General features: G+C 70.6%; 42 protein-coding genes (2 of these 42 running past the window's edge). 34 read left to right on the top strand and 8 right to left on the bottom strand.

Features of this window, described 5'->3' with window-relative positions:
• The 10 genes from WME90_RS13105 to WME90_RS13060 all read left to right on the top strand — a co-directional run.
• A protein-coding gene (locus WME90_RS13105; RefSeq protein WP_437281445.1) for an ATP-binding cassette domain-containing protein crosses the window boundary here: on the top strand, positions 1 to 833 show its 3' portion. It extends 358 nt beyond the left edge of the window; only the last 833 of its 1,191 coding nucleotides appear in the window; the start codon falls outside the window, past its left edge; its stop codon occupies positions 831 to 833.
• Between the two features lie 5 nt (positions 834 to 838).
• Positions 839 to 1,573, top strand: coding sequence for an ABC transporter permease (locus WME90_RS13100; RefSeq protein WP_437281444.1), 735 nt, complete (start codon positions 839 to 841; stop codon positions 1,571 to 1,573).
• Between the two features lie 9 nt (positions 1,574 to 1,582).
• The gene (locus WME90_RS13095; protein ID WP_437281443.1) at positions 1,583 to 3,427 is read left to right on the top strand and encodes a GldG family protein; all 1,845 of its coding nucleotides are present in this window, start codon (positions 1,583 to 1,585) and stop codon (positions 3,425 to 3,427) included.
• A 27-nt stretch (positions 3,428 to 3,454) separates the two neighbouring features.
• Positions 3,455 to 4,531, top strand: a complete 1,077-nt coding sequence (locus WME90_RS13090; protein ID WP_437281442.1) for a DUF4340 domain-containing protein — start codon at positions 3,455 to 3,457, stop codon at positions 4,529 to 4,531.
• A gap of 499 nt (positions 4,532 to 5,030) precedes the next feature.
• Complete coding sequence (locus WME90_RS13085; protein ID WP_437281441.1) at positions 5,031 to 6,860, top strand: fatty acyl-AMP ligase; 1,830 nt, start codon at positions 5,031 to 5,033, stop codon at positions 6,858 to 6,860.
• Positions 6,847 to 7,731, top strand: a complete 885-nt coding sequence (locus tag WME90_RS13080; protein ID WP_437281440.1) for a class I SAM-dependent methyltransferase — start codon at positions 6,847 to 6,849, stop codon at positions 7,729 to 7,731. The genes WME90_RS13085 and WME90_RS13080 overlap by 14 nt, the downstream gene beginning before the upstream one ends.
• Before the next feature lie 3 nt (positions 7,732 to 7,734).
• On the top strand, positions 7,735 to 7,986 hold the full coding sequence (locus WME90_RS13075) for an acyl carrier protein (protein WP_437281439.1): 252 nt from the start codon (positions 7,735 to 7,737) through the stop codon (positions 7,984 to 7,986).
• Positions 7,983 to 8,861, top strand: a complete 879-nt coding sequence (locus WME90_RS13070) for an acyl-ACP desaturase (protein WP_437281438.1) — start codon at positions 7,983 to 7,985, stop codon at positions 8,859 to 8,861. The genes WME90_RS13075 and WME90_RS13070 overlap by 4 nt, the downstream gene beginning before the upstream one ends.
• 41 nt (positions 8,862 to 8,902) lie before the next feature.
• The gene (locus WME90_RS13065; protein WP_437281437.1) at positions 8,903 to 10,231 is read left to right on the top strand and encodes a beta-ketoacyl-[acyl-carrier-protein] synthase family protein; all 1,329 of its coding nucleotides are present in this window, start codon (positions 8,903 to 8,905) and stop codon (positions 10,229 to 10,231) included.
• Between the two features lie 67 nt (positions 10,232 to 10,298).
• Entirely contained in the window at positions 10,299 to 12,452 is a 2,154-nt protein-coding gene (locus WME90_RS13060; protein ID WP_437281436.1) for a thioredoxin domain-containing protein, read from the top strand.
• Here the strand turns inward: WME90_RS13060 and WME90_RS13055 are convergent.
• Positions 12,433 to 12,690, bottom strand: coding sequence for a hypothetical protein (locus WME90_RS13055; RefSeq protein ID WP_437281435.1), 258 nt, complete (start codon positions 12,688 to 12,690; stop codon positions 12,433 to 12,435). The two genes, WME90_RS13060 and WME90_RS13055, sit on opposite strands and share 20 nt — an antisense overlap.
• 40 nt (positions 12,691 to 12,730) lie before the next feature.
• Positions 12,731 to 14,416, bottom strand: a complete 1,686-nt coding sequence (locus WME90_RS13050) for an OmpA family protein (protein WP_437281434.1) — start codon at positions 14,414 to 14,416, stop codon at positions 12,731 to 12,733.
• 316 nt (positions 14,417 to 14,732) lie between these two features.
• On the opposite strand from WME90_RS13050, the gene rpmH reads away from it, so the two are divergent.
• From rpmH to WME90_RS12985, 13 genes are all read left to right on the top strand, one after another.
• The gene (gene rpmH, locus WME90_RS13045; RefSeq protein ID WP_437281433.1) at positions 14,733 to 14,882 is read left to right on the top strand and encodes a 50S ribosomal protein L34; all 150 of its coding nucleotides are present in this window, start codon (positions 14,733 to 14,735) and stop codon (positions 14,880 to 14,882) included.
• 10 nt (positions 14,883 to 14,892) lie between these two features.
• Positions 14,893 to 15,429: a ribonuclease P protein component gene (rnpA, locus tag WME90_RS13040; protein WP_437281432.1), complete on the top strand. Its 537-nt coding sequence runs from the start codon at positions 14,893 to 14,895 to the stop codon at positions 15,427 to 15,429.
• A 71-nt stretch (positions 15,430 to 15,500) separates the two neighbouring features.
• Positions 15,501 to 15,884 carry a membrane protein insertion efficiency factor YidD gene (gene yidD / locus WME90_RS13035; protein WP_437281431.1) on the top strand — a complete coding sequence of 128 codons (384 nt, stop codon included), beginning with the start codon at positions 15,501 to 15,503 and terminating at the stop codon, positions 15,882 to 15,884.
• Between the two features lie 156 nt (positions 15,885 to 16,040).
• Positions 16,041 to 17,825, top strand: coding sequence for a membrane protein insertase YidC (gene yidC, locus WME90_RS13030; RefSeq protein WP_437281430.1), 1,785 nt, complete (start codon positions 16,041 to 16,043; stop codon positions 17,823 to 17,825).
• Positions 17,818 to 18,381 carry a protein jag gene (locus WME90_RS13025; RefSeq protein ID WP_437281429.1) on the top strand — a complete coding sequence of 188 codons (564 nt, stop codon included), beginning with the start codon at positions 17,818 to 17,820 and terminating at the stop codon, positions 18,379 to 18,381. The genes yidC and WME90_RS13025 overlap by 8 nt, the downstream gene beginning before the upstream one ends.
• A 357-nt stretch (positions 18,382 to 18,738) precedes the next feature.
• A complete protein-coding gene (gene rplS / locus WME90_RS13020; protein ID WP_020734977.1) occupies positions 18,739 to 19,092 on the top strand; it encodes a 50S ribosomal protein L19 in 354 nt (117 codons plus the stop codon).
• A 272-nt stretch (positions 19,093 to 19,364) separates the two neighbouring features.
• Positions 19,365 to 20,543 (top strand): FHA domain-containing protein, encoded by a 1,179-nt coding sequence (locus WME90_RS13015; protein ID WP_437281428.1) that lies wholly within the window; start codon positions 19,365 to 19,367, stop codon positions 20,541 to 20,543.
• Between the two features lie 228 nt (positions 20,544 to 20,771).
• Complete coding sequence (locus WME90_RS13010) at positions 20,772 to 22,913, top strand: FHA domain-containing protein (protein ID WP_437281427.1); 2,142 nt, start codon at positions 20,772 to 20,774, stop codon at positions 22,911 to 22,913.
• Between the two features lie 42 nt (positions 22,914 to 22,955).
• The gene (locus tag WME90_RS13005) at positions 22,956 to 25,124 is read left to right on the top strand and encodes a protein phosphatase 2C domain-containing protein (RefSeq protein WP_437281426.1); all 2,169 of its coding nucleotides are present in this window, start codon (positions 22,956 to 22,958) and stop codon (positions 25,122 to 25,124) included.
• Positions 25,125 to 25,324: 200 nt separating this feature from the next.
• The gene (locus WME90_RS13000) at positions 25,325 to 25,459 is read left to right on the top strand and encodes a hypothetical protein (RefSeq protein ID WP_437281425.1); all 135 of its coding nucleotides are present in this window, start codon (positions 25,325 to 25,327) and stop codon (positions 25,457 to 25,459) included.
• 202 nt (positions 25,460 to 25,661) lie between these two features.
• Positions 25,662 to 28,730 (top strand): FHA domain-containing protein, encoded by a 3,069-nt coding sequence (locus WME90_RS12995; RefSeq protein ID WP_437281424.1) that lies wholly within the window; start codon positions 25,662 to 25,664, stop codon positions 28,728 to 28,730.
• A gap of 4 nt (positions 28,731 to 28,734) precedes the next feature.
• Entirely contained in the window at positions 28,735 to 31,569 is a 2,835-nt protein-coding gene (locus WME90_RS12990; protein WP_437281423.1) for a TonB-dependent receptor domain-containing protein, read from the top strand.
• A gap of 1 nt (position 31,570) precedes the next feature.
• On the top strand, positions 31,571 to 32,737 hold the full coding sequence (locus WME90_RS12985; RefSeq protein WP_437281422.1) for a hypothetical protein: 1,167 nt from the start codon (positions 31,571 to 31,573) through the stop codon (positions 32,735 to 32,737).
• 38 nt (positions 32,738 to 32,775) lie between these two features.
• Here WME90_RS12985 and WME90_RS12980 read toward each other — a convergent pair whose 3' ends face one another.
• From WME90_RS12980 to WME90_RS12970, 3 genes are all read right to left on the bottom strand, one after another.
• Positions 32,776 to 33,645, bottom strand: a complete 870-nt coding sequence (locus WME90_RS12980) for a PTS sugar transporter subunit IIA (RefSeq protein ID WP_437281421.1) — start codon at positions 33,643 to 33,645, stop codon at positions 32,776 to 32,778.
• Positions 33,646 to 33,650: 5 nt separating this feature from the next.
• Complete coding sequence (locus WME90_RS12975; RefSeq protein WP_437281420.1) at positions 33,651 to 35,846, bottom strand: cation:proton antiporter domain-containing protein; 2,196 nt, start codon at positions 35,844 to 35,846, stop codon at positions 33,651 to 33,653.
• Between the two features lie 265 nt (positions 35,847 to 36,111).
• Positions 36,112 to 37,701, bottom strand: a complete 1,590-nt coding sequence (locus WME90_RS12970) for an SDR family NAD(P)-dependent oxidoreductase (RefSeq protein ID WP_437281419.1) — start codon at positions 37,699 to 37,701, stop codon at positions 36,112 to 36,114.
• 449 nt (positions 37,702 to 38,150) lie between these two features.
• Between WME90_RS12970 and WME90_RS12965 the strand changes: the two genes are divergently transcribed.
• Positions 38,151 to 39,701: a PAS domain-containing sensor histidine kinase gene (locus tag WME90_RS12965; protein ID WP_437281418.1), complete on the top strand. Its 1,551-nt coding sequence runs from the start codon at positions 38,151 to 38,153 to the stop codon at positions 39,699 to 39,701.
• Positions 39,702 to 39,710: 9 nt separating this feature from the next.
• Positions 39,711 to 40,064, top strand: a complete 354-nt coding sequence (locus tag WME90_RS12960) for a response regulator (RefSeq protein ID WP_437281417.1) — start codon at positions 39,711 to 39,713, stop codon at positions 40,062 to 40,064.
• 193 nt (positions 40,065 to 40,257) lie between these two features.
• Here the strand turns inward: WME90_RS12960 and WME90_RS12955 are convergent, their stop codons facing one another.
• From WME90_RS12955 to WME90_RS12945, 3 genes are all read right to left on the bottom strand, one after another.
• Positions 40,258 to 40,830, bottom strand: coding sequence for a hypothetical protein (locus WME90_RS12955; RefSeq protein ID WP_437281416.1), 573 nt, complete (start codon positions 40,828 to 40,830; stop codon positions 40,258 to 40,260).
• A gap of 123 nt (positions 40,831 to 40,953) precedes the next feature.
• Positions 40,954 to 44,064 carry a DEAD/DEAH box helicase gene (locus WME90_RS12950; RefSeq protein WP_437281415.1) on the bottom strand — a complete coding sequence of 1,037 codons (3,111 nt, stop codon included), beginning with the start codon at positions 44,062 to 44,064 and terminating at the stop codon, positions 40,954 to 40,956.
• A gap of 228 nt (positions 44,065 to 44,292) precedes the next feature.
• Positions 44,293 to 45,144, bottom strand: a complete 852-nt coding sequence (locus WME90_RS12945) for a hypothetical protein (protein WP_437281414.1) — start codon at positions 45,142 to 45,144, stop codon at positions 44,293 to 44,295.
• Between the two features lie 865 nt (positions 45,145 to 46,009).
• Here WME90_RS12945 and WME90_RS12940 point away from each other — a divergent pair.
• The 9 genes from WME90_RS12940 to WME90_RS12900 form a co-directional block, all read left to right on the top strand.
• The gene (locus WME90_RS12940) at positions 46,010 to 46,822 is read left to right on the top strand and encodes a hypothetical protein (RefSeq protein ID WP_437281413.1); all 813 of its coding nucleotides are present in this window, start codon (positions 46,010 to 46,012) and stop codon (positions 46,820 to 46,822) included.
• A gap of 545 nt (positions 46,823 to 47,367) precedes the next feature.
• Positions 47,368 to 47,877, top strand: a complete 510-nt coding sequence (locus tag WME90_RS12935) for a hypothetical protein (protein WP_437281412.1) — start codon at positions 47,368 to 47,370, stop codon at positions 47,875 to 47,877.
• 85 nt (positions 47,878 to 47,962) lie between these two features.
• The gene (locus tag WME90_RS12930) at positions 47,963 to 49,033 is read left to right on the top strand and encodes a hypothetical protein (protein WP_437281411.1); all 1,071 of its coding nucleotides are present in this window, start codon (positions 47,963 to 47,965) and stop codon (positions 49,031 to 49,033) included.
• 45 nt (positions 49,034 to 49,078) lie between these two features.
• A complete protein-coding gene (locus WME90_RS12925) occupies positions 49,079 to 50,479 on the top strand; it encodes an RNA polymerase sigma factor (RefSeq protein ID WP_437281410.1) in 1,401 nt (466 codons plus the stop codon).
• 304 nt (positions 50,480 to 50,783) lie between these two features.
• Positions 50,784 to 51,581, top strand: a complete 798-nt coding sequence (locus WME90_RS12920; protein ID WP_437281409.1) for an RNA polymerase sigma factor — start codon at positions 50,784 to 50,786, stop codon at positions 51,579 to 51,581.
• Positions 51,582 to 51,800: 219 nt separating this feature from the next.
• On the top strand, positions 51,801 to 52,868 hold the full coding sequence (locus tag WME90_RS12915) for a 3-deoxy-7-phosphoheptulonate synthase (RefSeq protein WP_437281408.1): 1,068 nt from the start codon (positions 51,801 to 51,803) through the stop codon (positions 52,866 to 52,868).
• Between the two features lie 268 nt (positions 52,869 to 53,136).
• Positions 53,137 to 54,453, top strand: a complete 1,317-nt coding sequence (locus WME90_RS12910; RefSeq protein ID WP_437283603.1) for a hemolysin family protein — start codon at positions 53,137 to 53,139, stop codon at positions 54,451 to 54,453.
• A 443-nt stretch (positions 54,454 to 54,896) separates the two neighbouring features.
• A complete protein-coding gene (locus WME90_RS12905; RefSeq protein WP_437281407.1) occupies positions 54,897 to 56,705 on the top strand; it encodes an MXAN_6577-like cysteine-rich protein in 1,809 nt (602 codons plus the stop codon).
• Between the two features lie 50 nt (positions 56,706 to 56,755).
• Positions 56,756 to 57,671, top strand: partial view of an alpha/beta fold hydrolase gene (locus WME90_RS12900; protein ID WP_437281406.1) — the 5' portion only. The gene runs 38 nt beyond the window's last position; the window shows 916 of its 954 coding nt (coding positions 1-916); it begins with the start codon at positions 56,756 to 56,758; its stop codon lies off the right edge, out of view.

Raw genomic sequence — 57,671 nt, 5'->3', positions numbered from 1 at the left:
GGATCGTCGAGGTGTGCGGCCTCGCCCAGGTGCTCGGCAAGGACATCGGCACCCTCTCCCACGGCTATCGCCAGCGCGTCGGCCTCGGCCAGGCGCTCGTCCACGACCCCCCGATCCTCATCCTCGACGAGCCGACGAGCGATCTCGACCCGAACGAGAAGGCCGAGGTCATCCGCTACATCAAGGAGATCGGCAAGGAGCGGACGATCCTCCTCTCCACGCACAACCTCTCCGAGGTCGAGGCCGCCTGCGCCCGCGCCATCGTCGTCTCCAAGGGGCGCGTCGTCGCCGACGGCCCCCTCGACGACATCCGCGCCAAGAGCGGCAAGGTCCGGTACGTCGTCACCGTCCACGAGAAGAAGGTCTTCGAGGGCGGCGAAGGTTACCGATCGGGCGCGCGCAAGCCCCCGACGGCCCAGGAGGTCCAGGAGGCGCTCGCCGGGCTGCCCGGCGTCACGAGCGTCACGGAACTGCCGACCGGCGACAACGCCCACAGCTTCCAGATCCTCGGCGCGCTCGGCGGCGACATCCGGCCCGAGCTCTTCCAGCTCATCGTTCAGAAGGGCTGGCTCCTCCTCGAGATGCGGCGCGACGCGCAGAGCCTCGAGGACGTGTTCAAGGCGCTGACGCGCGGCGACGAGCGCAAGGACCGCGGCCGCAAGCTGATCACCGACGACCTCGACGACGAGGACGACGCGAGCGCGCCGACCGACGACGACGAGGAAGACGAGGAAGACGACGACGACAGCGCCGGCGACGAAGCCAAGGGCGACGGCGACGGCGACGAGGACGAAGGCGCGGAGGAAGAAGCGCCCGCCAAGAAGAAGGGCTGAACGGTATGAGCACCACCCTGACCATCGCGAAGCGGGAGTTCCGCTCCAACTTCGATTCCCCCCTGGCCTATGTCGTGATCTGCTTCGGGCTGATCGCGCTCGGCCTCATCTTCTTCTTCATGAACGGCGGCTTCTGGCAGGCGGACCGCGCCTCGCTCGTGCAGCTGTTCAGCTGGGCGCCGATAGGGCTCTCCTTCCTCATCATCCCCGTCATCACGATGAGGCTCCTCGCCGAGGAGAAGCGGAGCGGCACGCTCGAGATGCTGATCACCCTGCCCGTGCAGGACCACGAGGTCGTCCTCGGCAAGTTCCTCGGCGCGTGGGGGCTCGTCCTCGTGCTCGTCTTCTCGACGATCCTCTACCCGATCATGATGTTCGTGTGGCCCTGGCACCTCGGCGCGCTCGACAGCGGGCCGGTGCTCTCGGGCTACATCGGCCTCGTGCTCTACAGCGCGGCGGCCGTCTCGATCGGCCTCCTCATCTCGGCGCTGACCGAGAGCCAGGTGATCGCGTTCTTCATCACCTTCCTCGTGCTCGGCTTCCTGCACGGCGTCGACAACTTCGCCGACTACGCCCCGTTGTTTCTGCGCGACATCCTCTCCTTCATCAGCTTCGACACCCGCCTCACGCCGTTCGCGCGCGGCATGGTGTCCACCCGAGACATCGTCTTCTTCCTCTCGATCACCGCCGGCAGCCTGATGGCCGCGTTCAGGGCGCTCGAGCGCAGGAAGTGGGCGTAAGGACCAACCATGGAACGGAAAGCCAAAGCCGCGACGCAGACAGGCGTCTACCTGGCCATCGTGGCCGCCATCCTCGTGGTGGCCAACGTCATCTCGTACGGAGCCTACAAGCGCTTCGACATGACGAAGACCGAGAGGTTCACCCTCTCGAAGGGCTCGGCCCACCTCGTCCGCGAGGGGCTCAAGCAGGATCTCCAGGTCGACGTCTACGTCACCCGGGGGCTCCCGAAGCACGAGGCGTTCATCCAGGACCTCACCGACCTCATGAACGAGTACGAGCAGGCCTCGAACGGCAAGCTCCACTACGCGATCATCGAGGCGAAGACGGACGAGCAGCGCGCCGCCGCCAAGGAGGCGGGCCTGCAGGAGGCCGCGTTCGGCGAGGGGAGCGAGACCGGCCAGGATCAGGCCACGATCACCCGCGGGTTCATGGGCATCGCCTTCAAGTACGGGAGCGAGAAGGAGGCGATCCCGATGCTCTCGCCCGACCAGGCGCAGGGCCTCGAGTTCTGGATCACGAACACCATCCGTGAGATCCGCGACAAGGCCGACGCCATCGACACAAAGATCGGCATCCTGACCGGCAAGGACGAGATCAAGCTGACGGACGCGAACCTCGTCGCGTCGCAGGGCGGCCGGGGCGGCGGCCCGTCGATGCGCGCGCTGCTCGAGCACCACTTCCCGTTCTACAAGTTCGAGGACGTCGACCTGAAGGGCGGCGACAGCGAGATCAACAAGGAGCTCGCCGGGCTCGTGATCACGCAGCCGGGCAAGGAGTTCACCGAGAAGGAGCTGCGCCGCATCGACCAGTTCCTGATGCTGGGCAACAAGGCGCTCGCCGTGTTCGCCGGCGCGGTGAACCTCAAGGCGTCCGATCCGGCGATGAAGGCGTCGCTCAACACCTGGGGCCTCGAGAAGCTGCTCGACGGCTACGGCGTCGAGATGAAGAAGGAGGCGATCCTCGACTGGAGCCGCTCGATGGCCATCCCGGTGCAGACGCAGTCGGGCCAGCTCATGTGGTTCCGCGCGCCGGGCATCCTCCAGCTCCAGGAGGACAGCCGCTTCGACGAGAAGGAGCAGATCCTCGACTCGTCGTTCCCCGGCTTCTTCCGCCTCCCCGAGCTCTCCTTCCCCTTCCCGTCGACGCTCGTGCCGCACCCGGAGAAGCAGCCCGAGGCGACGATGAAGGTCGTCGCGCGCTCGACGCCGAAGACGACGGTCGACGTCTCCGAGGCCGTCGACATGAAGTTCTCGGCCGACTGGAAGCCGAAGGGCGAGTACGCGCAGCGCGCGATCGCGGTGACGATCGAGGGCAAGCTCAAGAGCGCCTTCGGCGGCCAGGAGGGGCTCGGGATCACCGCGCCCGCGGAGAGCGCGGACAAGGGCCGGATCCTCGTGCTGTCGGCGTCGCAGTTCCTCGCGAACCCGTTCGCCCGCGCGGGCAACCCGCCCCCCATGCCGCCGCAGATGGCGATGATGGGCGGGATGGGCGGCGACGAGGATCTCCTGATGCTCTCGCAGCCGTACGCGCAGAAGTACCTGACCGCGACCATCCTGGCGTTCAAGAACACCCTCGACTGGATGGCGGGGGACAGCACGCTGCTCGCCGCGACCGCGAAGATGTTCGGCGAGACGAACCTGACCTACGCGGGCATCGAGAAGCCGAAGCAGGAGGCCACGGACGACGAGGCCACCCTGGCCAAGAAGGCCGAGGAGTACCGGGCGGAGCGCAAGACCGTGCAGCAGCGCGTGCAGTGGTCGCTGACGCTCCTGCCGGCGGCCCTCTTCGCCGTGTTCGGCCTCGTCCGGTGGCGGCGTCGCGAGAACGCCCGCGAGAACATCACGCTCGACTGAGCCAGAGCCCCATCGGGTGAAAGAGCCATGAAGACCGAGCATAGAATCTACATCGCCCTCGCCGTCCTCGCGCTCCTCGGCCTCGGCGTGTACTTCACGCAGAAGAAGCAGAAGGACGAGCTCTCCGCGCACTCGGCGACCGCCGCCACGGCGGATCTGCCGAAGGTGGGGGTCTCGAAGGACGACGTCGAGAAGGTCACGAAGATCGCGATCAAGAACGCCGACAAGTCCGACGTGACGCTCGAGAAGAAGGGCGACACGTGGGAGGTCACGAAGCCCGTCAACGCCAAGGCGAACGCGGCGAACGTGCGGAGCCTCCTCGACAACCTGAAGGAGCTCAAGGTCAAGGAGGTCATCGACCGGACGAACGGCACGTACGGTCAGTACGAGCTCACCGACGAGAAGGCCGTCCACGTGGTCGCGTACAAGGGCGAGGAGAAGGCGCTCGACCTGTACTTCGGCAAGAGCGGCTCGCGCGGGCAGATGGCGCGCGTCGACGGGAAGGACGGCGTCTACGTCGCCGGCGGCTACTCGAGCTACCTCTACACGCGGGAGCCGAAGAACTGGCGCGAGACCTCGATCCTCAAGTTCGAGGACGAGAACGCGATCCAGGTCTCGGTCGAGAACAAGAACGGCCTGTTCAGCTTCTCGAAGAACGGCGACAAGTGGTCGGGCACGTTCGCTCCACGCGACAAGGGCGGCAAGCTGGGCGCCGCGTCCGCGAAGTGGGAGAAGTTCGACGAGGCCAAGGTGAAGGACCTGCTTCGCGCCTACAAGAACCTCGGCGCAGAGGACTTCGGCGACGAGAAGTCGGACACCGGGCTCGACGCGGCGGCCTCGAACGGCGGCATCATCACGATCAAGCTCAAGGACAACGCGGGCGACTTCACCATCAAGGTCGGCAAGACCTCGAAGGGGTCGAGCCGCTACGCCACGAAGGAAGGCGGCGACGGCACGATCTACGTGCTGTCGTCGTGGTCGGCCGACTGGGCCCTGGCAGAGCCCAAGAGGTTCGAGAAGTCCGAGAAGAAGGACGACAAGAAGGGCGAAGCCGCCCATGAGGACGAGGCAGCGGGCCACATGGGCCTGGACGACGTCGAGTAGCCGGCGACGTCGCGCATGAGAGCGGGAGGCGCTGGGAGACCGGCGCCTCTCGCATTTTGTGCGCCCGCCGCCCCGACCCCCGGAGCAGGAACCTCAACCTGGGTCGGTCTGGCGGTCGCCCAGCCTCAACCTGGGTCGGTCTGGCGATCGCCCAGCCTCAACCTGGGTCGGTCTCGCGGTCGCCCAGCCTCAACCTGGGTCGGCGCAATCTGTTCACGCAACTTCACGGTGTGGCGCCCGCGTCACGCGAACTTCGATTCGCACTCCAAGGCCGATGTGACGAATATTCGACGCACTCTGCGCACGATTTTTCGTCACCTAGGACGATCATGTCCTGGGGGATCAGAAGCGTACACGGCGGAATCAAGCTCAAACCCTGGATTCCCGTGTTTTCTGTTTGCCCTGGCTCGATTTTCGCTTATGGCTGCGCTCACTCAGGCCCCGCTGTCCTTAACGGACGGATTACGACGTCCGGTCGGCCTGAGCAGCCAGAGAGCCTATGCGCACGTTCGTCGAAGTCCTCCAGAAGAACTCGGTGCACGCCGACCGCGCAGTCACGTTCGTTCGCAGCTCGGGGGAGGAGCGAGCGATCAACTACGCCGAGCTCTGGCTCGAGGCGAGGCGCCGGGCCTACGCACTCCGCAAGCTCGGGCTCCGCAAGGGCGACCGCGTCGCGCTGATCCTGACGGAGGCCGACGAGTTCGTGCTGACCTTCGTGGGCGCGCTCACGGCGGGCATCGTCGCCGTCCCGATGTACCCGCCGCAGTCCCTGGCCAAGCTCGAGGCGTACGGCGAGACGGTGCAGCACATCCTCGCGGCGTCGGGCGCAAGCGTGCTCGTCACGAACGAGCAGCTCAAGGAGATGATCGACGCCTACCTCGCGGCGAACGGCGAGAGCCGCGAGGCCGTGCCGGGGCTGCGCGTCGTCCTCGAGCGCGATCTTCGCGCGCGCGATGACGACGGGTTCGACGCGTTCGACGCATCGGACGCGGCCGAGCCCTGGCGCGTGTCCCTCGACGACCTCGCGTTCCTGCAGTTCACGTCGGGGAGCACCTCGCGCCCCAAGGGCGTGATGGTGACCCACCGCAACCTGACGGTGAACAGCCACGCCATCATGTTCGACGGGCTGCGCTCCACCCCGGAAGATCGCGGCGTCAGCTGGCTGCCCCTCTACCACGACATGGGGCTCATCGGCTTCGTCATCGCGCCGCTCTACGCGCTCGTGCCGGTGATGTTCCTGCCGACGACGGCGTTCATCCGCCGCCCCTCGCTCTGGCTCGACGCGATCCACAGGTTCCGCGGCACGATCACCTTCGCCCCGAACTTCGCCTTCGCCCTCGCCACGCGCGCCGTCACCGACGCGCAGGCGGGCAGCTGGGACCTCTCCTGCGTGCGCGCGCTCGGGTGCGGGGCCGAGCCGATCCAGGCCGACGTGCTCCGCGCGTTCCTCCGCCGCTTCGGCGAGCGGGGGCTCCGCCCGGAGAGCATCCTGCCCTCGTACGGCATGGCCGAGGCCACGCTGGCGATCACGTTCAGCGACCTCAAGGCCCCGCTCACCACCGATCGCGTGGACGCGAAGGCGATGCAGGCCGGCAAGGCGCGCCCCGCGAACGGCGGCGCGTCGCTGGAGCTCGTCTCCTGCGGTCGTCCCCTCCCCTGCCACGAGCTCGTCATCGTGGGCCCCGACGGCTCGCCGCGCGGCGAGCGAGAGGTCGGCGAGATCTGGGTGCGCGGCCCGAGCGTCGCCGCCGGATACTTCAACGAGCCGGAGGCGACCGAGGAGGCGTTCGGAGGGGGCTGGCTGCGGACGGGCGATCTCGGCTATACCGTCGCCGGCGAGGTGTACCTCTGCGGCCGCTCGAAGGATCTCATCATCCTGGGCGGCAAGAACTACTTCCCCCAGGACATCGAGCGCATCGCGGCCTCCGTCGAGGGGGTGCGCGACGGCCACTGCGTGGCGTTCTCGTGCCTCACCGACGCGGGGGCCGAGCGCGCCGTCGTCGTCGCCGAGGCCAAGCGGACGGTGGCCGGCGTCGCGCAGGCGATCACCCAGGCCGTGCGCGCCGAGCTCGGCGTGCAGCTGTCCGAGGTCGCGCTGATCAAGCGGGGGACGCTGGCGAAGACGTCGAGCGGCAAGGTGCGGCGGCGCGAGATGAAGCGGCGCTTCGAGGCCGGCGAGCTCGAGGGCGCCTCGGATGTCGACGAGGGCGTGGCGCCCTCTCCCCATGGCGACGTGGTCCGCTCGAGCGGACCTGTGTCGCGAACCGAAGGGGGCCGCGCGGGCGGCGCCCCGGCACGTGTCGAAGGAGTCATCGATGGGATCCAGTAAGGCCGAGGTCGAGGTCAGCTACGACGTCTCGAACGAGTTCTTCAGGCTGTGGCTCGACGAGCGCATGAACTACACCTGCGCCGTCTACGAATCCCCTGAGCAGCCGCTCGAGGCCGCGCAGCTGAACAAGCTCCGGATCCTGTCGGACTTCGCCAAGGCGGGGCCCGGGAAGAAGGTCCTCGACATCGGCTGCGGCTGGGGCGCGGCGCTCGAGTACGTGGCCACGACGCGCGGCGTGACACGCGCGGTCGGCGTCACCCTCTCCACCGCGCAGGCCGCGGAGGTGAACGCCCGGAAGATCCCCGGCGTCGAGGTGATCGGCGGCGACTTCCGGACCTTCACGACGGCCGAGCGGTTCGACAGCCTCATCTCGATCTGCATGATCGATCACCTGTGCTCGCCGGAGGAGGCGCGCCAGGGCAAGGCGATCGACATCTATCGGGCTTACTTCAAGAAGGCCTGGGAGCTCACGAACAAGGGCGCCTGGTTCGGCCTCCAGACGATCCTCCGCAACCGGACGCCGCGCATGACGCCCTGGGGCGGGCTCCCCGCCGGCACGAGGAAAGACCTGGAGGACATCTACTTCGTCACCCGGGAGATCTTCCCCGGCGGCCTGAACCCGCGGCTCGAGGACATCATCCAGGCGGCGAACCCCTACTGGGAAGTGATGCAGGTGAACACGCGGCGCGAGCACTACCAGCGCACCACCGCGGAGTGGCTCCGCCGGCTCAGGCTGAACGAGAAGACCATCCGGTCGACGTGGGGGGACAAGGTCTTCGACGACTACGATCGTTACCTGTCGACGTGCGTGAACGCGTTCGACAAGCACTACAGCTCCCTCGCTCAATACGAGCTTCGCAGGATCGACTGAACCATGACGGACAAGACCAATCTGCTCGAGATTTTCAAGACGGTTGCCGCCCGGGTGGACAAGCGGGAGTTCCCCAATGTCACCGCGGCGTCGGTGATCACGGAGCTCGGCATCGACTCGCTCTCGATGATGCAGATCGTCGGAGAGATGGAGACCGAGCTCGGGATCATGATTCCGGACGAGGATCTCGTCGAGCTCATCACCGTGGGCGACCTCTGCAAGAAGGTCGGAGAGCGGCTGGAGGCGATCGTATGAGCCAGCTGGAGGAGAAGATCTTCCAGGAGTACATGACGTTCTTCGAGAAGGCGGAGCGCGAGCGCCGCTGGAACGTCTTCCAGGACATCCCGTGGGAGCGCGTGAACAAGGAGGCGAGCGAGGAGCTCGCCCTGTGCGCGGAGACGTTCTGCTCGGTCGAGATGTACCTGCCCGACTACGTGGCGGGCGGCATCAACCTCGTGCGGAAATACTTCGGCCAGGCGTGGTTCCAGGCCAACTGGGCCTATGAAGAGTCGAAGCACTCGCTCACGCTGATGCAGTACCTCCTGCGCTCCGGCAAGCGCACCGAGGAGCAGCTCACCGACCTGCAGCACCAGATCTTCGCGAAGAAGTGGGACCTCCCGTTCCACACGCCGCGGCAGATGACGTTCTACGGCTGCGTGCAGGAGATGGCGACGTTCGTCATCTACGTGAAGCACCGGGAGCGGGCCGCGTCGGAGGGCGACGAGTGCCTGCGGACGATCTACGATTACATCGCCCGCGACGAGATCGCCCATTGCCGCTTCTACCAGAGCGTCATCAAGGTGCTCCTCGAGGAGGACCGGCCGGGGACGCTCGCGGACATGGCGCACGTGTTCGCGAACTTCGAGATGCCGGGCGTCGGGATCGTCCCCGACTACGACTCGCGCATCCTGAAGATGCGCGAGGCCGGCGTCGACCGGAACGTGTTCATCCAGAAGGTCTACATGCCGATCCTCAAGTACCTCGGCGTGGGCCGGCACGAGATGCTCGCCGCCCAGCGCGCCGCGCTCGAGCTTCGCCGCGGCGGCGAGGGCCGCCGTGGCACGTCGATCGAGGGCCTCTCGAGCGCTCCCAACCTGGACAACGCCGCCCCGCAGGCGCTGTCCGCTTGAACCTTCCACCTCCCCTTCCCTCAACGAGCACGAGCAGTCCGATGCGAAGGCGCGTCGTCGTGACCGGGATCGGCGCCGTTTGCCCGCTGGGCAACGACGCCGCCACCACCTGGCAGAACCTCCTCGCCGGCCGATCCGGCGTGGACTACATCCGCGATTTCCCCGTCGACAGGCTCCGCAGCGACATCGCGGCCAGCGTGAAGGGGTTCGACGTCGGGCGATACCTGTCGCCGAAGGAGGCGGAGATCTATGGCCGCGTGACCCACTTCAGCCTCGCGGCCGCGGTGGAGGCGCTGCGCGACGCAGGCATCGCGCAGCTCGCGCGCGGCGCTGCCGCGGACGACGACGCGGCGGAGCGCGCGGGCGCGCGGGCACAGGAGGCGTCGCCGATCGCCGCGGCAGCGCCGGCGAGCGGCCTCGACAGGACCCGCGTCGGGTGCCTGATGTCCACGGGCATGGGGTCGGTCGACATCTTCGAAGAGCAGGTCGGCCGGAGCGCGGCGCGCGGCCCGCGGGCCGTGTCGCCCTACTTCATCCCGGGGGTCATGCCGAACGGCGCGGCGGCGCTCATCGCCATGCGGTACGGCTTCATGGGGCCGTCGTACAACCTCGCGAGCGCCTGCGCGACAGGCACGCACTCGATCGCGACCTCGGCCCTCATGATCGAGGCGGGCGAGGCCGACGTGATGGTCGCCGGGGGCGCCGAGGCCGCGACGCGGCTCAACACCGTCGCGGGGTTCGGCAACGCGAAGGCGCTCGCCAAGGCCGTCGACGGCGACCCCGCGCGCGCGAGCCGCCCGTTCGATCGGCGCCGCCAGGGGTTCGTGATGGGCGAGGGCGCGGGCGCGCTCGTGCTCGAGGAGGAGCAGCACGCGAGGGCGCGCGGCGCAAAGCCGCTCGCGATCGTGACCGGCTTCGGGATGACCACGGACGCAGAGCACCTCACGCGGCCGCACTCTGGAGGGCTCGGGCTCGCGCTCGCGCTGGAGCGCGCCCTCGCGAGGGCGGGCACGGCGCCGGAGGCGATCGGCTACATCAACCCGCACGCGACCTCGACGCCGCAGGGCGACGCCGCCGAGGTGCTCGCGCTGCGGCGCGTCTTCGGCGAGCGCCTCGCGCGCATCCCGATCTCGGCGACAAAGTCGATGCTCGGGCACCTGCTCGGCGGCGCCGGCGCCGTGGAGACGATCGCGGTCGTGTGCTCGCTGCGCGATCAGCTGCTGCACCCGTCGATCAACGTGGATGAGCTCGATCCCGATTGCTCTCTGGACGTCGTGCGGGAGCGGCGGGCGGTCGATCTGCGTCACGCGGTGAAGTGCTCGGCAGGCTTCGGCGGGCACAACTGCGCGCTGGTGCTGGAGCGGGCGTAGCGCCGGCGGCCGCGCCACGGCTGGCGGACGGCTGGCGGCCCCCCGCGCCCGGCCCTACGTGGGGCCCATGGCAGCCCACAAGAACAGGCTCGCGAGCGAGTCTTCGCCGTACCTCCTGCAGCACGCGCACAACCCGGTCGCGTGGTACCCGTGGGGTGCTGAAGCGCTCGATCTCGCTCGACGGGAGGACAAGCCGATCCTCCTGTCCATCGGCTACGCCGCCTGCCACTGGTGCCACGTGATGGAGCGCGAGTCGTTCGAGGACGAGGCGATCGCCCGGCGCATGAACGACCTCTTCGTGAACATCAAGGTCGACCGGGAAGAGCGGCCCGATCTCGATCACCTCTACCAGCTCGTCGTGCAGCTCATGGGGCAGCGCGGCGGCTGGCCGCTGACGGTGTTCCTCACCCCGGACCAGCGGCCCTTCTTCGCGGGCACGTACTTCCCGCCGAAGGACAAGCCCGGCATGCTCGGCTTCCCGAAGGTCCTCGACGCGCTCGCCGACGTCTTCAGGAGCCGGCGCGACGAGGTCGAGCTCAAGGCGCAGGAGATCACCCAGGCCATCGAGCACGTGCAGCGCGCGCCCGGCGCTGTCGACACGGCGAGCGTCCTCGAGTCCGCGTCGTCGGAGCTGCTCCGGCGCGCGTCGCGGCAGCTGCTCGCGCGCCTCGATCACCGCCACGGCGGCATCGGCTCGCGGCCGAAGTTCCCGAACACGATGGCGCTCGACGTGCTGCTCCGCCGCGGCGCGCTGGAGGGCGATCGCGTCGCGGCGGAGGGCGTCGAGCTCACGCTGGACAGGATGCGCGACGGCGGCATCTGGGATCACCTGCGCGGCGGCTTCCACCGCTACTCCACGGACGAGCGCTGGCTCGTGCCCCACTTCGAGAAGATGCTCTACGACAACGCGCTCCTCCTGCGCCTCTACGCCGACGGGTTCCGCGCGTTCGAGAAGCCGATCTACGCCGACACCGCGCGCGAGATCGTCGGCTACCTGTTCGCCGAGATGCGCGATCCGGAGGGCGGGTTCTACGCGTCGCAGGACGCCGACTCGGAGGGGAGCGAGGGCAAGTTCTTCGTGTGGACGCTCGATCAGCTCCGCGCCGCCGTCGGCGAGGATCGGCTCGCGTACGACGTCGCCCGCCTCGTCTTCGACATCACCGAGGAGGGCAACTTCGAGCAGAGCGGCGCGACGGTGCTCTCGCAGCACCGCACGCTCGAGCAGGCCGCGGCGCTCATCGACGAAGGCGCGGGAGGGGGCTCCTCGACCCACCTCGATCGGTGCCGCGAGGCGCTCGATCGCGCCCGGGCCGCGATGCTCGCGGCGCGCGACGCGAGGCCCCGTCCGGCGCGCGACGACAAGGTCCTCGCGAGCTGGAACGGGCTGCTCATCGGCGCGCTCGCCGACGCGGGCCGCGCGCTCGACGAGCCGGACTGGGTCGCCGCCGCCGCGCGCGCGTTCGCGCTGCTCGAGCGGAAGCTCATCCGCGGCGGCCGCGTCGGCCGTTACCTCAAGGACGGCGCGCCCGCGGGCGCGAAGGCCGAGCGCGGGAGCGCCGGGGCGGCCATGGACGACGTCCGGCCCGGGTTCCTCGACGACCAGGCGTACCTCGGGAACGCGGCCCTCGATCTGTACGAGGCCACCTCCGACCCACGCTACATCGGCGTCGCGCGCGCGATCGCCGACGCCATGATCGCGCACCACTGGGACGAGGCCGCGCCCGGGTTCTTCTTCACGCCGGACGACGGCGACGCGCTGATCGCGCGCACGCAGGACATCTACGATCAGGCCGCCCCCTCGGCCGCCTCGATGGCCGCGCTCCTCTGCCTGCGCCTCTCCGAGATCGCCGACGAGCGCTACCTGTCACCGGCAGAGCGGCAGCTCACGGCGCTCGCGCCGACGGCGCTGGAGAACCCGTTCGGCCTCGGCCAGACCGTGTGCGTGCTCGACCGCCTCGCGCGCGGCAGCGTGACGATCGTCGTGATCGGCGAGGCGGGCTCGGCGGCCAGCGAGCTCGCGCGCGAGGCGTTCAAGGCATACCTGCCGAACCGAGCGGTCGTGCTCGTGGATCCGGCGCGCCCGGAGAGCGCCGCGGCGGTGAAGGTCGTCGCCGAGGGCAAGCCTGCGCGCCCTGGCGCAGCGGTCGCGTACGCTTGTCGCGGGCGGACGTGCTCGGCGCCTGTGACGACGCCGGCCGATCTCAAGGCGCTGCTGGCGTAGTGCGGCACGCGCTGAGCTCGCACGGGCCGCGATCCGGGGCGCTCCTGCAGGTGCATCCGGACACCGGGCCCGGCGCGTGGGTCTGCGCGCATCCACGTCCGACCCCCTCGGCGCGGGCCTCGCTCGGGGCGCAGACCTCCACGTCGAGCCTGGAGTCGTCGTCGAAGTCGGTGACGAAGGTGCAGCTGCACCGGTAGGGCGTGCCGTGCTCGGGGCGGCACGCGGACGAGAGCACCACGCACAGCAGGGCTCCCGCGCGCGCCGCCCGGCCGGGCCACCTACGGCGTGACCGTGCCGCCACCCTTGTCGCCGCCCGCCTTGTTGCCGCCCGTGTTGCTCTCGCGGATGTGGAACTCGACGCGCCGGTTCTTCTGGCGCCCGGCTTCGGTGTTGTTGTCCTCGATCGGCCGCTTCGGACCGAAGCCCGCCGCCGTGAGCCGGGCAGGGTCGATGCCGCCCCGCTCGATCAGGTAGGTGCGCACCGAGTGAGCGCGATCGTTCGAGAGCTTCTCGTTGAGCTGGTCCGAGCCGCGGTTGTCCGTGTGGCCCTCGATCGCGACGAGCGTGATCTCGGGGTTCACCTTCAGGAGCCGGACGACCTCGTCCAGGATGCTGTAGCTGTTCGGCAGGATCCGCGCGCTGCCGGTCGCGAACTGCACCTGCTTCAGGATCTGGATCTCGCTCGACCCCGTGATGCGACGGATGAACTGCGGGCAGCCGTTCTTCGTCGGCTCGGGGCTCGGCTGCCCCGGCTCCTTCGGGCAGGCGTCCTTCGCGTCCGGGATGCTGTCCTCGTCGGCGTCGTCCTCCGGGCAGCCGTCGGCGTCGTTGATCTTGTCGAAATCCTCCGGCTGATCCGGGCACTTGTCGCTGACGTCGGGGATGCCGTCGCCGTCGCGATCGGGCAGCGCCGGGCAGCCGTCGTCGGGGTTCGGCGGCTTGCCGTCCTCGGGATCGGTCGGGCACAGATCGATGTCGTCAGGGAGGCCGTCCTTGTCCGTATCCGCGGCGCGCGGCGGGACCGCCTGGAAGCGCCTGCCGGGAGACACGGGCTCGACATCCGCGATGCCGAACGAGTAGCCGATGACCCCGACCATCCGGAAATTCGGCGCGTAGCCGCCCGACAGCCGCGTGCCGGCGCCGAGCCCGGCCCAGGCCTTCTTCTTCTGATCGAGCGCGAGCCGCCCCTCCGCCATCCACTCGAGCGGGGTGTTGTCCCCGTTGAACGTCGTTCCGCGGCCGAGGCCCGTCGATCCGAAGATCTGCGCGCCGAGCCGCAGCGTCCCTTGCCGCAGCGGGAGGAAGCCGCCGATCCCCCACCGCCACTCGTTCGTCACCTCGAAGTCGTTGATCGATGAGTACGGACGGAAGTGCACCCCGGTGTTGAGGACGAAGAACATCGACTTGAGATCGATCTCGCCCGAGAGCCCGAGCATCGCGCTCGCGGCGTTGTCGCCCGAGAAAGAGTACTTGCCGCCGGTCGGCACCCACGCCGTCGCGTTGACGCCCAGCTTGAAGAAGCGATCTTCGCTCCGGTACAGGATCGCCCGCCCCTCGAGGCGCGCGTCCATGAGCGCGGCGGTCGACGGGCTCGCCGCGTCCTCTGCGCCGGCGACGCTCGGGTCGTTCGTCGGGTTGCTCGTCTGGAGGGCGATGATCGGGAGCCCCACCTGGAACGAGAAGCGGTCGAGGAGCTCGACGCCCCCGTTGAAGTAGCCGATGAGCTGCGAGGAGATCGGCGCGCCGTGTTCCCTGCTGAACCGCTCCGCGGCGTGCTCGTCGTTCAGCATGTTCTCGACCCGGAAGGGATTGAGGCCGAGGCCGAGCCCGAACTGCCCGAAGAAGCGCGTCTCCGGCGCCACCTGCGGTCGCCAGAGCCCGATCGAGTCCTCGGGAGCGCCGGCCATGGTGAGCCGGTCCAGGTAGAACGTCCTCGTCTGCGCGCTCACCGGGAGCGCGCTCAAGAACAAGGCTCCCGCTGCAGCAGCCCCCAGCGCGCGTCGCTTGACGCCCCGTGCGGGCGCGTGCTGCTTTTCCCCCTCATGTCCTCCGGTGCGCGTCAAATTCCCTCCTGTGACCCGCTTTTGAACGGCCGTTGCGGTCGATCGGAGGCTACACGCTAACCCAAGCGTCTAGAAAGGTGAGAGAGAACGGCGAACCCGGACCCGCCGCGTCGTCTGGTGTTGACCTGAGCCGAACCTCATGCTTTCTTGCGCGCCCGCTTGACGTGCGGCCAGGATGCCGCCGTTCGCGGTCCAGAACGCCGAGGGACGACCAGCCATGAAGCGCACCTACCAGCCCCATAACACCCGCCGCGCCCGGACCCACGGCTTCCGTGCGCGTATGGCGACCGCCGGCGGTCGCAAGGTCATCAACAACCGACGCCGCAAGGGCCGCTCCCGGCTCGCGCCCAGCATCTACAAGAAGTAACGCGGCTGTGATGGCGCCAGCGCACCCGCGCTCGTCGGCGTCCTCCTCCTCGTTCCCGCGCGAGCGCCGTATTCGCAAGCGGGCCGATTTCGTCCGCATCCAGAACGGCGGTCAGCGCGTCAGCACCCGCCACCTGCTGCTCCTCGTCGCGGCCCCCACCGACGGCGCCGCTCGCGGTGAGGCCCCTCGCGGCACGGAGAGCGGCGCCGCGCCCCTCCCGTCGACGGCGCCCCGCCTGGGCCTCGTCGCCTCGCGCAAGGTGGGCGGCGCTGTGGCCCGCAACCGCGCAAAGCGCCTGCTCAGGGAGGCGTTCCGGAGGTTCCCGGAGCTCTTCCCGGAGCGCGTCGACATCGTGGTGATCCTCCGCACCGGCGCCGGCTCGCTCGGCCTCGACGACGTCCTCGCGGAGCTGCGGGGCGTGGTCTCGCTGCTCCGCCGGCGGGCGAGGGAGGCGCTCACCGCCGCGCCGCGCGCGCGGACGCAGGGCGTGGCCGAGCGCAGCGCAGACGATCCGCCAGCGTCCGCAGCAGGCCAGAGCGACGGTTAGAAGATGGCGCGGCGCACCTTGCGCCGTGGTGCGCTGGGCCCCAAGCTCCTCGCTCTCTCACGGCTCACCGCATGCTGGCGAAGCTCCTCCTCGCGCTGATCCGCGTCTACCAGATGACGCTCTCCAGGCTCATCGTGGCGGTGATGGGCCCGGTCTGTCGGTTCGAGCCCTCCTGCTCGCGCTACGCGGCCGCCTGCATTCTGAGCCACGGGGCGCTCCGGGGGAGCTTGCTTTCGCTCAAGCGACTGTGTAGGTGTCACCCGTTTCATCCAGGCGGGTTCGACCCTCCGCCACCACCTCATCTTCGCCGTGCCGCGGCGGCTCGGACGCCGCGACAACGGGACGCTGACCCGCGGGATTCAGCACGCTGTTCGTCTACTGGCGCGGAGCTCGCCTCGCACGCCTCATCCCCTTGGCGAGCGGGCCTCAGCGGCCGGGTCACCCTCATGGACTAATCCCGCTCGACCATCGATACGGCCCCCGGCGGCACGGCGCCCGACACGCCGCGGAGCGAAGCCCGCACAGAGCGCCCGTGGGCAGCCTCGTGAGGCGTCACGAGACGCCCGCAGCGAAGGGCGCGGCTCGAGATCCTGGGATCGACGAAGGACTTCATGGAACGCAGCAATATCGCCAAATGGCTGTTCCTCGGCCTCGCCATCATCCTGTTCTTCCAGTTCGGCAAGCCGCTCCTCTTCGGCGAGGGCGCGCCGCAGCTGCAGCCGCTCGATGTCAACGACAGCACGGCCCCCGCCGAGCGCTCGCCCGCGGAGACGTGCGTCATCGACGGAGATCGCTTCAAGGCTGAGCTGTCGACGCACGGCGGGTCGCTCCGGCACCTCTGGATGACGGACCCGAAGTACACGACGGGGAACGGCGAGCGCAGGCCGATGGACCTGGTCACGACCTCGCTCGAATCGCGGATGCCCCTCCGGACGGATCTACGACTGCCCGGCGGCAGCGCGCCGCAGGTGCCCTTCGACGATCTCGACTGGAAGCTCTCCGCGCAGGACGGCAAGAGCTGCACGTTCACCTATACGGACGACGCGACGAGGCTCACGAAGGTCGTCGCGGCCACGGGGCGCCCCTTCGAGCTCTCGCTGCAGATGACGGTCGAGAACCTCGCCCAGGAGCCGCGCAAGCACCGGCTCGCCGTCGAGCAGAGCGCGTGGCGGACCCAGAAGGAGACGGAGGGCCATCTCGGCCTCATCTCGGAGTGGATCACCGAGACCGTCGCCGCGACCGACCAGAAGACAGAGCGCCAACACCCCGACGCTTTCGATCCCGGCGACTTCAAGGACAAGGAGTTCACCGCCGAGCGCTGGCGGCGCACCCCGGGCAACGGGCGGTTCGCCGCGGTCTCGAGCAGCTACTTCAGCAAGATCGCGATCCCGCTGGAAGGGCCCGGGCAACCGGCGGCCGAGACGCAGATCGAGGACATCTGGGATACATCCAAATTCCAGGACAAGGCCAAGGACCCGAACTTCGGGCACGTCTATCGCGCGCGGCTCGCCTACCCGGAGCACGAGCTCGCGCCCGGCGGCGCGGTGACTTACAAGCTCCTCTCCTTCACCGGCCCGAAGGAGCGCGATCTGCTCGCCGCCGTGGATCACGGGGTGAGCGAGGTCATCAACCTCGGCTGGTTCTCGCCGATCGCGAAGCTCCTCGTCTCGTACCTCTACGTCCTCCAACGCGCCGTGGGCAGCTGGGGCTGGGCGATCGTCCTGCTCACCATGACCGTCCGGCTCCTGCTCTTCCCGCTGAGCATCCAGCAGATCAAGAGCGCCGCGGCGATGCGCAAGCTCAAGCCGGAGATGGATGAGATCAACGCGAGGTACAAGGACGACGCTACCCAGCGCGGCCTCGCGATGCAGGAGCTCTGGCGCAAGAACAAGGTCGCGAACCCGGTCGTCGGCTGCTTCCCGATGCTGCTCCAGATGCCGGTCTGGTTCGCCCTCTACACCGCGCTCCAGACGGCGGTGGAGCTCTACCACACCCCGTTCGGCCCCGTGATCCCGGACCTGTCGGCGCCCGGAAAGTACTTCATCATTCCCATCGTCCTCGGCGCTTCGAGCTTCATCCAGCAGAGGATCATGCCGCCGCAGGGCGACCCTGCGCAGCAGAAGATGATGATGTACCTGATGCCCGGCATCTTCACCGCGATGATGCTCTTCCTCCCGGCCGGCCTCGGAGTTTACATGTTGACGAACACCTGGCTCGGCATCGGGCAGCAGGTCCTCGTCGAGCGATACCTGAAGGCGAAGAACGAACGGGCCGGCGGCATCGAGGTGCGAGAGATCGCGAGCGCGGAGCCCCAATCCGCGATGAAGAAGACTCCGGGCGACGACGACAAGTCGGCCCCTGCTCTCGGAAAGGGAAAAGCACGTGTCCGTGGATAGTGAAGTTGCCGAAAGGGGAATCGACGCGGCGGACGTCGATGTCGATGCGGAGGCGCAGGGCGCTGACGACGCGGCCGAGTTCGAGGAGGACGGGCGCGCCGACGTCGCGCTCGACTTCGTCATCGACGTGCTCGCGGCGATGGGCATGGACTGCACCGTCGACCTCCTCGAGAACGAGGAGGAGGATCCGCCCGAGGAGATCCGCCTCGAGATCGAGGGGAAGGACGCGGGCCGCGTGATCGGCAAGAAGGGGCAGACGCTCTCGGCGCTGCAGTTCCTCGCCAACCGCGTGATCAACCGGCCGGGCAGGAAGCGGCGCCACGTGATCATCGACGCCGAGGGCTACCGGCAGCGCCGCGAGGACACGCTCTCTTCCATGGCGCGCAGGCTGGGCAAGCAAGCGGTCGAGGAGGGCAAGATCATCACGTTCGAGCCGATGAACCCGCAGGACCGCCGCGTCGTCCACCTGGCGCTGGCGAAGTTCCCCGGCGTCGTCACGAAGAGCGACGGCGAGGGCGAGGCCCGCCGCGTGCAGATCATCCCCGTCCGCCGCTGAGGCGGATGGTCTGGCCCCGTCCGCCGCTGAGGCGGATGGTTTGGCCCCGTCCGCCGCTGAGGCGGACGGTCTGACAGAGCGCGCAGTTGCGCCGCCGCCGCCGTTGACACCAAATCGCCCGCATGCATAATGCCGCACCTCTCCGGTACCCCCCGGAGAGGTGCGCGGGCGCGCGCTCGCGCCCAAGCTCCCGGAACCGCAACCGAGTTCCATCTGCGTTCATCGCGTGAAGCACGAGGGCCGCGCGCGGCCCCCGCTCCGCCGGACGCAGTCCACGACGGCGGCGGCCCTGCCCTCTTGAGCACGGGCACGGGACCGCGAAGACGGATCCCCGACCCTTTGAAGGATTGACCGACCATGCAGACCTCGAACATCCTCGCGAAGATCGAAGCTCCCCTGTTCCGCGAGGGGATCCCGGATTTCCGGGTCGGCGACACGGTGCGCGTCCACTACCGGATCGTCGAGGGCGAGAAGGAGCGCATCCAGGTGTTCCAGGGTGTGGTGCTGAAGCGCCACCGCGCCGGGGTCCGGAGCACCTTCACCGTGCGCAAGGTGAGCTTCACGGTCGGCGTCGAGCGCATCTTCCTGCTCCACAGCCCCCGCATCGACAAGGTCGAGATCGTCTCGCGCGGCGTGGTCCGCCGCTCGCGCCTGTTCTACCTGCGCAACCTGGCAGGCAAGGCGGCGCGCGTCCGCGACGCGAAGGATTGATCAGCGCCGGCCGGCACCCGGTCGCAAGAAGAACGATCCCGCAGAGCAGATGGCCGGGTGGGCAGCCTGCCCCCGGCTTCGAGCGCGCGCCATCGTCCGTGATTCAGCGCGGAAGCAGCTGCGCGCCGGGCGGCGATGCACGCATGCGCGCGCACCGCGTCACCCGCCGGTGGCAAGGATTCCCGCATACTTCTTCTTGATCCTCGGCCGAGGGCCCACGGTATGCTCGCGGCGGCGGTGCCCCGGCGCCGCGAAACCCGAGAAGGATCACCATGCTCTGTCCGCGTTGCGGTGCGCCCGCGACCCCCAGCGATAAATTCTGCGCCGTGTGCGCCTCGCCGCTCGCCCCGCCTGGGCCTGGAGCGTTCGGGGCTCCGCCGCCGCCTCCTCCTCCGCCGTTTCCTCCTGCTCCGGGCTTCGGGGCGCCCCCTGAGCCCCCGCCGAACTACGGCTCGCCGAGCGGCGGGTTCGGTCCGCCCCCGCCGGCGCCTTTCGGGGCACCTCAAGGCTCGCCTCCCGGTTTTCCGCCGCCGCCCGACGGTGGCGCGTCCGGCTTCGGTCCGCCTCCGCCCTTCGGCCCGCCGCCGGGTGCCTATGGAGCACCTCAGCCGCCTCCTCCGGTACCGCTGAAGCCGCCGCCGTTCCCGCCGGAGCCGCCGATCTTCGGCGCCCCGGGCGGCGGCTATGGCTCCGCCCCGAGCTTCCCGGAGCAGGGCGGCTATGGCTCCGCCCCGGGCTTCCCGGAGCAGCAGGGCAGCTATCCCGGCCCTCCGCCTCCCCGACCCGGGTTCGGTCCGCCGCCGCAGCAGGCGGGCGCGCGCTGCGTGCAGGGGCACGCGATCCCGGCGGGCGGCTCCTTCTGCATGGAAGGAGGCCATCCGATCGCCCTCGATGGCATCCAGATGAGCGGCGACCCCTTCAACCAGACGGCCTATGCGCCGAACCAGCAAGGGCCGTCCGCGCCGCCGCCCATGCCGCAAGGGAGCGGCGTCGGACCTTACGGCGAGCCGCCGCCCCAGCCGAACCTGTCGCCGCCGGGGCCGCCGCCCGCGTACATCCCTCCTCCTCCCGCGGTGCGCCCGCCGACGCCGCCGCCTCCGAGGGCGATGGGCCAGGACAGCCGCCGCACCCTCGCCGGCTTCCTCGTGAGCTTCCAGGACGACGTGCAGGGCAAGTTCTGGCCGCTCTGGCAAGGCAAGAACATCATCGGCCGCGCCGAGACAGGGCAGAAGGTCGACATCGAGATAGCGCACGGGACGACCTCGACGCACCACGCGACGATCGAGATCGACGGCGGTCGGATCGTCCTCGCCGACCTCGGCTCCACCAACGGGACATTCCACAACGAGGAGGCGATCGGCTTCCAGGGCCGACGCGAGCTGCGCGATGGCGACAAGGTCCGCTTCGGCGGGTTCAGCGTCATCCTGTTCAGCGTGGCCGCGCGGGCCTGACGGGCCCATCGCACGAGGAGAGGCGTTGCCGAGCCAGGCCCCCTTCCCCCGCGACGTTCGACCGGCACCTGGCGCCCCGGCCAGGCTGCGTGAAAACCAACCGGATAGCCGCCGCCAGCGCGCGGCGGCCGCCACGCTCGCGGGGAGAGCGCTCCTCTGCTCCCTCGCGCCCGCTGGAGATCCCCACGCATGACTCCCTCTCATGACGCGACTCGCCCGATCCACTTTATGAGCGCCTCCGCCCGTCGCGGCAGGCGCGGAGGCCATGCCCTGCGCTGCGCGAAGCTCCTCGCGCTCGCAGCCGCGGTCCTCGCGCTCCTCGCCGGACAGCGCCGCGCCGATGCCGCGCCCGAAGCGCACCTGCTCCGCATCGACCCGCGCGCGAGCACCGTGGACGGCTCGCCCGTGCTCACGACCGTGCTCGAGGTCGTGCAGAACAAGCGCCTCAGCGACCTCACCCGCAACTGCGCCGCGCTCACGGGCAACGCGAACCTCGACTGCGTCGCCGACGCGATCGAGCAGCCGTCGGCGCTCTACTCGTCGTTCGACTTCCCGGACAAGAACGCGATCCTCTCCGTCACCGTCGACGGCACGGATCTGCCGGCGAAGTTCGAGTCGAAGGCGCGGTGGGGCGACAGCGCCGGTCAGCCTGGCGTCGGCACGGCGTGGCTCATCCTGATCGACGCCGCGTCCAGCATGGGCGCCCGCTTCGACGAGGCGAAGTCGGTCGCGAGCGCGTTCGTCAACGCGATGCAGCCGAACGACATCGTCGACGTGATGTTCTTCAACGATCGCGGCGTCGTCGAGGACTCGAAGTGGGTGGGCAACAAGCAGGCGGCGGCGCAGGCGATCGCCGGCGTCGGGCGCACCTACCCCACGCAGGGCCGCACGCGCCCGCTCTTCACGATCATCAAGAACGCCGCGACCGACGCGTTCAAGGAGCTCGGCAACGCAGGTCAGGGCGTCCAGGTGCCGATGCACCAGGCGATGGTGGTCCTCTCGAACGGCTCCGCCGGCGCGGATCCCAGCTCGACCGCCGCCGCGTCGAACCTCCTCCGGGACTACCTGACGAAGGGGCGGTTCCCGGAGAACAACGACGTCCTGCCGAAGACGCCGGTGCCCGTCATCTCGATCTGGTTCCCGAGCCAGCTCGTCGAGGAGTTCACGGCGAACGCCCGCGAGTTCATGGAAGGGATGGCGAACACCGAGATCGGCGGCTTCTTCAGCGTGGTGCGCGACGGCCAGCAGCGGCGCGCGGCCAACATCGTCAACGCGATCCGCACCCGCTTCAACAAGATGCACATCGTGAAGTGGCGGGTCTCGTGCGTCGCGCCGAGCATCACGCAGACGTTCAAGCTCGCGTTCATCAACACGGATCCGCCGATCGCGGGCGACGCTACCTTCCAGAACGTGCCCGTCGGCATCGATCCCACCGCGTGGCCGCTCGACATCGACCGCGACGCGACCGATCGCGCCGCGAAGAAGACGCCGATCTACCCCGGCGGCACCGTCAAGATCTTCGGCAACTTCTGCTGGGGCGGCAACGCGCAGCGGGCCGAGATCTACATGGTCCCGAAGAACCAGGCCGCGCCGCAGTCGCTGCAGGGCGGGAACATCGAGGACGCGAAGAAGGCCCAGCGGACGCTGATCGAGGGCGGGATGCGCGGCAAGGCGGTCTCGGCCGGGGACAGCGTCGTCGAGTTCGAGCTCCCGGACACCGACAAGTTCCTCGTGGGCAAGGGCGACCAGATGACGGCGCGCCTCATCATCTACGACAACCAGGCGCGGCGGACGAGCGCGGTCACGGCCGACAAGATCCTCACGCTGAAGGCGAAGGAGGCGCCGCTGCCGTACTTGCTCATCGGCGGCGTGACCTTCGGCGGCGTCGTCATCGTGCTGCTGCTCGTCTCCATCTTCCGCGGCGGCGGGAAGCGGCGCGGCGGCACCGTGGCGGCGGCGCCCCCGAGGCCCATCGTGGCGGGGAGCGGGCCGCCTCCGCCCTATGCGCCCGCGCCGCCGCCCCCGGGCGACTTCGGCTACGGCGGCGGGCCGATGATGGGGCCCCCCATGGGCGGGGCCAGCCGGGCGACGCTCTCGGGCCCGGCGGGCATCTTCACCGTGCACCCTGGCGCCGAGGTGCGCGCCGGCCGCGACGGCGCCTCGTGCCTGATCGCGCTGTCGGAGCCGCGCGTGTCCGGCACCCACGCGAGCGTGAAGCTCGAGGCCGGTCAGCTGTTCGTGCGGGACGAGACCTCCAACAACGGGACCTACGTGAACGGCCAGCGCATCAACCCGGCCGTGTGGACGCTCGTGCCGCCCGGCGCGTCGTTGCGCTTCGGCCCCGTCGAGTTCAGCGTCCGTTTGGAGTAGCGTGTCCGGGGCCCGTTCACGCGCCCCGAGCGACGCCCCCCCATGATGCCCCCGACCGAGTCATCCCCGCACCTCAAGATCGAGTTCGCCCAGGCCAGCGATGCGGGTCGGGACCCGAACAAACAGGTCAACGAGGATGCGTGCGGCTACGCCGAAACCCAGTTCGGGTACCTGTGCGTCCTGTGCGACGGCATGGGGGGACACTATGGCGGCAGCGAGGCGAGCCGCACCGCCATCAAGACCATCTTCGAGATGATCGAGCAGACGCCGGCGACCGTGGAGCCGAGCGCGGCGCTCAAGGCCGCGATCGAGGAAGCGGGGCGCCGCGTCTATCAGCTCGGCGGGCCGCCGGAGAACCGCGTCCGGCCCGGCTCGACCGTCGTCGCGATGGTCCTTCACGAGCGCGGCCTCGACGTCGCGCACGTCGGCGACAGCCGCGCGTACGTGATCCGGAGCCACCAGATCTACCCCCTCACGCGCGACCACTCGATGGTGCAGGGGATGATCGACGCGGGCATGATCACGGAGGCGCAGGCGATCGGCCACCCCGACGCGAACAAGATCACGCGCGCGCTCGGGATGAAGCCGGAGGTGGAGGTCGAGGTCCGGCCGGATCCGATGGAGCTCTACCCGGGCGACGTGCTGATCCAGTCGAGCGATGGGCTCACCGACCTCGCGCTCCCCGGCGACATCCTCGGGTGCACGCGGCAGGCGCTCGCGTCGGGATCGGTCGATCACGCGTGCAGGATGCTCGTGCAGCTCGCGAACCACCGCGGCGGGCACGACAACATCACCGTCCAGATGGTCCGGGTGATCGCGACGGGCAGCCGCTCGCTGACGATCGCGCACGGGCCGCCAGGGGCGGTCGGCGCTGGCGACGGCGGCAATCCTGCGCGCGCTTCGCGCCCGCAGGAGACCCTCGCGATGACGCGGCCCGAGGCGGCAGACGCGGCCGCGGTCGACGGCGCGGCCACAGCGGGTGCGGCCGCTGCGAGCGGCGCGGCAGCGGGCGCGGCGACCGCGGGTGTCGCGCCGGCGCCGCGCCCGGCGTCCATCAACAACGCGACCACCGTGGTCCCGACGGGCTCCACCAGCACGCCGCTGCCGCACCCGGCGTCCATCAGCGACGCGACCACCGTGGTCCCGACGGGCTCCACCGGCGCGCCGGCGCCGCGCCCGGCGTCCATCAACAACGCGGCCACCGTGGTCCCGACGGGCTCCCCCGACGCGCCGGCCGTCGCGCCGAGGGTCATCGCCCAAGCGCCGGCCGTCGCCCCGACGGCCGCCGACAAGGTTCCCGCCGTCGCCCCAGCCGCTGCCCACGGCGCTCCAGCGCTGCGCCCCACGACCGTCGACAGCACGCCGGCCGTGAGCCCTACGGCCACCGACGAGCTGCCTCCCGTGGCCCTCGCCCCCAGCGCGCCGGCCGTGAGCCCCACGGCCGCCGACGGCGCGCCTGCCATGACCCCGACGCCGATGGACTCCGCGCTGGCGCTGCCTGCAACCGTGCCAGGAGCCCCTCCTCCGGTGTCTTTCCCGAAGGCGCCCGACGCACCCGCCGTGCTGTCTCCCCTTCCCCTGAGCGCTCCCGCAGCACCCGCGCCACCCCACCAGGTCGCCCGTGCCGCGCCACCTCAGCCTGGAGCCGCCTACGGAGCGCCGCCCCACCCCGGCGTTCCTTACGGTGCGCCGCCTCACACTGGCGTTCCCTACGGCGCGCCGCCTCAGCCTGGCGCCGCCTACGGAGCGCCGCCCCACCCCGGCGTTCCCTACGGAGCGCCGCCTCACCCCGGTGCTCCCTACGGAGCGCCGCCTCAGCCTGGCGCCGCCTACGGAGCGCCGCCTCACCCTGGCGTTCCCTACGGAGCGCCGCCTCACCCGACCGAGCAGGATGCTGCCCCGGCTTCGGTGGCCTTCCCGGCGCACAACCCAGCAGCGCCAGGTGGTCCCGCTGTCGCCGCCGCCCCTCCCGCTCACCTCGCGCCCGCGCCGCCACATGCTCCCGCGTACGCGGCGACGGGGCCGCGGCCCGCGCAAGCGCCCGGCTTCTCTGGGCCCGTGTCGTCCTCACCGTCCACAGCATCCACCGCATCAAGCGTGCCGAGCACCGTGCGCACCTCGCGCGGCGTCTACATCGCCGTCATCGCCGCGGCGTCGGCCGTGATCGTGCTGCTGCTCGTCATCCTGCTCTGGAAGCTCCTCAGCGGCTGAGCGCGAAACGGGATGAACGCCCCACCCCGCACGGAACCGCCCCCACCGCGCACGGATGAACGGGAACGGGAACGGGAACGGAAACGAGAACGCTAGCCGAAACGCTAAATCAGGCGAGCACCGCGCAACGGCCCCGTCCGCGGAATGCGATTGAAGAAGGATCGGATTCCAGATTAGCCTAACGCTCTGGAGGTTCGTCCATGCCTGGCGACCAAGAGATCGAGGACGGAGACGACATGGATGGCGCGCCTGCGGAGCTGGAAGACGTGCCCGAGTCGACCCGTACGCCCTCCCTCGAGGAGGCCCGAGCCGGCTTCATGCTGCTCGATCTGTGACGCGCTGCCTGGTTCCCGGAAGGCACCGTACCCTGCTCTAGCGCTCCGCTCGTCCAGCAGGCGAGCGTCTCCCGTCGAGCCGCTCGAGCATGGACAGGCTCCTCTCCCCCGAGCAACACCGCGGCACCGTGCCGACCGACGGCGCACGGCACGCGCCTCTTCCCTTGCCCTCCCCGACCGCCTGTGGTGAAAAGCGGGCCGCATGATCCCGGGGCTAGGCAAACAAAGCATCACGATCGGCAGCGCCCCCACCTGCGATGTGGTGCTCGTCGCTCCCGGCGTCCTGCCCGAGCACGCGCGCATCGTCCACCAGGGGGGTGGCAAGCTGCTCTTCTCCTGCGGGCAAGGGCCTGCATCGGCGAACGGACGGCCCCTCGCGCCAGGAGAGCAAGTCCCGTTCGACTTCCGCACCCAGTTCGTGGTCGCGCAGGCGCCCGTCCCGCTGAACCATCCGGCCATCACGCTGATGCTGGCGTCGCCCGGGAACCTCGCGCCCGCGCCCGGCCAGGTCGTGATCGGGCGAGACCCCACGCGCGCCTCCTTGGTGCTCCAGCACCCGAGCGTCTCGAGCCAGCACGCGACCGTCACGCTCGATCGCATGATGGTCATCGACCACAACTCGACGAGCGGCACGTACGTGGGCGCGCAGCGCATCGCCCCTGGCGCGCCGACGCCCATCGATCCGCAAGGCGCCATCGCCTTCGGGCCCGTCCCGGTCCAGGTCGGCCTGCTCATCCAGCTCGCCCAGGCCGCCCGGCAATCGGCGCTGCCGGCCGCCTCCGGCGCCCCGCCCGCGGCGAGCGTCCTGCCGCCGCAGCCCGCTGGCGGCTACGCGCCGCCGCCGCAGCCCGGCGCCGCGGGGTACGCGCCGCAGCCCGGCGTCGCCGGTTACGCGCCGCCGCCGCAGCCCGCGCACGCGGCGTCCTCGGTGCCCGCCGCGGGCGCGCCCGGGAGGAAGAACAAGACCGTCCTCGGCCAGCTCGACTTCTCCGGCGGCGGCTCGAACGTCAAGAAGATCGGCCGCACCCCCGACAACGACATCGTGCTCGCCCACCCGCAGGTGTCGAGCCATCACGCGCTCCTGCACTCGATCAACGGGCAGCTCTACGTCGAGGATAGCGGCAGCGCCAACGGGACCTACGTCCGCGGCAACCGCATCGCGCCCGGCCAGAAGATCGCCGTGCAGAGCGGCGAGAAGATCTACATCGGCCCCATGCCCCTCCAGATCGAGATGGGGGGCGCGGGCGCCGTCGAGGTCGTCCAGGAGGAGTACTCCGCCGATCGGTGGGCAGGGCGCCCGCTCTACGAGATCGAGGCGTGGAGCCTCGTCCTCCAGGTCCCCGACCGGGACAACCCGAACGAGCAGAAGACCCTCCTCGACAACGTGTCGTTCAAGGCGCTGCCCGGCGACATGATCGCGCTCATGGGGCCGTCGGGCGCCGGCAAGACGACGCTCCTGCTCACCCTGAACGGCTACCTGCCGCCGACGAGCGGCGTCGTCCGCATCAACGGCGAGGACCTCTACAACATCTACGACACGCTCCGCGGATCCATCGGCTACGTGCCGCAGGACGATCTCGTCCACCCGGAGCTCACCGTCTTCGAGGCCGTCCGCTACAGCGCGAAGTTCCGCCTCCCGCCCGACTACACAGAGGCCGAGATCGACGCGCGCGTCGAGCAGACCATCAAGGATCTCGGCCTCGAGGGCGTCAAGAACCTCCAGATCGGCAAGCCCGAGAACAAGATCCTCTCGGGCGGGCAGCGCAAGCGCGTGAACATCGCGCTCGAGCTCGTCACCGACCCCGTCATCCTCTTCCTCGACGAGCCGACCTCCGGCCTCGCCGCCGACGACACGACCGCGCTGATCAGCCTGCTGCACGACCTCACGAAGGCCACCGGCAAGACGATCATCATGACGATCCACCAGCCGGCGAAGGACGAGTTCGAGAAGTTCAGCCACGCGCTCATCCTGGGCTACGGCGGCATCCCGATGTTCTTCGGGCCGACCCGGCCCGACGCGTACCGCTTCTTCGGCAGCTGGAAGGAGCGGCACGGCCAGCAGAACGACGTCGACAACCCGCGCGACATGTTCGAGATGCTCGCGCTCCGGGAGCGGCCCATCTTCGATCAGCTCCGCGCGCGGAACCCGAACGCGTCGCGCGGCGAGGCCAGGAAGCTCGCCGCCATCGAGTGGCGCAAGGAGTTCTTCAGCGACGCCAACCCGACGTACCGGCGGATGTACTCGGGCCGGCGCGAGATCGGGACCGGCCAGGGGCAGCGCGGCATCCCCGCCGGGCGCGCCACGACGAAGGGGCAGCTCGGCCTGCTCCTGTCGCGCTACTTCAAGGTGAAGAAGCGCGACGTCGGCGGCACCCTGATCATGCTCCTCCAGGCCCCGATCATCGGCATCCTGCTCGCGATCGTCTTCGGCGGGCAGGAGAAGGCGATCCCGGCGTGGTGCCTCGGCGCCCTCCAGGAGCTCGGCCGCCGCGCCGGCGGCGCGGACAAGAGCACCGACGTCATCAAGGGCATGGAGGTCACCACCGACCACACCGCGGCGATCTTCTTCCTCGTCGTCGCCGCGGTCTGGTTCGGGACGTCGAACGCGGCGCGCGAGATCGTCAGCGAGCGGGCCATCTACCTCCGCGAGCGCATGGTCAACCTGGGGCTCGTCAACTACGTGCTCTCCAAGTACCTGCTGCTCGCCGGCTTCTGCCTCGTCCAGTGCACCGTCCTGCTGGCGATCGTGTTCTTCGCCCTCGGCTTCCACGGCGGCATGCAAGCGTTCGGCATGCAGCTCGCCGCCCTGACCGCGACCTCGCTCAGCGCCGTCGCGATGGGGCTCCTCCTCTCCACGGTCGTCGCGTCGTCCGAGGCGGCCATGGCGCTCACGCCGATCGCGCTCATCCCCCAGGTCGTCCTCGGCGGGCTCATGGTGCCGATGACGACCGTGCCGCACCTCCGGCCGCTCATGTACATCATCCCGGCGCGCTGGGGCTTCGAGGGCGCGATCGCGCCGGAGCGGCTCGCGACCGCGGAGGATCCTGCCTGGGTCATCGATCTGCACCGCACCGACACGAGCGCCGCGGACTTCATCGAGGCCGGCAAGTTCAAGTGCTCCATCGCGCAGATGGCGGCCGACAACTACGCGGGCGCGTGGGGCTTCACCACCTACGATCAGACGTGGATGCCCTACGCGGTGCTCGCCGGGATGACCTTCATCATCCTCGTCACGCTCTGCGCGGTGCTGAAGCGGCGCGATCCGGTGTGACGTCGTGACCACGCAGGAACCCGCCGCCTCCCTCCGCATCATCGATGACGGGCGACCACGCCTGCGCGCGCGAGGCCACCACAGGCCGGGCGCCGCGGCGCTCCTCTCGCTGCTCGCCGTCCTCGCGCCCTCCCCGGCGCGCGCGCAGCAGCAAGGCCAGGAGGGGCCGGCGGCGCCGCAAGCGCCGGAGGGCCCGACGGCCGTGCCCCGCGGCCAGGGCGGCGCGATCGTCACGCCGCCCGCCGCCACCGCAGCGCCGGCAGGGAAGGCGACGCCGCCGCGAGCGCTCAACTACACGCCCCCCGAGTACCCGCCGGAGGCCGAGAAGGAGGGGCGTGAAGCGTCGGTGACCCTGCAGCTCGACATCGACCGCGACGGGCGCGTGAAGCACGCCGTCGTCGTCGAGAGCGCGGGGCACGGGTTCGACGAGTCGGCGGTGGCCGCGGCCCAGAAGCTCGAGTTCGAGCCCGCCCGCCGCGCCGACGGCACGCCCGCCCCGGCGCGCATCCTGTACCGCTACTCGTTCACCTTGAAGGCGGCCTCGCCGCCGCCGGCCGCCGGCGAGCCGGCGAAGCCCGCCGAGAGCCTCCGCGGCGCCGTGCTCGCCAGCGGGGGCGATGTCCCGCTCGCCGGCGCGACCATCTCGGTCGCGCCCGTCGCCGATGCGGGCGCGGGCGCGGCGAAGCGCGCTGCGCCGCCGGCGCGCACGACGGACGAGGGAGGCGCCTTCGCCTTCGTCGATCTGCCGCCCGGGCGCTACCAGGTCACCATCGCGGCGCCCGGCTTCGAGCCGCTCTCCGTCGAGGAGACGCTCGCCGCCGGCGAGCAGCTCGAGGTGAAGTACCGGCTCCTGCCGCAAGGCGACGGCCTCGAGGTCGTCGTCCGCGGCACGCGCCCGCCGCGCGAGGTCACGAAGCGCACGATCGAGCAGCGCGAGATCAACCGCATCCCCGGCACGAACGGCGACGCCCTGCGGTCGCTCCAGAACCTGCCGGGCGTCGCGCGCCCGCCCAGCATCGCAGGCCTGCTGATCGTGCGCGGCTCCGGCCCGCAGGACACGCAGACCTTCGTCGACGGCACGCAGGTGCCGCTCATCTACCACTTCGGCGGCCTCTCCTCGGTCGTGCCGACCGAGATGCTGGATCGGATCGACTTCTACCCCGGCAACTTCAGCGCCAAGTACGGCCGGGTGCAGGGCGGCATCGTCGACGTCGCCCTCCGATCGCCCAAGGAGGACGGCGAGCTCCACGGCCTGGCGCAGATGGACCTCATCGACGCGCGCGTCCTGCTCGATGGCCCCGTGCCGTTCCTCAAGAACACCCGCTTCATGGTGGCAGGCCGGCGGAGCTACATCGGCGAGTCGTTCGGCCCCGTGCTCGAGGCCGCGGGCGCGGGGGTGACGCAGGCGCCGGTCTATTACGACTACCAGGTCCTCCTCGAGACCGAGCCCACGCCCTCGTCGCGCGTCCGCCTCACGTTCTTCGGCTCGGACGACGCCCTCGAGCTGCTCCTCAGCGACCCGGCGCCGAACGAGCCGGCCCTCTCCGGCAACGTCGGGCTGCACACCGCGTTTCAACGGATCCAGCTCCGCTACGATCACGAGCTCACCGACAAGGATCGGCTCGACGGCGTGTTCGCGCTCGCGCGCGACGACGCCGATTTCGGGATCGGGCCGATCTACTTCCAGCTCGATCTGAAGACGCTCTCCGGGCGCCTCGAGTACTCGCGGCGGCTGTCCAAGGGCACGACCCTCAACGCGGGGCTCGACGTCTTCGCCGGCCTCTACGCCGTGAACCTCCGCGCCCCCGCCCCGAACCGCCCCGGCGAGCCGCCGAACCAGCCGTTCTCGACGCGCAACCTCCAGGAGGTCTCGCGCGACGGCGAGTTCTTCTACCCCGCCGTGTACGCCGAGCTCGAGCTCGCCCCGACCCCTCGGGCGAAGATCGTCCCGGGCCTGCGCTTCGACTACCAGGACCTGAACCAGCAGGCGACCGTGAGCCCGCGCGTGAACGGGCGCTTCGACGTGGTCCCGGGCTTCCCGCGGACCACGGTGAAGGGCGGCGTCGGGGTGTTCCACCAGCCGCCGCAGTTCCAGGAGGTGATCCCGCCGCTCGGCAACCCCGGCCTGAAGTCGACCCGGGCGCTGCACTACGCGGCCGGCGTCGAGCAGGAGCTGACCCGGCACATCGAGGCGTCGGCCGAGGGGTTCTACAAGCAGCTCGACGAGCTCGTGGTCGGCGTGAACCGACCCGGCTCGGTCCAGCTCGACTACCAGAACGTCGGCTCGGGAAGGGTCGTCGGGGGCGAGTTCCTGCTCAAGTACAAGCCCGACGATCGCTTCTTCGGCTGGGCCGCGTACACGCTGTCCCGCAGCACGCGGGTGCCCGAGCCCGGCGAGCCGGAGCGGCTCGTCCCGTTCGATCAGACCCACATCCTGACGGTGCTCGGCAGCTACCGCCTCGGCGACGGCTGGGAGTTCGGCGCCCGGTTCCGCCTCGTCTCCGGCAACCTCGTCACGCCCAACGTGTGCAACGTCAACGAGCAGAGCTGCGATGCGTACCGCACCAACGCGCTCTTCTACGCGCCCACGGGGACCTATACGCCCATCCCGTTCTCCGGCCCGAACAGCGAGCGGCTCCCGGCGTTCCACCAGCTGGATCTGCGCCTGGACAAGACGTGGAAGTTCAAGCGCTGGCGGCTCTCGGGCTACCTCGACGTGCAGAACGTCTACAACAACGCGAACAGCGAGGCGATTCAGTACAATTACAACTTCACAGCCCGTCAGTACGTCACGGGGCTGCCCATCCTGCCGAGCTTCGGGATGCGAGGAGAGTTCTGAGATGCGCGGGGCGCGGGTGATGAGCGGTGCGGCGAGGCGCGAACGTCCCGAGCGCCGCGGGCACAGGTGGCGGCGCGCGGTGCTCGGGACGCTCGCGCTCGGGGCGATCGCCTCGCCGGCGATCGCCTCCGGGTGCGTCGCAGGCTTCGATCCGCCGAGCCTCGTGAGCGGGCTCCGCGTCTTCGCGGTGGTCCCCGAGGTCGTCGGGGCGGCCGGAGACGAAGCGAGCGGCTCGTACGCCACCCCGGGAGCGCAGGTCACGTTCAAGATCCACTACCAGGACGGGCTCGGCGGCCCCGAGGACGGGTCGCGGCCGGTCAATGTCTACTGGTTCGGCGGGTGCGAGAACCCCATCGGGGACGACTATTACGGCTGCTACGCGCAGCTCGAGGGCCTCGCCGCCGAGGTCGAGGCGTGGCTCGAGCTCGGCGACCCGACGGTCCCGCCGCCCACCCTCAACGGCGTGCGCCCCGGGTTCGGCGACACGTACACGATCACGATCGGCAAGGACATCCTCGCCGACCGCAAGCCGCCCGCCACCGGGGGCCCGGCCTACGGGAGCGCGTATGTCTTCTTCGTCGCCTGCACCGGGGAGCTCGGCCTCGTGGAGGACCAGGGCACCGGGCGCGCAGGGACCTTCCCCGTCGCCTGCTTCCGCGACGGGCGCCGGCTCGGCCCCGACAGCTTCGTGCCCGGCTACACGCAGGTCTACGTCTTCGAGGACAGCCGCACGAACGCGAACCCGGAGGCGCAGGGGCTCAAGCTCGACGGCGAGCCTCTGCCGGAGGACTTCGCCGACATCCCCACCGTCCCGCGCTGCCGCGTGAGCGCAGAGGAGCGGCGCGAGGTCGGCTGCAGCGCGGAGGATCCGTTCGTCGAGTGCGACGCCCACGAGCTCGAGGTGATCGTCGATTCCAAGGTGGCGGAGGGCGATCCCAGCGCGCACCAGCAGGCGCTGAAGGAGATCGTCTGGGTCGACTACTTCGCCGATCTCGGCGATCTCGACGGGGGCATCAAGCTCGTGAGCGACGCGACCAAGGGCTACCTCGGCGATCACGCCGTGAAGTGGATCCCGCCGGCCGAGCCGGGCGTCGCCACGCTCACCGCGGTCCTGCACGACGCGCGCGGCGGCTCGTCCGTGGTGCAGCGCCTCGTCCGCGTCGACTGACGGCGGCCGCCGGGCACCGGGCGGCGGGGCCGCCGCGATCAGCCACAGCTCGCTTCGATCTGCGCGAGCTGGTCGATGAGCTGCTCGGGGTCGCGCGCGGTGCACAGCACGTCGGCGGCGCCCAGGCTGGCGAGCCTCGCCGCCTGGGCGAGCAGCTCGAGGTGCGCGCGGCCCCCCTCGCCGCAGACGAGGACCACGAACAGCCGGAGCGGCGCGCCGCCCGGCGTCGGCACCGCGAGCGGCTCCGCCAGGGTCGCGAGCGCGGCCGCCTGGCACGCGCCGGGGACGATCGCGTGCGGGACGCCGACGCCGTTGCCGAGCGCCGTGGGCGACTCTCGCTCGCGACGCAGGATCTCCTGGGCGAGCGCGCTCGCCGCGAGCGGGCCGCCGGGGGGCGCGAGCCGGGACGCCGCCACGTCGATGACGTCCTCGATGTCCGCGCAGGAGAGCTGCAGCACGACGCGCTCGGGCCTGAGCAGCCCGCTGAGCCGCCGCGCGGGCGCGCCCCCGAACGGCGCGCTCGCCGGGAACTCGGCGTCGATGAACGCCTTGATGCGCGCGAGCTGCGGTCCGCTGAGGTTGCGCCGCGCGAGCTCCGCGCAGAGCGCCTTCGCTGGCGGGACGCGGTCGAGGTAGCGCGAGACGAGCGGCTCGACCTGGTGGCCGAGCTCGAGGAGCACGGCCGGGGGGAGCTCGAGCGCGCTGGCGATCGCCGTGAGCCGGTCGGGCGTGGGGATGGCGTCGTGCCCGTGCTCGACGCGGCTCAGGTAGGCGCTGGAGACGCCGATGCGGTGCGCGAGCGCGCGGAGGCTCAGGCCCGCCTCGACGCGGAGGAGCCGCAGCGCGGCCCCGAACTCGGCGACCGCGCGCGCGCGCGCGGCGCCGTCAGCGTCGGACATCGCTGGCATGGGTCTCAGGTGCGATCGGGCTCGGCCGCGAGGGCGGTCGAGAGGAGCTTCGGGGCGGGCGCCGCGGCCGGGGCGGACGCGGTGGCGGGCTCGTGGTGGCGCACGACGAGCAGGGAGGTCGGGCACCCCTGGATGATGTGCTCGGCGCGGATGCCGAACCGGCGCTGCGCGAGGCCCCACTCGGGCCCGACGCCGACGAGGACGAGATCGTAGCCGCGCGCCGCCTCTTCGAGGGCCGCATCGGCCGGAGAGTCGTGCTCCACCACCTTGAGCAGCACCTTGGACTTCTGCAGCGCTCCGCCCTCCTCGCCCTCGAACACGTCGTCGACCGCCTGCTGCGCGCCGAGCGCGTCGTCGGACCTGCGCTTCGGCTTGACCACGTGGAGGATGGTGACGTCGGCGCCGACCTGCTGCGCGAGCCGGCGGGCCAGCGCGAGCGCCGCCTTGTCGTGCAACGTGCCGTGGAACGGCACGAGCAGCTTGCGGACCGCGGTGAGCCCGCGATCGATGAGCACGCCGACGTCCGTGTGGGCGCCGCGCATCACCTCGTAGACGGTGCCGCCGAGCACGGTCTGGCTGAGCAGCGGCTTGTGCCACCCGACCAGCACGAGGTCGGCCTGCTTCACGTCAGCGACGTTGCAGATGTCGTGGCTCGGCTTGGGCGAGACGAAGGAGAGCGGCCGGACCTCGGCGCCCAGCTCCTTGGCCCGCGACAGGAGCGGCGCGAGCGCGGCCGCCCCGTGCCGCTCGGGCCCTCGGTCGAGGTAGAACGAGCCGCGATCGGTCGGCGGGATGAGCCGCAGGGCGTAGAGGCGCCGCGCCTCGGAGCCCTGGCCAGCGAGCGCGCTCGCGAGCGTCACCATGCCGGGGCCGGTGCGCTCGTACGAGACGCACATGAGCACGGTGAACACGCCCGCCGGGGCGGGGAGCGGCGTGCGCTCCGGCGTGTCGGCGAGCTCCTTGGCGAGCTCCTCCGGCGGGTAGATCCAGCGCAGGAGCGGCGTGGTCATGAAGGTGGTCACGAGCGCCATGAGCACCATCATCGTGAACAGCTTGGGCGAGATGATGCCCAGATCGAGCCCGAGGTTCAGGACGATGAGCTCCATCAGGCCGCGGGTGTTCATGAGGATGCCGAGCGCGCTGGCCTCTCGCCAGCTCTGGCCGGTGAGGCGGGCGGCGACCGCGCTGCCGCCGAACTTGCCGGCGCAGGCGACCACGATGATGAGGCCGCACATCATCCAGCCGTCGGCCGAGTTGAGCAGCCCGATCTGCGTGCGCAGGCCGCTGTAGGCGAAGAACAGCGGGAGCAGGAAGACCACGGCGAAGTCCTCGAGCTTCTCGGCGAGGCTCTGCGCGAAGCCGGTGCCCTTCGGCATGATCGCGCCGAGCATGAAGGCCCCGAACAGCGGGTGGATGCCGATCATCTCGGTCATCCAGCTCGACACGATGAGCAGGAGGAGCGTGACGGCGACGAGGTCCTGCGAGAGCCCTTCCTTGCTGGCGCCGCGCTCGCCGAGCCGGACGAGGAAGGGGCGGACCAGGAACAGCATGCCCGCGATGTAGGCGACGGCGAAGACGGTGGTCCAGACGGCGCCCACGAGCCCCGTGGCGCGCGCGATCGAGACGACGAACGCGAGGATGCACCAGGCGGTCACGTCATCGACGGCGGCGCACGTGATGGTGAGGGCGCCGACCTTCGTACCGAGCAGGCGCCGCTCGGTGAGGATGCGCGCGAGCACCGGGAACGCCGTGATGCTCATGGCCACGCCCATGAACAGCGTGAACGACGAGAACGGGACGGAGCTGTCCGAGAGCCGGGGGTACAGGTAGAGCGCGAGGAGCCCGCCCAGCGCGAACGGCACGACGATGCTCGTGTGGCTGATGATGACCGAGGCGTGGCCGCGCCCGCGCAGGAGCTTCGGATCGAGCTCCAGCCCGATGAGGAACATGAAGACGATGAGGCCGACCTCGCTCACCAGCTTCAGGAGCGGCAGCGACTCGTTTGCGAACAGGACCGCCGACGACTCGGGAAAGAGCCAGCCGAACAGCGACGGGCCGAGCAGGATGCCCGCCGTGACCTCGGCGATGACCATCGGCTGCTCCATCCGGCGGGCCACCAGGCCCACGAGCCGCGCGCAGGCGATGATCAGGAATGCCTGGATGAGGAAGCGGCTCAGCGAGTTGTGGATCAGAATCTCCATGGGGAGCGCTCCCTCCTGGTGGTAAGTGTTAAGTTATCGCTTATCAGCGGGCTATCTCGGCTGTCAAGAAAGGATCCGCGGCGCCAAGCGGCCTCAACAGGCCGGCAGACGAGCGCAGACGGCGCGTCAGGCAGGCCGCGCGAGCGGCCGGGTGAGCCGCGCGATCGGGCGAGCGGGCCCAGCTCGACCAGCTCGGCGCCGGGTGCCTCTCGCGGGCGGTTGTCGTGGGCGAAGGAGGAGCGCGCCCTGGCGCGGGCGGCGGCGGCTACCAATCGGTCGGCGTGTAGTCTTTGAAGAACTGGCCGTACGCGTGCTGACCGCTGAGCACCCCGGAGAAGATGGGGTCGCAGATGCGGGCGGCGCCGTCGACGATGTCGAGCGGCGGGTGGAAGCCGTGCTCTTCCAGCTTGCGGGCGGCGAGCGCCGCGGGGTCCTCGTCGGTGACCCACCCGGTATCGACGCTGTTCATGAAGATACCGTCCTTCGCGTAGTCGGGCGCGGACGTCCGCGTCATCATGTTGAGCGCGGCCTTCGCCATGTTTGTGTGAGGGTGCCTGTCCGTCTTGTAACGGCGGTAAAATTGCCCCTCCATCGCCGAGACATTGACGATGTGCCTGTCGAACGTGGGGCGTCGCATCATGAGCGGCTTCAGCCGGGAGTTCAGCACGAAGGGGGCGACCGCGTTGACGAGCTGGACCTCGAGCATCTCGACGGTCGGGACCTCGGCGAGGGTGAGCCGCCAGCTGTTCAGCGTCCGGAGATCGACCTGCTGGAGATCGGCGTCGTAGCGCCCCTTGGGGAAGAGCAGGTCGTCGAGGCGCTCGTCGCCCGGAGCCGGGATCTGGGAGAGCAAGGCGGGCTCGCGCAGGCCTGCGGTGGGGTCGCCGCCGGCGACGAGGGGGAGCGTGCCGCACGCGCGGAGCGCGTCGTAGTCGCGGAGCGGGGGCTGCGCGCCCTGCGGGAGGGCGTGGACGGGCGCGGTCTCGCCCTCGATGAGGTGGGAGTAGAAGCCCGGCGGTCGCCGCACGGTCTGACAGGCGTTGTTGATGATGAAATCGAGCTGACCGAGCGTGTGGAGGAGGTGGCGCGTGAAGAGCTCGACGCTCGGCGTGTGGCGGAGATCGAGGCCGTAGATGGCGAGCCGTGATCCCCAGGCGTCGAAGTCGCGCTCCGCCGAGAAGCGGAGGGCCGCGTCGTGCGGGAAGCGCGTCGTGACGATCACCCGCGCGCCGGCGCGGAGCAGCATGATCGCCGCCTGATAGCCGATCTTGACGCGGGCGCCGGTGACGAGCGCGACGCGGCCGTCGAGCGGCGCGGTCTGGCTGCGCTTGCGGTAGTTGAAGTCGCCGCACGCAGCGCACATCGCGTCATAGAAGAAGTGCACCCTGCGGAACTCGGCCTTGCAGACATAACACTTGCGCGGCTTTGCGAGCTCCGGCTCGCCGGCCTCCGCCCGCGGCGCGGGCTCCTCGGCGGCGTCGGGCCGCGGGGCAGGCTCCTCGGCGGCGTCGGCCCACGGCGGTGACGGCGCGGGCGGGGCGAGCGCGTCCGGCGTCCGGAACACGGTCTCACGGCGGGCGGCGCGGATGCCGACCGCATCGAGCAGCGCGGCGTCGGCGGACCTCTGCGCGTGCCGGTCACGCTTGCGAAACGCCCTGGCGAGCTCTCGCTGCTCGGCGCGCTCGGGGCGCGAGACGCGGCCGGCGGCGAGGAGAAGCCGGCGGCGCTCCTCGACGCTGAGGGAGGCGAGGAGCGCGCGGTCGAGGGCCAAGGCCTCCAGCACCTTGAGGCAAGCGTCGAGCTCGGCGGCAGTGAACGGCCGGCCTGCGCCGGCGGCTTCGCGGTCGGGACTCATCGAAGCGTGCGTGCATAGCACGCGGGCCACCGCGCGCGAACCGCAGGCGCTTCGAGGCCTGCCGGCTCCGTGCGGCCTCCTTTCCTTCCGTTTCCACGCGCTCTGGTTCCGGCTCCGGTTCCGGTTCCGGTTCCGGTTCCGGTTCCGGTTCCGGCTCTGGTCGCGCCGTGCAGCCGAGCTTTCCATGGCGGCGCCGCGCCGCGCATCACCGCCCGCCCCCGGCCCCGCCTTGCGCCGCGCTGCACGCCTCCCCGTGAACGTGCCGCGCTCCACACCCTGGGCCGCGCCGCGGAGCCCCCCTGTGGACGTGCCGCGCTCCACCCCCCTGGCCGCGCGGCGCGTACAGCACAGTGCTCGATCCGCACGGGCGATGTCCTGTTCGCCAGCTGAGGATTGTACACTGAGTCCTCACGTCATCCTGGGCTCTCGGAATATCCAGCAGAGGATCTATGATCGAGTCGCCTTACGATCTGTTTTCGACGGAATTCATGCCCCATGGCCATTGCTACTTCTGGCAGCCGGGCATGATCTGGCTGCAGGTCATCACCAACCTGGCGATCGGCTTCGCCTTCCTCTCGATCTCCCTGACCCTCGCGCATCTGGTCCGGCGCATCCGGGACATCCCTTTCCAGTGGGTTTACCTCGCGTTCGGCACCTTCATCGTTACCTGCGGGTTCACGCACTTCATGGATGTGTTGGTCATCTGGCAGCCACGGTACTGGCTGGACGGATTCATCCGCACGATCACGGCTATCGCCTCCGTCGGCACCGCAATCCTGCTCTTTCCGCTGCTCCCCAAGGTGTTCGCGCTGGCGGGCGCGGCGCGCATCACACGCGAGCGCGACCTGCACGCGGAAGAGATGAACCGCCAGCTCTCGGCGCTCTACGAGAACACGCGGGAGACGCTCGCGGAGGCCATCCCCCAGCTGGTATGGACCGCGACGCCGGACGGGGAGTTCGATTTTTTCAACCGGCGCTTCATCGAATACCTCGGCGAGCGTCCACGCAATGGGGCGGCCTGGACGGCCGCCATCCACCCCGAGGACGCGGAGCGGGTCGTGGCGCGCTGGAAGGAGAGCTTCGTCACCGGAGACGCCTACGAGATCGAGTACCGAATGCGGCGCAGCGACGGGGCCTACCGCTGGTTCCTCGTGCGCGGGTCGCCCCTGCACGACAGCACCAAGCGGCTCGTGAAGTGGTTCGGTACCTGCACCGACATCCAGGAGCAGAAGGTCGCGGCCGAGGAGCGTGAAGAGATGCTCCAGCAGGCGCGAGAGGCCGTGAGGGCCCGAGAGATCTTCCTCGCCGTCGCGGCCCACGAGCTCAAGACGCCGCTCACGCCGCTGCGCGCCGAGGTGGAGAGCGTGCTGCGGTCGGCGCGCGCGGCGCGCGCCGATCGCCTCACGCCCGAGCGCCTCGTCACAAAGCTATCGGTCGTGGACCGGCAGCTCGATCACCTGGAGCGGCTCGTCTCCGATCTGCTCGACGTCTCGCGCATCGCCGCTGGACGGATCGAGCTGCAGAACCAGGAGGTGGACCTCGCGGAGGTCGTGTGCGAGGTGCTCGAGCAGCACAAACACGATCTCGCCAGGAACTCGATGTCGCTCCAGCTCGCCGCCAACGCCACGGGCCACTGGGATCCCAGGCGGCTCGATCAGGTGGTGAACAACCTCCTCACGAACGCGCTCAAGTACGGTCGCGGACGTCCGATCACGATAGCAGTGTGGGCAAACGATGTGCACGCCCGGCTCACGATCACGGACCAGGGCATCGGCATCGCGCCCCACCAGCAGGCCATCATCTTCAACCAGTTCGAGCGCGCGGTCTCGGAGCGGCACTACGGTGGGCTCGGCCTCGGGCTGTGGATCGTGCGGCAGGTCGTCGGGGCCATGGGCGGGACAGTGTCCGTCGCGAGCGAACCTGACGTCGGCTCGACCTTCACTGTGGAGCTCCCCCGACAGCGAGGAAACAGCGATGACACCGGGAACAAATCTCCTTAAGCTGACACGATGAAGCACATCCTGTTGGTCGAGGACAACGAGGATATTCAAACCTCGCTCCGCGACGCGCTCGAAGAAGACGGTGCTTACAGCGTCGTGACCGCCGGAAACGGAGCGGAGGCGCTCGCGCTGCTCGAGCGCGGCGAGCGGCCGAGCCTGATGCTCGTCGACCTGTTGATGCCCGTCATGGACGGTGTGGAGCTGATCGAGCGAATGCGGCGCGACGCGCGGTTCGCGGGCATCCCGGTCGTGGTCCTGTCAGCCGCGTCGATCACTTCCCCGCCGCCCGGAACACCGTTGCTCAGGAAGCCGATCAGATACGAAGCCCTCCTCGGCGCGGTCCAGAAGGCGTGCGGGTGCTGAGAGCGCCAGGCTCGGTCCGCCCTACCGGGACAGGCGCTCATCGCTCGTCGGGCGTGGTTCCTCCTGCGGACACGCGTTCATCCCTTCGATTCCGATCGGTTCCGGCGGAGGAGCCCCGGCCGTTCGGTCGGTGCGCGGGCCGGCGGGCCATGGGAAATGTGGCGCCCGGAGCAGAGCGCACACCCAGGTGGCGCTACCTGCCGGCGGGCGTATAGGGGCAGAGATTGCCGCCCTCTCCGGTCTCGGCGAGGGAGCCCGTCGAAGGATCGATCGTGAGCGTGGTCGGGAAAGGCTGGGCGCCCGGTCCGTGCGACGCTTCGGAGACCGAGAGCAAGAGGGTCCTGTCGGAGCGCTTGAACGCCCCCTTGCGATGGATGACGCCCGACCAGATGCACGCCACCCTCGGCGGGCAGGGAGAGACGCGATCCTCGGCGACGAAGCTGCCATCCCTCGCGAACGAGAGCAGGCGCTCGTACTTGCGCGGACCGCACGCGGCGGAGCTCCACATGCCGAACAGCGCTTCCTCGCCGGACGCCGTGGCCGCAGTCGGCGTCGGAGCGGCCGGCGCATGCGTCGTCGCCGTGATCGTGGCCGGAGCTTGCGCCGCCTCCGCGGGCGCGCTCGGCGCCGCGGTGGACGGCGGCGCGGAGGGCCCCGCGGACGAGGACGGCGAAGACGGCTCGGGCGCCGGCTCTCGCGGACCGTTGACGGTGCACGCAGCGAGCGACGTCAGCAGCGCGGCGGCGGAGAGGATGGCTGTTCGCATCACGCCCGCTCATCCCATGACGGCTCGACGCGCGCAACGCGTGCACCGCGGAACGAGGCGACGACGCGCGCCGCGCGATGACGCGATAGAGGGCGGAAGGCGTCCGATCGCGCGCGATGCGCGCTACCCCAGCAGCGCGAGCAGATCCTCCCGTGTCAGCGACGCCGCCCTGTCCGCCTCGCCCAGCGCGGCGCCCGCGATCGCGCGCTTCCGCTCCTGCAGCGCGAGGATCCCCTCCTCCACCGTGTCCTTCGCGACGAGCCGGTGGACCATCACCGGTCGGTGCTGCCCGATACGATGGGCCCGATCGGCCGCCTGATCTTCGACCGCAGGGTTCCACCAGGGATCGAGCAGGAAGACGTGATCCGCCGCGGTCAGGTTCAGGCCGGTGCCGCCCGCCTTGAGCGAGATGAGCATCACGGGCGGGCCGCCCGGCGACTGGAACTCCGTGACCACCCCCGCGCGGTCGCGCGTCGCGCCGTCGAGGCGGCTCCACGGGATCCCCGCCGCGGTGACGTGCGGCTCGACGAGGTCGAGCAGCGAGGTCCACTGCGAGAACACGAGCGCCTTGTGGCCGTCCGCGACGCACTCCTCGAGCGCCTCGATGAGCCGCGTCACCTTGGAAGAGGGCGTGACCCGCGACGCCGGCGCCGCGCCGCCAGCGCTCGATCCCGGGATCAACGCCGGATGGCAGGCCGCCTGGCGCAGGCGGAGCAGCGCCTCCAGCGCCGCCATGACGCTCGCCCCCTCCGCGAGCCTCTCCACCACGTCCTTGCGGGTGGCCGCGCGCACCGCGTCGTAGAGCTCGCGCTCGGCCTCCTCGAGCTCGCAGTAGAGCACCATCTCCGACCGCGGCGGCAGCTCCGGCGCCACCTCACCCTTCAGCCGCCGCAGCACGAAGGGGCGGATCTTCTGCCGCAGCTCGGCCGCGGCGCCCTGCACGCCCTCGGCGATCGGCCGGCCGTAGCGCTCCTGGAAGGCGCTCCGCCCGCCGAGCAGGCCGCGGTTCGTGAAGTGGAGCAGGCTCCAGAGCTCCTCGAGCCGGTTCTCGACCGGCGTGCCGCTCAGCGCCACGCGCAGCTCGGCGCGGAGCGCGAACGCCGCCCGCGCCGCCTGGCTGTCGGGGTTCTTGATCGCCTGCGCCTCGTCGAGCACCACCACGTCCCAGGTCTGCGCAGCGAGCAGCTCGGCGTCGTTGCGGAGCACGGCATACGTCGTCAGCGTGATGTCGGCCGCGGGATCGAGCGCGCGCCGCGTGCCGTGGTAGATCGCGAACCGGAGGCCGGGGCGGAACCGCCGGATCTCGTCCGCCCAGTTGTGGACGACGCTGCGCGGGCACACGACGAGCGTCCGCCCGCGCACGGCGCACAGCGTCTGCAGCGTCTTGCCGAGCCCCATGTCGTCGGCGAGCACGGCGCCGAGGCCGGCGTCGCGAAGGAACGACAGCCAGTCGACGCCGCGGCGCTGGTAGGGGCGCAGCGTCGCGGTCAAGTCGGAGGGCAGCGGCGCCTCCGGGAGCGACGCGAAGCCGTCGAGCAGCGGCATCAGCCTGTCGAAGCCCGACGGGCGCGGGTACTCGATCTCGTCGCACAGCGCGGCCAGCGCCGGGAGCGCCGCGGGCGGCACCTCCTTGTCTTCGCGCCGCGCCGCGAGCAGATCGGCGACCCGCGCGCCGTACTTCTCGAGCCACGCCGCGGGCAGCGGCGCCCACCCGCCGTCGAGGAGCGGCACGAGCGGCAGGCCGTCCTGCCACGCCCGGATCACGGCCGTCGCGTCGGCGCGCTTCGGGGGCGCGCCGGCGCCCTCGCCGTCCTCGCCCGCGCCGTCGTCCTGCCCCGCCGAGAGCTCGAACTCGACGTCGAAGGCCCGGTCCTGGATGACGAAGCGCGGCACGAGCGCGGCCTTGCCGAACAGCTCGCCGCGCGCGTCGGCGAAGGCGCGGGCGTCCCACGACTCGAGGCGCGTGGCGAAGCGGATCGCCTCGACGCCGTCGAAGTCGACCCGGCGGCCCGGGATGAGGTGGAGCTCGTCGCGCAGCCGGATGAGCAGCACGCGCTCCGCGGCCTCGTCGCGGACGGGCACGGCGCCGGACAGGTGCACGAGCCGGCCGTTCTCGATGCGCGCCTCCGGCGGGTCGCCGTAGACGAGGCTGGGCACGACGGAAAGCGTGTGCTCCTTCTGGCTGAGCTCCAGGAGGATCCGGGGCCGGGACACGCCGCCCGCGCGGGGCAGGCGCTGGCTCTGGACGGTGACCGGGACGCGCTTTGTCAGCTCCGGCAGGACGTCGGTCACGAGCTTGCCGAGGTCCCCCCGCGAGAACACCCGCCGGAGCGGCAGCCGCTCGAGCTTCGGCCCCGTGAGGTCCACCTCCCGGAGCAGGTGCAGCGTGCCGCCGCACCGCACGACGCCCGACGCGATCACCTCGGCGATGCGCGGGTCCCGCTCCACGACGAGCGCCACGCCGTCGTCGTGGTCGCGCACCGTTGCGCGGGGGCCGATCGCCTCGCTGGAGATGCGCACGGGCGCGCCGTCGAGCTCCACGTCCGCGACACCCGCAAGCGCGGCGAAGAGCTCGGGCTGACGATCCGAGGGGAAGTAGCCGTGCTGCTTCGTACCCACGAGCCGGTCGATCGCGAGATCCTCGTGCGTCGGGTAGAGCTCGGGCAACCTCGGTCCCGGCCGCTCGGCGCTCGCCGGAGCCCGCACGGCGCGGCCCGCGAGGCTGGCGAGCGAGATCCGGAGCGGCTCCTCTGCGCCGCTCGCGTGCACGACCATCCGCTCGAGCGCGAGCACGAGCCCCTTGCGCCGGAGCCGGTACCGCAGCCGCGCCGGCGGCGTGGCCGCGGCGATCGCGCCGCCCTGCGCTGCCGGCTGGCCCTGCGCGGCCGACCGCGCCTGCGCGGCCGCTTGGCCCTGCGCTGCCGGCTGGCCCTGTGCTGCCGGCTGCCCCTCTGCCGCCGGCTGGCCCTGCGCCGGTTGCGAGAGCGACAGCGTCGCCGCGACAGCGTGGGCGCAAGGGTCAATTTTTCCACCACAGTCGCACGTCCACTCGGCATCCGCGGGGTAGAGCGTGACGGTTGGCGCGACCGGCTGCCCGGCCGCCTTGATGCGGACCACGATGGCATCGCCGCGATCCTCCCGTCCGAAGGCAGCGCCCTCACGGGCGAGCTTGACGCCCTGGGACCAGAGGCCCGGAAGACAGGCTTTCCTGATGGCTTCGAGAAGACCCTGCACGAAGACTCCAGACACCGACGGCCGTCCGCGGTAGCTCGCGCGCTCTCCGGGGACCAGCGTCACCTCTTGGGATGTTCACAGAAAGACGGAGAGGGCGGAAAGGGGTTCAGGCGTCTTTTGGCGTCTTTTTCCGCCGTCTCGTCTTCCAGATTCCGGGAGCTCGCCCGGAACGAGCGGGGCGCTGCTGTAGCAGGTATTCGCGTGGCGCGCGGCATGACGCGACGAGCTCTACCGGCGCGTCAGGTGCTCGCGGTAGCGCGTCGTGAGCTCCATCCAGCGCAGCGTGAGGATCGGCTCTCGCTCGAGCCGAGCCTGCCAGCTGCGATCGACGGCCTTCCACAGGTCGCGGTCGGCGATGCCGTGGCGCAGGAGCGCCTGGTCGAACGACGAGGCCGCCCCGAGCGACGACTCGGCGCAGAGGACCGCGTACTGCTGCAGGCTCAGCGAGGGCAGCGCGCTCCGCGCGCCCGGAAGATCGCTCCCGGTGGCAGGCGCAGCGGCCGCGACGCCCTGCGGCGCCGAGGCCGGAGCGGCCGGAGCGGCGCTGCTTTCGTCGAGCTCGCCAGGCGATCGCCGGAGGGTGACCCCCGACCGCGCGTTGCCGCCGTCCAGCTCCAGCAGATCGGCCTCGGGCGGGAGCTTGATCGAGGGCAGCGGCATGGCCCGCGGCACCTCGACGGTCTCGTCGGCCTCGCCCTCCGAAGCAAGGCGTTTCCCGCTCGACACGGGGACGATCACGGACTGCGGCGGCGAGGCCGCTTGCCAAGGAGGCACGGAGGACGCGCTCCCCCGGCCGCCCCGCCGCGGGGCGCCGCGCTCGTCGTCGGGCGCAGCGAACGACAGCACCGGGCCGGCGTCGGTGATCTCCATCTGCAGGATGATCTCACCGTTCTTCCCGCGGACGACGAGCCGATCGCCCGCCAGCGTCGCCTCCATCTCGTAACGCCGCCCGGACGCGAGCGAGATGGTCGCCGAGGGGACCGGTGCGATGCTCGCCGCCCCCCGTGAGCCGATCTCTTCCTGAGGGCGGAGCCCCGTCTGATGCAGCCCGTGCTCGGTATCGGGTGGATCCCCACTCATCGAGATCGGAGCCTAACGCAGCAAGCGCGCGCCCCGCGAGCGCTTTCGACGCCCGGCCTTCGGCGTTCGAGCCCCAGAGCGCGTGGAACCACGCGACTCGTCTTCCCGTTTCCCGTCTTGCCTCCTTCGCGCCTTCGCGTTTTCGCCGCGAGCCGCGGGCGCGTCGGAGCGGGACGTACCCCACACGACGCGGTGCGCTCGATCGCCCAGGATCGTGCCCGATCGCCGCGGCCTGCGCAGGGTCGCGCAGGGTCGCGCTCGATCGCGCAGGAGTTGCGGCGAGGTTGCACTCGGGCACAGAGCTTACCGGGACCAGCGCGTCGTCATTTCGCGAAGTGCGTCGCTGCGCTCGATCCCGGGCTGCGCTGACAAAAATAGCCTTTGTTGGCGTCCTCTTAGAATTCGACGGCTCTGATCGCAATGCGTCCAGCAGGGGACATTCCTGACGTGCCCCAGCGCATCTCCGCTTGAAAGGGCCGGCTCTGTAGTAAAGCGGGGCTGCGAGCTCTTCCCGACAGGAGGTCTCATGAAGAGGACCCGTCTCGCGATTGCGCTGCTGTTCGCCGCGTCCATCGCAGGCTGCATACCCCCCTATACCGTGTATTACCGGACATGCGCGGACGCGTGTGGCAGCGAGCCCGACCCCGAGGCCTGCTTATCGGCATGTCGTGAATGCGCGGTACCGTGTCAAAACAAGCCCGATCGTGATGAATGTGTATCGGAGTGCCATGCATGCGCGGAGCAGTGTCGGCTCGATGCCGACCCCGGCGCGTGCATATCGGAGTGCGGCACGTGCAGCGGCGATTGTGGCGAGCCGGCTCCGGAGGGCTTCTACGGCCCGGCGTTGCTCTGGGTCGGCAGGACGGTGGACGAGCCACAGTGCCCCAGCAGCGCCCCTACCACGGTCTACAGAGGGCACGAGACCGCGGACTTCCCCTTCGAGTGCAGCCCGTGCCGGTGCAGCGAGCCAGCCTGCGCCCTGCCCGACGATCTCAGGACGGACGCTTCGCCGAAGTGCGGTGGCTCGGCGGTCGCGGTGCACGATCCCCGGGACATCCTGAGCGGCGCGTGCGTGGTGCCCACCGAGGCCTTGGCGAACGACCGCCAATCGCTCGTCCTCGGCGAGACCCGAGTGACGCCTTGCGAAGGCAGCGTCGAGCCCCCCCCGGTGCCACAGTTCACCTTGCGGTGGGATCGCTCCGGCGTGGCGTGCGGAGGCAGCCCCCGGGGAGGCACGTGCGCCTCTCCGTCGAAGACGTGCGCGCCGAGCGAGGAGGAAGAAGACGGCTTCGCTGAGTGCATCATGCACCTCGGCGAGGGCGAGGTGACCTGCCCGGAAGATTACCCGGTGGACGTCGTCCTCTACGACGGCATGAGGGACGAGCGCCACTGCACACCGTGTGAGTGCGGTCCGCCCCAGCGCAGCGAGTGCTCCCTGATGCTCCTTTCTTTCCGGGACGGCGAGTGCGACGATCTGCTCACCGCCGGCACAGCGTCGAACCAGGCCCCTGGCTGCCTCGAGGCGAAACCGGGGGTAACGCCCCAAAGCATGAAGGCGGTCTGGCGCGTCAACCAGCCCGGCAGCTGCGAGCCGAGCGGCGGGGAGCTGCGAGGCGAGATCGTCCTCACCGGTCCGAGCACGTTTTGCTGCCAAAGACGTCCAGGCGAGAAAGCGTGATGGTCATGCGCCGCGAAAGACGACAGGAGCGCCGCCCGAGCCACACGATCCGGGCTTCGCCTGAACCGCGGTAGGGTGCGACCAGACACCACGACGCGAGACAAAGGCCCTAAGTACAGGAATCCATGGGCATGACGAAAAATTTCTCTCGATAGAGAGAAATTAACAAGCCAAAACACAATGCGACCCGCGCGCTCGAGAGCGCACACAAAAGCCTTTACGTGCGCTCCAAAGTCAGTATCTACAGGATCACGGCGTGGGAGCGGCGACGTCGAGCCGGCCTTCGCCACGCGGCAGAGGTGCACTGTCCTACAGGCGCCGGAGACGTTGAAGAGGGGGGGCCACATGGCAAGGTGTTGCGGCTGGACGGGAGACAGCGGCGTGCATCGGGTCGAGGTGTTCACTCCGCGCCGTACCGCACCGATCCCGCCCTAGCCGGGACGCCGATGCTACGCGCCGGTTGTGCCGCCGTGCTCGTCGTTTTCACGGCGACGACCCCGGTGCACGCGGATACGCCTCGGTCTGAATCGGCACGGGAGACGCAGGTGGACGACGACAGTTTCCGCGGCGAGATCTCCGCGTCACCGCTGCTCGCGGTGGGCCTCCTGCCCGCGCTCGGCGGAGGGGCCTCTTTCTCGACGGCGTTCCGCTGGCCCAGCCTGTCGGTCGCCATCGAGGCGCGGATGCTCACCTCGCTGGCGGATACGTTCGCCGACGGCGTCCTGGTCCACGCGAGCCTGGCGATGCCGACGCTCGACATCTGCGGTCATCGGGGGGCCCTGTCGGTGTGCGCCGTCTTCGACGCCGGCGAGCTGCGGATCACGAGCGACCCCGGCGTCAGCATTCAAGCGCGCCAGCCGTGGGTCAGCTCGGTCGGCCTGCGGGTCGGCGGCGACTGGCGCTTCTCCGAGCAGCTGTCGCTGCGCGGGTTCGCCGAGCTGCACACGAACCACAGCCGTCCGTCCCTCTGGGTGAACAACAGAGAGGTATGGCGGGTCCCTCCGCTCTCCGGCGTGGTCGGCGTGGGGCTCGTGCTCCCCGTGGATGCCTTCTAGGGGAGGCCCGCTGGTCGCTCCCGAAAGGGAATGCGGCCGATGACACCTGGTCTGAACAAGCGGTCACCACGCCGCGGTGAGCACCATGTCAGCAGCATCAGCAAGAGACACCGGAGCCGACGCGGCGACGCAGGAGCGACCGAAGGCGCGGGCGCCGGCGTGGCTCGTCGCCGCGGCCGCGGCCCTGCTCTGGCCTTGGCGCGCCGGCGCCGCGCCGCCGCGCGCCGCGGTGCAGCTCGAGTACCGGCGCGCGCCAGGGGCCGAGCGCTGCCCGGGCGAGGCGCTCCTGCGCGAGGAGATGGCCAGGCAGCTCGGCTACGACCCGGTGGAGCCCGAGGCGGCCGCGCAGGCCAAGGCCCTTGTCTTCGTCGGCCCAGGAAGAGAAGTGCACGCCACGATGGATATCTATGACGCGGAGGGATCCATCGCCTGGTCGCGGCACCTGGTCGCCTACAACGACGACTGCAAAGAGCTCGTCATGAACATGGCGCTCTCGCTCCGGGTCGCGCTCGATCCGAGCCTCCACGTGCAGCCCGCGCCCGCCCCTCTGCCCCCCCCTGTCCCGCCTCCTGCCGACGCCGCTGCCGCGGCGCCTGCGCGGCGCGCGTGGCCCGAGCTCAGGGTCGGCGTTGCGGGGACCGCGGTGTTCGGAACCCTGCAGGAAGCGACCGCCGGGACGGCGCTCCACGTCGCCCTCCGCTATCCGTCCTTCTCCCTCGGCCTGGAAGGCCAGGCTCAATGGCCCGTCACGATTCGGCTCAATGAGACGGCGAGCATCAAGACCTGGCTCGCGGCGGCGAACGTGATGCCGTGTTCGCAGCGCCGTCGCCTGTTCGTGTGCGCGTTCGTGTCGGTCGGGGTCGTGACCACCTCCAGCACCGACACGGAGATCATCGACACGTCGGCGCTCTGGCTCGCCACAGGGCCGCGCGCCGGCATCGAGATGCCGATCTCCGATCGGCTCGCCGTCGAGTTCTATGGCGACCTCGTGCTCCGCCTCTCGGAGCTCCGCGTCGAGAGCCAGCAAGGCGTCCTCTGGACCCCGCCCGCCGCCGGCGGGCTCGTGGGCGTCCGGCTCGACGTCAACCTCGATCCGCGGAGCAAGGCGCCCGCCCGGCGCGCCTCCGTCCCTCGGGGCGCCGGGGCAGCGCATTGACCAGCTTCGCGACGACGCCGTCGCCGCGCTCGAGGGGGAACAGAGATGGGGTCACAGTCACGCAAGAACACGCCCGCAGAGCCTTCCCACGCCCGCATGGCGGAGATCGCGGACGAACACCTCTCGTTCATCGCTCGCTACCTCGCCCGCCTGGGGGTCCGCGCGCAGGACATCGACGACGTCGCCCAGGAGGTGCTCGCCGGCGCTTACCGTGCGCTGCCGCGGTTCGATCCCAGCCGAGGCACCGTGCGATCGTGGCTCATGGGCATCGCGACCCACCAGGCGTCGAACCACTTCCGACGGGCGCACCGCCGCCGCGAGCGCCTCCGGCCGTTCGACGATCTCGCGGCGCTCCCTGACGCCACCCCCGACTCCGAGCAGCGCGTCATCGCGAGGGACCGGCGCGGCGTGCTCGACAAGCTGCTCGAGGAGCTGCCGATGGAGCGCCGCTGCGTGTTCGTCGCCCACGAGCTCGAGGAGATCGACATGGCCGAGATCGCCCAGCAGCTCTCGATCCCCCTGAGCACCGCGTGGAGCCGGCACCGGCTCGCCTGGGTCGACATCGAGGCGGCGATGCGCCGTTGGCAGGCGCGGCAGCGCGGCCGCGGGCTCGCGCTCATCCCCTTCAGCGCCGACGCGCTCGTGCAGGAGGCGCGCACGGAAGGCGAGGACGCGCCCACGCTGCTCGCGAGGCTGTACCGCGGCGTCCGTGGGCTCTTCTCTCGGCGGAAGCTCCCCCTCGGGGGCGACGCGCCGGCGCGGACGGGCGTTCTCCATATCGCCGCGAGCATGGCAGTCCCGCTGGCGAGCGCCGCGGCCGTCATCGCGATCACGCTGGGCGCGCTGCGCGCCGCCTCGACGCCGGCCGCCGCCGGACAGCGCGCCGCGACCGGGCTCGGCACGGCGGTCCTCTGGACGCCCCAGCCCTCGGCCACGCTGCCGCCGCCTGCGGCCGCGCCGCCGCTGCCGCCGCCTACTGCCACGCCACCGCTGCCACCGCCATCCACGACAGCGCTGCCGCTGCCACCCGGCGCAGCTGCCGCGGCGGACGCGCTGCGAGGCGGCGGGATCGGGGGCGCCGGGAGGTCGCGAGCCGGCCGCGCGGCGCTGCCCGCGCAGAAGGCCGCCGGCCATCCCGCGGGCGGAGCCGCCGCGCGCCCCGTGACACCGTCTGGGGCATCGAACGATCACGAGATCGCCGAAGAGCGAGCCCTCATCGACGGGGCGATCACGGCGCTGTCGTGCAATCGCTACAAGGAGGCGAACAGCCTCCTCGTCGAGCACCGAACGCGGTTCCCTGCCGGCCGCCTCACGGCCGAGAGGAACGCGGCGCGCCGAGCGCTCCGCGCGAGGATGGCTGCCTACACGACGCCCCCGCTCCTCCCGTGCCCTGCTCAGATGGCGAGGAGTCGAACCGCCGAGGACGCCAAGCGACTCCAGCCCTGACTTCTCTCCTGATCTGAGCTGCCGTATCACGCGCAGCCGAGATCCGGTCGAGAGCGATTCCCCCGTTCAGCTCTCCACGTCTTCAGCGCTGCTCTCCTGCACAGGAGTCGACGCGGCCCCGCCGCCGCAGAGCGCTGCTCTCCTGCACAGGAGTCGACGCGGCCCCGCCGCGGTACAGCGCTGCTCTCCCGTCCTCGGCGCTTGGGGGTGAGATGCGGGGGATCGGGCGCGCACAGAAAATCATTTTTCAGAGCTGATGGCTTTTTTGTGAGATCGGAGATCAGCTCCTCCTAATTAAGCGAGCATGGGACAACCGCATCGCACTCTGGCTCCATCGATGCCGCTGGATAGACAGCGCGCCTTTGTCCGGCTCTTTCGGGGGAAGACTTACGACTCCGTATGGAATTGGCTTAGGCGGCTCGGGGTCCCACGCCGCGATCGGCGAGACATCCTCCAGGATGTGTTCCTCGCCGGATACCAGAGCTTCCCCTCCTACGACCCGCTCCGCGCGCGACCGGAGCGGTGGCTCAACAGGATCACGGTCCACGTGGCCGCCCACTACCGCGACCGCGCGCACCACCGGCGCGAGGAGCTGTCTTCCGGCCACGCCCCGCGGCGCGTCGCCGACGAGCGCCCGAACGCCGAGGAGCAGATCGACGCGGAACAGACGCGCTCCCTCATCCTGTCGCAGCTCAGGTCGCTGCAGACCGAAGAGCAGCAGATCCTGATCGAGCACGACATCGAAGGCGTGCCGATGGCGACGGTCGCCGAACAACACGGGATCCCGCTGTCGACGGCGTACAAGTGGCGCACGCGCGCGCTGGCGTCGCTGCGGGCGCTGCTCGAGGAGCCCGGCGCAGAGCGCAGGCATCAACGACCGCCGCAACCGCCGGCGAGCAGCGCGGCGGAGGCGGCCGCGCCATCGGCGAACGCCGCGCGATTGGTGAAGACCCCGCGCCGGACGGCGCCTGCAGAGCGACCCGTCCGCGCGACCCCAGCGGGCACGAAGCGGCCGGCTGCGCCCTGCCGCACGCTGCGGAACGGCGCCCCGTTCCCGCTGCGGCCGGGCGGGGAGCGGGCGCACTCGCCGGCGCGCGTATGACCGGCGGAGGCCGCCAGCACGGTCGCGCCGCCGCTCGCGCCCGCCCGCGTCAGCCCGGCTCCGAGCGCCCCGGACAGCCCATGGCCCGCGCGCACCTGCGAGACAAATCTTCAGGCGGATCGAAAGCCGTATGGGACGCCCTTCCCAAGGAGAAAGCGTGTCAAGCCCACGCGCGGGTAGTCGGGGCGTATGTCGTCGCGCTATGCTGGAACCTGAACGATGTACTACTCGACCGACGACCTTCGTATTGCAGGGCTCAGGCCCTTGATCCCCCCGGCGATCCTTATCGAAGAGATCCCCGTCAGCTCCGCGGCCTCCGAGACGGTGGCGTTCACGCGCAAAGCGGCCGAGCGCGTGATCTCGGGCGACGACGACCGGATCATCGTGGTGGTGGGTCCCTGCTCCATCCACGACCCTAAGGCCGCGCTGGAGTACGCCGCGCGGCTCCGCGAGGCGCGCGACCGGCTGAGCGACGATCTGGTCGTGATCATGCGTGTGTACTTCGAGAAGCCGCGCACCACGGTCGGCTGGAAGGGGCTGATCAACGATCCCGACCTCGACGGGAGCTTCTCGATCAACAAGGGGCTCCGCGTCGCCCGCGGCCTGCTGCGCGACATCGCCGAGCTCGGGCTCGCGAGCGCGACCGAGTTCCTCGACACGATCTCGCCGCAGTTCATCGCCGATTTCATCTCCTGGGGCGCGATCGGCGCGCGCACGACCGAGAGCCAGATCCACCGCGAGCTCGCCTCCGGGCTCTCGTGCCCGGTGGGCTTCAAGAACAGCACCGAGGGCGACGTCCAGATCGCGGTCGACGCCGTGCGGGCCGCGCGCGAGGCGCACCATTTCCTGTCCGTGACGAAGCAGGGGATCTCGGCGATCGTGGCGACGCGCGGTAACGCGTCGTGTCACGTGATCCTGCGCGGCTCGCAGCGCGGCCCCAACTACGCGGCCGAGCACGTCCGCGAGGCGGGCGACCGCCTGACCAAGGCGGGCTTGCCGCGCCGGCTGATGGTCGACTGCAGCCACGGCAACAGCCAGAAGGACCCGGTGCGCCAGCGGATCGTGGCCGAGAGCCTGGCCGATCAGCTGCGCGCCGGCTCGCGGGACATCAGCGGCGTGATGATCGAGAGCCACCTCGTGGGAGGCCGGCAGGATCTCGGGCCGGGCAAGCTGCCCACCTACGGCCAGAGCATCACCGACGCGTGCCTCGGCTGGAACGACACCGTCCCGGTGCTCGAGCTGCTCGCGAAGGCGGTGCGCGACCGGCGGGCCAGCAAGGCGGCGTGAGCCCTCCACCCCGCGCGCCGCCGGCGGACGCGCGTGGCAGTGCGCCGGCGGCCGCGCGTGGCAGAGCGCAGGCGGCCGCGCGTGGCGGATCCTCTCAGAAAATCTCATCCTAGGCGCGGGTCACGACCCCCGGCACGGTGCAGCCTTGGGCGCCGGGGCCTGGTGCGCCGCGCGCCCGGCGCCGCTGCCGTGCAGGCGAGCGAGACGTTATGCCTGCCACGGGAAAGCCGCGGAGGGAGCCGCCATTCTCTCGGAAATCCTCATCATCCTGGCCCTCGTCCTCGTGAACGGCGTCTTCTCGGGCGCCGAGATCGCGGTCGTCACGGTCCGCAAGACGCGGCTCGACCAGCTCGCGCAGTCGGGGAGCCTCCGGGCGCACGCGGTGAAGCGCCTGCGGGGCAATCCGGAGCGCTTCCTCGCCACCGTGCAGATCGGCATCACCGTCGTCGGCGCGACCGCGAGCGCCTTCGGCGGGTCGACCCTCGCGCAGGACCTCGCGCCTGTGCTCCGCGGCGTGCCGTGGATCGGGGGCGCGGCGGACGAGCTCGCGTTCGCCGCCGTGGTCGCGCTCGTCTCCTTCCTGTCGCTCGTCCTCGGCGAGCTCGTCCCGAAGTCGCTCGCGCTCCGCGCCTCCGAACGGTACGCGCTGCTCGTCGGCCCGCCGCTCCGCGGGCTGTCGTCGCTCGCCCGCCCGCTCGTCTGGCTGCTCACCGCGAGCTCGAACCTTGTCTTGAGGGCCTTCGGCGACCGCACGAACTTCGTCGAGGCGCGCCTCTCCCCCGAGGAGATCCAGCAGATCGTCGACGAGGCCGCCGAGGCGGGCTCGGTCGACAAGCGCGCCGGCGAGATCGCCTCCCGCGCCATCGATTTCGCCGGGCTCACCGCGCTCCAGGTGATGCTACCCCGCGTCCGCGTCGTGGCGCTGCCCCGCGAGGCGAGCGCCCCGGAGGTCCAGCGCGTCGTGCTGGAGCACGGCCATACGCGGATGCCCGTCTACGAGGGGTCGAACGACAACGTGATCGGCTACGTCACGATGCCGGAGGTGCTCGCGCACCTGTGGGGCGACGGGCAGTTCTCGCTGGAGAGCATCCTGCGCCCGGCCTACTTCGTGGTCGGGTCGACGCCGGCCGTCGACGTGCTCGCCGAGCTGAAGCGGCGCCGGCTCCAGCTCGCCATCGTCGTGGACGAGCAGGGCGGCATGATCGGCATCGTCACGATGGAGGATCTCGTCGAGGAGCTCGTCGGCGAGATCTTCGCCGAGAACGAGGCGCACCTGTCCCGCGCGGAGACGATCCGGCGCGAGCCGGACGGGTCGGCGCTCGTGCCCGGCGACATGCCGGTCCACGAGGTCAGCCGGCAGCTCGCGATCGCGCTGCCGGACGACATCCGCTGGTCGACTGTCGCGGGGCTCTGCATGGGGCTCGCCCGGCGCATCCCTGCGCCCGGCGACGTCGTGACGACCCCGGACGGGGCCGAGCTCCACATCGTCGACGCGAGCCCCCGGCAGATCCGCACGGTGCGGGTCCGCGTCCCGCCCCAGCGAGCGGGCGAGCCCGAGGACGAGGAGCAGCGCGGCGTGGGCTGAATCAGCGCTGAAGCGAAGAGCGAGCCGAAGTCGATGATCCAGCGGAAGAGGGCGAGCGCGCTCTCCACGAGGTGCTTGTTCTCCTCGGAGAACCGGTCACCGGCGTACACAGAAACCATAACAGGCGCTCACGAGCAGGTGGTCATTGGCCTTCGCCACGTGCTCATGGATCAACATGGTGTCGATCATGAAGAACGTTGAGCGGCCGCGCGCGGGCGGTCCGCGGGAGAGCGCGCCGCTCGCTCGAGAGCCGGACGCCCCCGAAGAGCGCACCCTGTGGTCAAGGTGTGCCTTGGTGGCAAGTCGGCGCGCGCGCCGGCGACGACGATCCGCGCGCGGGATTCAGGCTGCAAGGATTGACATCCTGGAAGGCCATCGTCGTATCCTCCCGGTAGCTCCGCGTTACGACCCCCGTCGTCGGCATCTCTGCCGAGGGAAGGTTCATGGAAAAGCTCAAATCGCGCTTCAGGCTCGCGCCGACGTATACCCTGCTCTGGCTCGCCGCGGCGGCGCTCGCCTCCGTGGCGTCGTGTTCGGACGGCGGCCCTTCCACGAGCGCGTGCGTCGCTCCGGAGACAGAGTGCGACGGCACCTGTATCGACACGGGTACGAGCGCGAGCCACTGCGGCGCGTGCGGCGTGGCGTGCGGCAGCGACCAGACCTGCCGCGGCGGCGCGTGCGTGGCGGCGTGCGAGGACGGCCTCGCGGCGTGCGGCGACGGCTGCGTCGACACCCAGAGCGACGAGGCGCACTGCGGCCGCTGTGACAACGCCTGCGAGGGGGGGCAGACCTGCCGGGCCGGCGAGTGCCAGGACGGCGGCTGTCCCGTGGGGCGCGCCGACTGCGGCGGCACGTGCGTCGACGTCGCGTCCGATCCGAACAACTGCGGCGAGTGCGGCAAAGCCTGCGCGGACGAGCAGACCTGCGAGGCCGGCGAGTGCCAGGACGAGGGGTGCTCGGAAGGGCTCACCGACTGCAACGGCGCCTGCGTGAACCTCCAGACCGACACCGGGCACTGCGGCGAGTGCACCACCGCGTGCACGGGGGACCAGACGTGCGTCGCCGGCGCGTGCGAGGACGGCTGCGGCTCCGGGCTCACGGCCTGCGACGGCGTCGAGGTCTGCGTCGACCTCCAGACCAGCGCCGACCACTGCGGCGCGTGCGGCACCGCGTGCAACGACACGCAGGTCTGCCAGGCCGGGGCGTGCGCGTGCACGGTGAGCCCGGGCCACGACCTCGGCAGCGACGTGCCGCAGATCGTGAACGGCACGACGGCGGGCCTTCCGAACACGTATTCCCCCACGTGCTCGGCCACGAGCTCGAGCGAGCGCATCTACTCGTTCACCGCCGAGACCGCGGGCGTCTACTCCTTCGATAGCAGGAACTCGGGCTACAGCGTCGTCCTCGCCCTGCTCGACGCGGGGGGCTGCTCCGAGATCGCGTGCAGCGCCGACCCGAGCGCGGTCATCACGGCCGACCTGGCCGCGGGCCAGACCGTCTTCGTCGTGGTCGACGGCGCGGGCGGCGAGGCGGGCACCTTCGAGCTGAGCGTGACGCGGGCGAGCGCGTCGACCTGCCCCACGGGCTCCTTCGGCCCTGCCGTGCCGCAGACGATCACCGGCAGCACGGTCGGCCGGCCCAACAGCACGCGGCCGACCGCGACGCCGGACTGCCTCGCATCGAGCGCCGCAGCGAACAGCCCCGACGCGGGGTACACGTTCACGGCGCTCGTCGCCGGCGACTACACCTTCGATACGTTCGGATCGTCGTTCGACACGCTGCTCCACGTGCACGACGCGTCGTGCAGGGGGGCCCAGCTCGCGTGCAACGATGACGACGAGACCGGCTCGGAGCAGTCGGAGGTCACGGTGACGCTCGCCGCGGGCCAGACCGTCGTGGTCATGGTGGACGGCTCCCGCGAGGAGAACGCGGGCGCGTTCAGGCTCAACGTCAAGCGGGCCGTCCCACCGCCGACATGCGACGGGTCGGGCACCTGCGGCGACGGCGCGTCGGGGTGCATGCGGTGCGCGTACGAGGGCGAATGCGCCGACGAGCTCGCGGCGTGCACCGCCACCATCGAGTGCATGGAGTACATCAGCTGCTACCGCACGTGCGACACGGCTGCCTGCAGGGCGACCTGCAGGGCGGAAGACCCGGCGAGCGCTGCCATCTACGACGCGATGCTCGTGTGCGCTCAGTGCAACGTGTGCGCGAACGATTGCAGCGGCAGCGCCGAGATCGCGTGCCCCTGAGCGAGCGGGTGAAATAGAAACGCTGCATCGCTCGTGTTACGAACGGGTTGATGCAGCGCATCCTCCACGGCCACTTCTGGACGGTCGCTCCCTGGCTCAAGCATCAGATTCGCGCCCCGCGGCTCCCCCCGTCCTCCCCCTTCTCGGTCCACGTCGATGAGACTCCTGCCGGGCCCGTCCGGTTGCTCGGCAGGATCCGCCACCGGAAAGACGCGCGCACGATCCTCGTCGTCGTCCACGGGCTCGGCGGCACGAGCGAGAGCTATTACGTGGTCGAGGCCGCTTTGAGGGCCGAGCAGGCCGGGCTCGCCTGCCTCCGCGTCAACCTGCGCGGCGCCGGGGGCGACGGCGACGACATCTACCACGCCGGCCTGTTCTCCGACCTCCACGCGGCCATCACCTCCCCTGAGCTCGGCCGGTATGAGCGTGTGCTCGTCCTCGGCTACTCGCTGGGCGGGCACATCGCTCTCCGCTATGGGGCCTCGGGCTCGCTCGACCGGCGCGTCCACGCCGTGGCCGCCGTCTGCCCGCCGCTCGACCTGGAGCGGGCCGTCGCCGCCATCGATCAGCCCGAGCGCTGGGTGTACCGCAGGCACGTGATGTCCGGGCTGAAGGAGATGTACACCGCCGTCGCCTCGCGCCGCGCCGTGCCCGTGCCCCTCGACGAGGCGCTCGCCATCCGCACGCTCCGCGAATGGGACCGGCGCATCATGACGCGCCGCTTCGGCTACCAGAGCGCGGAGGCCTACTACGCGAGCGAGAGCGCCGCCCCGCGCCTCCGCGACATCGCCGTCCCGTCGCTGCTCGTCGCGACGGAGGCCGATCCGATGGTGCCGCTCGACACGGTGCGACCGGCGCTCGAGGCCCACCCGCGCTCGCCGCTGCTCGACGTGCGGTGGCTCCCGCTCGGCGGGCACGTGGGCTTCCCGCGGACGCTGAGCCTCGGGCTCGGGGCGGCGCCGGGCC

This window comes from Sorangium sp. So ce375, from assembly GCF_051473855.1.
In the GTDB taxonomy this organism is placed as follows: Bacteria; Myxococcota_A; Polyangia; order Polyangiales; family Polyangiaceae; genus Sorangium.
Note: the sequence above shows the minus strand (reverse complement) of the source record. Positions and strands in the feature narration are given on the sequence as shown.

Excerpts from the sequence above, each read along its gene's own strand:
- WME90_RS13100 (WP_437281444.1), top strand. The coding sequence starts at position 839 with ATGAGCACCACCCTGACCATCGCGAAGCGGGAGTTCCGCTCCAACTTC.
- WME90_RS13095 (WP_437281443.1), top strand. The coding sequence starts at position 1,583 with ATGGAACGGAAAGCCAAAGCCGCGACGCAGACAGGCGTCTACCTGGCC.
- WME90_RS13090 (WP_437281442.1), top strand. The coding sequence starts at position 3,455 with ATGAAGACCGAGCATAGAATCTACATCGCCCTCGCCGTCCTCGCGCTC.
- WME90_RS13085 (WP_437281441.1), top strand. The coding sequence starts at position 5,031 with ATGCGCACGTTCGTCGAAGTCCTCCAGAAGAACTCGGTGCACGCCGAC.
- WME90_RS13080 (WP_437281440.1), top strand. The coding sequence starts at position 6,847 with ATGGGATCCAGTAAGGCCGAGGTCGAGGTCAGCTACGACGTCTCGAAC.
- WME90_RS13075 (WP_437281439.1), top strand. The coding sequence starts at position 7,735 with ATGACGGACAAGACCAATCTGCTCGAGATTTTCAAGACGGTTGCCGCC.
- WME90_RS13070 (WP_437281438.1), top strand. The coding sequence starts at position 7,983 with ATGAGCCAGCTGGAGGAGAAGATCTTCCAGGAGTACATGACGTTCTTC.
- WME90_RS13065 (WP_437281437.1), top strand. The coding sequence starts at position 8,903 with ATGCGAAGGCGCGTCGTCGTGACCGGGATCGGCGCCGTTTGCCCGCTG.
- WME90_RS13060 (WP_437281436.1), top strand. The coding sequence starts at position 10,299 with ATGGCAGCCCACAAGAACAGGCTCGCGAGCGAGTCTTCGCCGTACCTC.
- rpmH (WP_437281433.1), top strand. The coding sequence starts at position 14,733 with ATGAAGCGCACCTACCAGCCCCATAACACCCGCCGCGCCCGGACCCAC.
- rnpA (WP_437281432.1), top strand. The coding sequence starts at position 14,893 with ATGGCGCCAGCGCACCCGCGCTCGTCGGCGTCCTCCTCCTCGTTCCCG.
- yidD (WP_437281431.1), top strand. The coding sequence starts at position 15,501 with ATGCTGGCGAAGCTCCTCCTCGCGCTGATCCGCGTCTACCAGATGACG.
- yidC (WP_437281430.1), top strand. The coding sequence starts at position 16,041 with ATGGAACGCAGCAATATCGCCAAATGGCTGTTCCTCGGCCTCGCCATC.
- rplS (WP_020734977.1), top strand. The coding sequence starts at position 18,739 with ATGCAGACCTCGAACATCCTCGCGAAGATCGAAGCTCCCCTGTTCCGC.
- WME90_RS13015 (WP_437281428.1), top strand. The coding sequence starts at position 19,365 with ATGCTCTGTCCGCGTTGCGGTGCGCCCGCGACCCCCAGCGATAAATTC.
- WME90_RS13010 (WP_437281427.1), top strand. The coding sequence starts at position 20,772 with ATGAGCGCCTCCGCCCGTCGCGGCAGGCGCGGAGGCCATGCCCTGCGC.
- WME90_RS13005 (WP_437281426.1), top strand. The coding sequence starts at position 22,956 with ATGATGCCCCCGACCGAGTCATCCCCGCACCTCAAGATCGAGTTCGCC.
- WME90_RS13000 (WP_437281425.1), top strand. The coding sequence starts at position 25,325 with ATGCCTGGCGACCAAGAGATCGAGGACGGAGACGACATGGATGGCGCG.
- WME90_RS12995 (WP_437281424.1), top strand. The coding sequence starts at position 25,662 with ATGATCCCGGGGCTAGGCAAACAAAGCATCACGATCGGCAGCGCCCCC.
- WME90_RS12985 (WP_437281422.1), top strand. The coding sequence starts at position 31,571 with ATGCGCGGGGCGCGGGTGATGAGCGGTGCGGCGAGGCGCGAACGTCCC.
- WME90_RS12980 (WP_437281421.1), bottom strand. The coding sequence starts at position 33,645 with ATGCCAGCGATGTCCGACGCTGACGGCGCCGCGCGCGCGCGCGCGGTC.
- WME90_RS12975 (WP_437281420.1), bottom strand. The coding sequence starts at position 35,846 with ATGGAGATTCTGATCCACAACTCGCTGAGCCGCTTCCTCATCCAGGCA.
- WME90_RS12970 (WP_437281419.1), bottom strand. The coding sequence starts at position 37,701 with ATGAGTCCCGACCGCGAAGCCGCCGGCGCAGGCCGGCCGTTCACTGCC.
- WME90_RS12965 (WP_437281418.1), top strand. The coding sequence starts at position 38,151 with ATGATCGAGTCGCCTTACGATCTGTTTTCGACGGAATTCATGCCCCAT.
- WME90_RS12960 (WP_437281417.1), top strand. The coding sequence starts at position 39,711 with ATGAAGCACATCCTGTTGGTCGAGGACAACGAGGATATTCAAACCTCG.
- WME90_RS12955 (WP_437281416.1), bottom strand. The coding sequence starts at position 40,830 with ATGCGAACAGCCATCCTCTCCGCCGCCGCGCTGCTGACGTCGCTCGCT.
- WME90_RS12945 (WP_437281414.1), bottom strand. The coding sequence starts at position 45,144 with ATGAGTGGGGATCCACCCGATACCGAGCACGGGCTGCATCAGACGGGG.
- WME90_RS12930 (WP_437281411.1), top strand. The coding sequence starts at position 47,963 with ATGTCAGCAGCATCAGCAAGAGACACCGGAGCCGACGCGGCGACGCAG.
- WME90_RS12925 (WP_437281410.1), top strand. The coding sequence starts at position 49,079 with ATGGGGTCACAGTCACGCAAGAACACGCCCGCAGAGCCTTCCCACGCC.
- WME90_RS12920 (WP_437281409.1), top strand. The coding sequence starts at position 50,784 with ATGGGACAACCGCATCGCACTCTGGCTCCATCGATGCCGCTGGATAGA.
- WME90_RS12915 (WP_437281408.1), top strand. The coding sequence starts at position 51,801 with ATGTACTACTCGACCGACGACCTTCGTATTGCAGGGCTCAGGCCCTTG.
- WME90_RS12905 (WP_437281407.1), top strand. The coding sequence starts at position 54,897 with ATGGAAAAGCTCAAATCGCGCTTCAGGCTCGCGCCGACGTATACCCTG.